The sequence below is a fragment of the Marinigracilibium pacificum genome, from assembly GCF_012926615.1.
Taxonomy (GTDB): domain Bacteria; phylum Bacteroidota; class Bacteroidia; order Cytophagales; family Cyclobacteriaceae; genus Mangrovivirga; species Mangrovivirga pacifica.
On sequence record NZ_JABBNU010000009.1, the window covers coordinates 230,685 to 288,355 of the forward strand.

Consider the following 57,671-nt stretch of genomic DNA (forward strand, 5'->3'; position numbering starts at 1 on the left):
TCTTTTAGTTTCTTTCTGTCAGCATCGTAATAACTAGCATATGAATTTTTAGGCCATCCACGGAAGTATTTTTCTTTGTCTTTTAGAACGTAGTAATCATACATTTTCCCATAAGTCTCCCAACGCCCATGCTTCATACCTTTATAAAAGATGCCTTCCATAAGCGTATGTTCCGTATTAAACTGACGATAAGGTCCGTGAAGTAATGGCCCCAGCTCCGGGTCGTATTTATCAGGAGTAGTTACTTTTATCTTGCGTTCATCATAGCTGTAATAATGAATATCCCTAACATATTTGTTAGGAGTTTCATTAACTTTCAAAAGGTAAAACTTTTCATAAACAACCTTTTGCCCAACGCCTCTTTTGGTAAACATCTTACGGGTTTTAATTCCGTAAAACTCTTTCTTCTTCTTTTTCTCCTTTAATTTAACTTCTTCATCTTCCTCATCATCATTAGTTCCGATCTCTAGATTAACAGACTCAGGCACATCAGAGCTGATTACAGAATACTCAGTATCCTGACTAAAAGCCAGAAAGCTGGTGGTTAAAAATAAAGCCGTTATATAAAGTTGTTTTTTCATTCAATTAATTAAACGAAGCTAAAAGAAAAAGATTTTACTTTAAGATAAAGTAAAAAAAATAGGTCTTGCCTGAATAAGCAAGACCTTTGGTATTTAAATATTATAATTATTTCGAAAGATAATCTACACTTCGCTGTATAAAGCTGGTTAATGACTCTCCTTCAAGCATGTTTTGAGACAATAAAGCCAAATCAAAAACCTGCTTAGCTAGTCCGACTTGCTTGTCTTCTTCACCAGCATTTAGAATTTTTTCTGCAAGAGGGTGATTTGCATTAACAGCAACCTCAAATTGATCTGGCATCGCTCCGTAAAAGTTCATTCCACCTCCGGTTTTAGCCATATCTTTCATTCTTCTCATAAATTCAGGCATAGTAACCACCAATGGCATCTCAGCTTCATCAAGTGGCTCAACCTTAACATTATAACTTGGGTTTGATATAGCCTTTTCAACTACAGCCTTCAAACTTTCTTTTTGCTCATCTGTTAGTTTCGACTCTTTTACCTCTCCTTTATCAATAAGCTTATCTAAAGTATCTGAGTCAACTCGTTTTAATGATACGTTCTCAAGCTTTTGCTCAAGCATATTGATAAAGTGGCTATCAATAACGCCATCAAGCTTCAACACATCATACCCTTTTTTCTTAGCAGTCTGAATGTAGGCATTCTGTTTTGCCACATCAGTTGAATAAAGGAATATCACATTTTTGTCCTTATCTGTTTGCTCAGGCTCAACTGCAGACTTGTATTCATCAAAAGTGAATTTCTTATCATCAACATTAGTAAGTAAAGCAAAATCTTTAGCTCTTTCATAGAACTTATCTTCACTCAACATACCATACTTCACAAATACGTTGATGTCTTGCCACTTGCTTTCAAACTCAGCTCGATCATTTTTGAAGATCTCAGTAAGTTTTTCAGCTACCTTTTTGGTGATGTAGTTATTAATCTTTTTGACATTACTGTCAGACTGCAGATAACTACGTGAAACGTTTAACGGTATATCCGGAGAATCAATTACACCATGTAAAAGCATTAAGAATTCAGGGACAATATCTTTTACCTCATCAGTAATAAACACCTGTCTGCTGTAAAGCTGAATTTTATTTCTGTTTACATCGATGTCATTTTTGATCTTAGGGAAGTATAGAACACCGGTTAGATTAAATGGATAATCTACATTCAGATGTATCCAGAATAGTGGCTCTTCTGAGAATGGATATAGAGTTCTATAAAAATTCTTGTAATCCTCATCTTTCAGCTCTGAAGGACTTACTGTCCATATTGGCTTCGTATCATTGATAATGTTATCAACTTTTACAGTAGTATATTTCGGATTTCCATCATCGTCCTTGCCATCTTCTTTTCTTTCATCTTTCTGTCCGAAACGAATTGGCACAGGCAAGAATTTACAGTACTTCTCAAGGATATGACCTATTCTTGCCTCCTCAAGAAACTCCTCACTTTCATCATTGATATGAAGAATGATCTTAGTTCCTCTTTCTTTCTTCTCAACTTCTGTGATTTCAAACTCAGTGCTACCGTCATTTATCCATTTGGCAGGAGTTGAACCTTCTTGATATGAAAGAGACTCAATTTCTACCTTTTCAGCAACCATGAAAGAAGAATAGAAACCAAGACCAAACTTACCAATTATCTCATTCGCATCTTTGGCATCTTTAAACTTCTCAACAAATTCAGTTGCCCCTGAAAAAGCTATCTGATTAATATATTTTTTGATCTCATCAGCAGTCATACCGATACCCCGGTCTTCAACTGTGATAGTTTTTGCACTTTTATCAACGCTTACATCGATAGTTAAGTCTCCCAACTCATCCGTCATCTCTCCCAATGAACTTAGCCTTTTTAGTTTCATTGTAGCATCAACTGCGTTTGAAACTAATTCTCGAAGGAAGATCTCATGATCAGAATACAAAAATTTCTTAATGATCGGGAAAATATTTTCCGTGTGGATTGATATTGTTCCTTTTTCGTTCACCGTACTCATATCGATTAATATTTATTTTTTTATTGGAGGCTAATCAAAATATGTACCGTTTAAAAATTTTGCGCTAAGAACTGACAACATGACACTTGGAGATAATTTTGACAGTCTGACTATTGACAAATGGGCATAAAAAAAGCCATCCTGTTTAGAATGGCTTAATATCTTATAGTTTAAAAACTACCTTATTCTGTCTACAGATTTAATTAGTTTCTCATCTTTTCTGATAAATATATTTGCCAAAATATTGCAAATAACTGCTCCAGCAGGAAGAATCAGACTAAAAACATAATATGTACCCGGGTATTCCGGATTAAAATAATTCTTTGCATCAGTCACCAATAATAATGGAACGATAAGCGAAGCTAGAATCAACAAGGAATTAAATGCATTAAGCTTTAACTGTGTCAGCCTTTTCTTAAAACTAAACAATGACATTAAAGCTACGGCGGCAGACAAACCGGCAATACCTGCGACATACATGATGTTCTTCTGTTCCTTAACTTCTGTAAATACTATGCCGTTTGCTTCAGGGTCAATATCACCGTACTTCATCTCAAAAGTACTCATTACAACTGCCTGATTGTTTTCTTTATCAACCTTTTCCCAGATTGGCATGACAGCGTATGCGCCCATAAAAACTGCAACAAGCAGTAGAAATATCGTCTGAATTCTTTGTATCATAACTTGAATTATTATTGTTAGACCCTGCAAAAGTAGTTAATTATTTAATTTGGGCTAATATTTTAAACAAATTAGGTTAGGACCAATTAATTTTGTCGTCCATGGAGCTAAAACGATATCTATTCTGTACAGCATTTAAAGGCACCCGATATCAGGGGTGGCAAACACAGCCAAACAAGCTGTCTGTACAAGATGCTATCGAAAAGGTTATTCGCACCTTGTTTTCAGATTCTGAACTCTCTCTAATGGGTAGTGGAAGAACTGACACAGGTGTTCATGCAACAAATCAGTATTTTCATATCGATCTTCCTGAAAGATTTGATTGTGAAACGCTTATTTTTAAAATGAACCTGATGCTCCCCGGTGATATAGTAATTAAAAGCTGTCAGATTGTTAATGAGGATTTTCACGCAAGGTTTTCGGCGACTTCCAGAAGCTATATTTATTACATTAACAAATCCAAAAACCCTTTTCTTGAAAATGAGGTTTATGTATTTGGAAAAAAACTAGATCTCGACAAAATAAATGAAGCCTGCCAATTCCTTTTAGGAGAGCAAGACTTCAAAAGTTTTTGCAAAAGCAGAACTAATAATCATCATTTTAGATGTAACATAACAAAAGCATATTGGGTAGAAGAGAACAATGGTTATCAATTTCACGTTAGTGCCAACAGGTTCCTTAAAGGAATGGTTAGAGCATTGACAGGAACATTGATCAATGTAGGGTTAGGAGACCTGGAACCTGAAGCTTTACCAGAGATTATAAAAAAACGTGATAGAAAAGCTGCAGGCAGATCAGCCCCGGCAGATGGTTTATATCTCACAGATGTTGAATATCCGGGTTGGAATATAAAAAAGATCAATCTTGAACAAGGAACAGGAAAATAGAAAAATTTATGACTATGCAGTCTTAAAAAGGCTGTTATCTTTTGCAAAGCCATATAAAGGAAAGTTTGTATTATTGATCATACTCACCTTACTGGTTTCTGTATCAGGGCCGATAAGACCAGCGATAATCGGGTGGACAATCGATAATCCGATAGCAGAAGGAAACTATGAGCTGTTGGTACGGATGATCCTGATTCTACTTGGATTATTGGTATTTCAATTTATAGCTCAATATTTCCACACCTACCTTTCAGGTTGGCTGGGGCAATATATAATTAAGGATATCAGGATACAGCTATATCGACACCTTCTGAAGTTAAAACTCAAATTCTTTGACAGAACACCAATAGGTAGACTGGTAACAAGAAATGTATCAGATATCGAAACGCTGGCAGATGTATTTAGTCAGGGTGTTGCAGCAATCATCAGTGACTTGCTTCAGATTCTGATTATTCTCGGCATGATGTTCTGGACTGACTGGAAACTGACTTTAGTAACTTTATCCACTTTCCCGTTATTGATTATTTCAACCTATATCTTTAAGGAAAAGGTAAAATCATCGTTTAATGCTGTTAGAAATGCGGTTTCTAATCTGAATAGCTTTGTACAGGAACATATTACCGGTATGAACATCGTTCAGATTTTTAGTGCTGAACGAAAAGAGTATGAAAAATTTAAATTGATAAATAACGAACATCTACAGGCTAATCTAAAAAGTGTCCTGTACTATAGTATTTATTTCCCGGTGGCAGAATTTATCCAGGCAACAGGTATTGCTTTGATTATCTGGTATGGAGGTAGGGGAGTGATATTCGAACAATTTCAGCCCGGGGTATTAATCTCCTTTATATTGTATGTTGGTATGTTCTTCAGGCCAGTTCGCCTAATTGCAGATAGATTCAACACGCTTCAAATGGGAGTGGTGTCTACCGAGCGAATAATGAAGCTTTTGGATAGTGATGATTTCATATCTGATGAAGGCGATTATTCTCCGGAATCAATAAATGGAGATGTAGAGTTCAAAAATGTATGGTTCGCATACAATGAAGGAGAAGATGTTCTTAAAAACATCAATTTCAGTGTTTCAAAAGGAGAGACTTGTGCTCTTGTAGGTGCTACCGGAGCAGGAAAGTCATCGATTATAAACCTTCTCAATAGGTTTTATGATATTAATGATGGAGAGATTCTGGTTGATGGCAAAGATGTAAAAGATTATGACCTTGCTGCTTTGAGAGAACATATCGGAGTGGTAATGCAAGACGTTTTTCTGTTTTCAGGATCAATTCGTGAAAACATCAGGCTAGGGAATAATGACATTACCGATGAACAGATTGAAGAAGCTGCCAGACTTGTTGGTGCTGACAAATTTATCGAGCGACTTCCAGGAGGCTATGACTATAATGTAATGGAACGAGGGGCAACATTATCTGTTGGACAGCGTCAGCTTATATCATTTGTAAGAGTGATGGTTTACGACCCTAAAATCATAGTTCTTGATGAAGCAACGAGTAGTGTCGATACCGAAACTGAAGAACTAATTCAGGAAGCGATCGAGAAAATGATGACAGGCAGAACAAGCATTGTTATTGCACACAGGTTATCCACTATTAAACACGCTGATAAAATAATCGTTCTGGACAAAGGAGAAATTAAAGAGATAGGAAACCATGAAGAACTTTTAAGTAAAAATGGTTTTTATACACAGCTTCATAAAATGCAATACAAAGAGGTCGTCTGACCTCTTTATTGGTAGTATCTAAAAAACTGTGTAAGTGAGGTTGAGTATAAATTACTCAAAGCTTTTTTCACCATTTTGATATTACATATTTAAATAAGTCCTTTTTCCTCTAACTCTAATTTCATCTTATTGTAGGCATCTAGTTTTGCTTTTAATATCAAATCTGCAGATTCGTTCTTAAAAACTTTATTAGGAATAGTAACATTATCAGTTTCGACAACCTCAAACTCAACTTTATCTCCAACAGATAGAGTTAAAGTATCCCATATGAACTCTTCATCTGCATCACTTTCTAAGCCAGACATTCTCAACTCTACTAAATCCCTTCCCTTTGAATTAATTCTATTAACAATTAAAGAAGATATACCATTGTTTACTCCAATGACGTACTATTTTTCCTTTAGTTTAATATTAAACCCAATCATAAATAATTAATCAAATAAACAAATAAGATAACTCCAAAGGCTGGATAATTAATGTAATATAAAATGTTGAGCAAAAAAATGACTTGGAAATTATTGGTATAAATACCTACTGTCACCTAATCATTCTTACAAATGAAGATTATTATTATTCAAATTAATCCTTTCTCCATTAATTCCTTTTGTAATGCATGATAGCTTTTTATTTTACTTTGTAAAATCATATCATCTACACCTTCTTCATTACTAACGCTTATCGGTTGACTTAAATCTTTAGGCTCAACATCTTTTATACTTAATTTTATTTGATCATTTAAATAAAGATTATCCTTAAACCATACTACATGTGATTTACCTTCCTTATCATATGATCCAAGTCGTATATTTATCTCTTGCTCATTTAAAATATAATCAACTGTAAATGAAACCACTCCATTTTTCACTGATGCGGTAGCTTTATACTCATCATTAATAAACAATTCAAATGCATTCATAAGGTTATTTCCATTTATACTACTTTCCTAAAAACTCAGAACATTTGGAGATTAACTTAAGCATAATTTCAGACTTTTAATGAACAGCAAGGATAGTATCCCGGTCATATAAACATATAAATAAGCATATCTCACTTTATTTGGCTGATAGATAAAGGGTATAAAATACGAGTTCAATTTTTCCAAACTCTATTACTCAACTTGCTAGAATTACTTTTTTATAACGATCTCAGCCTTATTAATCTTTAGGGTAGGATTCTCTGAAGTGATGAGTAAGCCTTTAAAAGTATAATTACCACTTTCTTTAACCACCAAACTTTTATTTTTACCTATAAAACTCCACTTTGTATCTTCATTTATTGATGTTTTAACCTCACCAATAGTAATTTTCTTATCAAAAGGATTTACTTCCAACACACTTAGCTCCTGACCATCTTTCAACATTTGAATTTTAAATCTCAACTGAACATCTCCGGTATATTCTATATCCAGATCTGACCAAAAAGCTATTTCTTCACCCTCCACAAACTGGAAAGATTTTTCTTTGGTAAACAAAACATTTTCATTGCTTACCTTATTTATTTTCAACCTGCCTATTTCTTTTCCTGTCAAGGCTTCGCAAGCTGTAAATAGAATAGAAAATAATATCAATAATATGGCTCCTTTTACTTTTACCATTCCAATTTTTGATTTTGACATTAGGCTTCAACCCAGCTATAAAACTCGGAAGTTTTACTTTGACTGGTCTTTAAAAATTCTTTTGCCCCATAAAGCTTGATTGCAATTATATTCTTGGTAAACCGCTGAATTGATTCTATATATGACTTTGACACAATTTCACTTCTGTTTATCTGAAAAAACTGTTCAGGATCAAGACTTTCATATAACTCTGCCAATGTCGAATAAGTAGAAATCACTTTTCTAGAATCTTTTGAATGAATAAATATGACACCATTATCTACCTCAAAATATTTTATATCAGAAACATTAATAAAGCCTAAATCATTTCCCGACCTGAAAGAAAACCTGGTTTTAAAACTTTCCTTGGCGTTTACACTCCCGCCGGCTAATAAATCCTTTAACTCGGCTAGCAAAGGTGATTTTGTCTGATTATCAGATATTAGCTTCCGGTATTTATTCCATGCTTTTTCAAATCTTGAATAATCGAATGGTTTAAGCAGGTACTCAATTCCTGAAGTTTCGAATGCATTCATCCAAAACTGGTTATAGGCAGTAGTGAAAATAATTGGTATTTCGACATCATAATTTTTAAGGACTTCAAATACATTCCCATCCCGCAATTCAATATCTGAAAAGATTAAATCAACCTTGGTCTCTTCAGAAAAGAAAGATTCAACCTCATCTAAAGTAGTTAATTCATTTACTATCGAAATTCCTTGATCCAGTGTCTCTATAAACCTCCTGAGTTTATTTCTTGCAGCTGACTCATCTTCAATTATTATAACTTTGACCATACTCATTTTTCAGACTTATAAATTTTTGGAAGCTTAACCTGAAACAAGTCATCCTCATTCAAAACCTCAATATTTCGATTTGAAAGTATACTAAACTGATCTTTTAGATTGTTCAAACCTCTGCCACTTTCAGCAATTCTTAAAGGCTTTTTACCACGACTGTTTTTAATTACTATGAATTGCTCATCATCATCTATGGTGATAATTATTCCAGAAGATCCTTTAATATTATGTTTAATCACATTTTCTATTAATGTCTGAATACTGAATGGAGGTACAACATAGTTATCCAAATCCTTAATATTGATAGTAAGGTCATATTCTCCCGGATACTTTTCATCTACCATTGTAAAATAATTTCGAGAAAATTCTATCTCTTCCTTTAGAGAAACCAGCTTTTTATCTGAGGTCTCTAATGCATATCTATATATATCAGCAAACTTAGTCAGGAATGAAGATGCCTTATTTTGATCATAATGGATCAGCTCATCAAGTGTATTAAGATTATTGAACAGGAAATGAGGAGTTAGCTGTGTCTTAAGGTTTTGGATTTTGCTTTCATTTAGAGCTTTCTCAGCATTAAAAAGCAATTGCTGTCTTACCTTGTATCGCTTAAAGAATGTATAAGAAAAATAAAACAAAGCGTAAATCAAAAAGTAAAGAACATTGCCGGAATTAGTCACTAATAAAGACCTATAGGTCACGTTTCGTTCAAAGTTACCAAAGGCTAAAGAAATAAGAATTGATAATCCATTAAGTACTAATAAGTAAATACACAGGCTAAAAAGAATTTCAATAAATGACTGCTGCCGCTTCTCATTACTAAAGACTTCATCAGTCGAAATCACTTTTCTTAATATATAATAAGCCAAAAGGGCACATATGAAATTATAAATGGCAGCCTCAGGTGTGAATGTTAAGAAGTCAACTCCTCTCTGAACTGTAATTCTTAGTACGATTGACTGTAAATAACAGAAAAAATACGTAGTTAAAAGAAAAATGTGATCCTCGCGGCTAATCCTGATCATTTTTATAAAAAACTTATTTCAATATAATAATTCAAATAAACTCAATAATACATAAAAAATACCCCACCCGATTTTAATATTTCAGGTGGGGTAATATTTTTATTCAGGCCAAGAGTGGACAACTTCCATATTGTCATTATAGGTTTCAATTTTTGCTTTATTATCAGCATCTATATAAAACATAGCCTTTGGTCTGCCTTGATCGTCGAAGAGGAACAACCCATTATTTTTACTCCTCGTTTTGCCAAGTAATATTCTTGGTACACCGCGCCCAACATTTCCATCAGATATAGATTCATCTGCCGGACGGTCATTAAAGGCGAGCATTGAACTTACAGACCTGTTTCCTTCTTCATCTTTATGGTCAGTATTTAATAATTGAACTACCTGGTCACCATCATATTGATCATAGGTTAATGATAACCCGGAACTATGCTTGCCATCTTCTTCTTTTCCATCATATATAAATCCACCGCATTCAATACCATCTTCGTTGAAAAACAACATTCCTGATCTCTTTTTCCTTTTTGGATTCGTTTTCTTACCATTAATCTGATCATCACCAGTAGGGAACTTATCAACATTGGTAATTATCATTTTCACTGTCCCGTCTGGCTCGATGATATTGATTCGCTGTACATCTATGGATTCAAACCTTTTATTTCCTGCACTCGATCCGAATGATGAAAAAATAACTGCTGCCATAATAGCTACTGTGCCTAATGCAATTGTTCTTAAAAATATTAATTCCTTGTTCATAACTTTATTTTTTTGTGTTTTTGTTTCTTTCATGTTTCAAATGTCCAAACATTACTCTTCTAAAAACATGTCATTCTTTCGAACTAAGGAATCTTTACCCTGAATGAAGGAAATAATAAATTGAATTAATTTTACAAATAGAATGGTGGCGCAGTAATTACCCAAAAACCTTTTATTAATTTCAAAAACAACTGACTGTTTCTTGTAGATGAAAGGCTGTTTGTTAATTTTGATACAATTAGCAGAGCATTGTATTCTCTGGCGATTGAAACTCTGATAACCCTGAATTTATGTTTGGAAATAAATATTTCAACATATGTATTGTTGGTACAGGCAATGTAGCTCAAACTCTGGCCTTAACTCTTGAGGAAAAAGGCCATACCGTTTCTGCAATTTGTAGTCGTCAGGTAGAACGTGCCCAAAGTATAACAAAATCATTATATGAAGCAGAGCCAGTAACAGAACCTGACTTTCGGACTTTTGATCCCGATATAGTAATCCTGGCCGTAAAAGATGATGCAATTGAAGAAGTGGCTCAATCTGTAGTAGTTCCTGATGATACTATTATAGTTCATACTAGTGGAGTAAGGTCATTTACTGAACTGAGACCCCATTCATTAATTGGTGTGTTTTATCCACTTCAAACTTTCATAAAAAATAACCCTCCTCACTGGAATACAACTCCAATTTTAGTGGAGTCTGATAATAAAGAAGTAGTAGGAAAATTAATTAAGCTAGGTAAGAGCATTGGAGGTCGGGTTGAAGAAATGAGCTCTGAAAAAAGAGCTAAAATTCATGTTGCTGCAGTTTTTGCTTCGAATTTCACCAATCATATGATCAGGATAAGTAAGGAGCTTGCAAAAAAAGAAAAAATTGACTTTGAATTAATAAAGCCTTTAATTCGCCAGTCAATTGATAACGGATTAACTCTTGGCCCTGAAAAAGCACAAACAGGACCTGCAAAAAGAGGAGATCTGGAAACTCTTGACAAGCATTTTGAATCTTTAAAATTTGATGAAGATATTGCAGAAATTTATCGTTTGATCAGTCAGCACATATTAGATACCTATACATCCTGATTAAAATGTCTTTTAATAAAAAAATCGTTGCCTTTTTGCAGGTTACACGCTGGCCTAACTTACTGATAATTGTTCTGGGGCAATACCTGACAGCAATATTCCTAATTGAAGCAGGAAACTGGAATGATGTTCTTTTAAGCCTTAGAATGGCAGTCTTGAGTTTATCAACCGTAATTCTAGCCGCTTCAGGTTACCTCATCAATGATTATTATGATATTAAGATAGATTATGTCAACAAACCTCAAAAGGTTGTTATAGGCAAATACATAAGGCGTCGCCACGCTATGCTTGCGCATACAACTCTCAATTTCATTGGAATAACGATGGGGTTATTATTAAACTATAAAGTCGGGCTTGTAAATGTCTTTGCCGCATATTTATTATGGTTGTATAGCAACAAACTAAAGCGACTTCCTTTTTGGGGAAATTTTTCCGTAGCAGTTTTAACTGCATTGAGCATTTTTAGCGTGTATTTAATTTTCCCTGATAATTTTCAGAAAGTGTTATTATATAGCTATTTCGGATTCACCTTAACATTTATCAGAGAGGTTATTAAAGACATGGAAGATATTAAGGGTGATGAGGAATTCGGTTGTAGGACTATTCCAATTATATTAGGTATAAGAGCCACGAAGAGGGTTCTTTATGTACTTATAATTGTCTTTACCACTAGCTGCATATTAGTTTGTACTATTTACAATTTATATTCACTGGGAATATTTTTCACAGCCTTAAGTATACCGTGGATTATATTCATTTATCAAATTTATAGGGCCGATACTCAAAAATCTTATAGAAAATTGAGTACTACTGCCAAGCTGATCATGCTTCTGGGATTGGTCAGTATGACAATGCTTTAATATATTTGCAAATATATTTTCAAAAAGATCTCAGTTTGAAAACCAAAAAAAAGAAAATAGCCATCTTCGCATCAGGATCAGGCTCAAATGCAAAAGCCATCATTGACTATTTCAAAGATTCTAAAGACGTTGAAGTGTCATTGATTTTAACAAACAAATCTGATGCAGGAGTAATCGACCACGCCATAGAAAACAACATTTCTCACCTCGTTTTCAACAGAGAATCATTGTACGAAAGCAATGAATTAAACCTACTATTGCAAAGTGAAGGTGTAGATCTAATCGTATTAGCTGGTTTTTTATGGTTAATACCAAAATCATTGATTGAAGCTTTCCCTAATAAAATAATAAATATTCATCCATCATTATTACCAAAATATGGCGGTAAAGGAATGTATGGAAAAAAAGTTCATCAGGCAGTTATCGAAGCCGGTGAAAAAGAAAGCGGATTGACGATCCACTTTGTTAACGACCAATATGATGATGGGGATATCATTTTTCAGACTAAAGTAAAAGTTGAAAGTAAGGATACTGCAGAAACTTTAGCTGAAAAAATATTGCAACAAGAACATAAACACTACAAAAAGGTTATAGAAAAACTACTAACCTCAGACTCTGAAACAAACTAATAGCAAAACAATCATTTTATCATGTCTGATATTAAAATCTCTTCAGCTCTAATTTCTGTTTTTTATAAAGACGGACTAGCTCCTATTGTCGAAAAACTTCATGAAAATGGAGTTACAATTTATTCTACCGGTGGAACACAAAAATTCATTGAAGACATGAATATTCCGGTTGTTCCTGTAGAAGATTTAACTTCTTACCCTTCAATTTTTGGAGGAAGAGTTAAAACCCTTCACCCAAAAGTATTTGGAGGCATACTTCAAAGAAGAGATGACAACAATGATAAAAAGCAAGCTGAAGAGTACAACATTCCATCAATTGATCTTGTAATTGTAGATTTATACCCTTTTGAAGAAACCGTTGCTAGCGGTGCTGATGAGCAGGATATTATTGAAAAAATTGATATTGGAGGTATATCTTTAATTAGGGCTGCAGCTAAAAACTTCAAAGATGTATGGATTGTATCTTCGAGAAATCAATACGAAGATGTATTATCAGTACTTGATTCAAATAATGGAAGCACTGAATTAGCAACAAGAAAAAGATATGCTGCAGAAGCTTTCCATATTTCTTCACATTACGACAGTGCTATTTTCAATTACTTTAACGAAGGCGGAGATGTTGCGGCATTCAAATCTAGTTACAGCAATGGAAAAACATTAAGATATGGAGAAAACCCTCATCAAGACGCAGCTTTTTATGGTCCGTTGGGTGATTTGTTAAATCAGCTACATGGAAAAGAATTAAGTTATAATAACCTTGTAGATATCGATGCTGCAATCAATTTGATTGAAGAGTTTGATGAAAGTGAAACTGCATTTGCAATACTAAAACACACTAATGCATGCGGTTGCGCTACAGGCAATTCTGTCAAAGAAGCATACCTTAGAGCGTTTGAAGCAGATACCATATCCGCTTTCGGTGGAATATTAATTACCAATAAACCGGTAGACAAAGACGCAGCAGAAGAAATAAACAAGCTTTTCTGTGAAGTTCTGATAGCTCCATCTTTCGAAGAAGATGCATTAGAGGTACTTAAAAGCAAGAAAAACAGAATTTTGCTCGAAAAGAACGCTAATCTTACAGACAAAAAACAGTTCAAATCTTTATTGAATGGTGTTATAGTTCAGGACAGAGACTTAAAAACAGACAAAGCTGAAGACTTCAAAACGGTAACCAAAAAAGAAGTTACCGAGCAGGAGGTTTCAGACCTTGTATTTGCTTCTAAAGTTTGTAAGCATACTAAATCAAATACAATTATTCTAGCCCGTAACAATCAGCTTCTGGCTAGTGGTGTAGGCCAGACATCACGCGTAGACGCCCTTAAACAGGCAATTGAAAAGGCTAAGCAGTTCGGCTTTGAATTAGAAGGTGCGGTTATGGCTTCAGATGCATTCTTCCCTTTCCCTGATTGTGTCGAAATAGCTCATAATGCAGGAATTACAGCTGTAGTTCAACCGGGAGGATCTATCAAAGATCAAGACTCAATAGATTATTGTGATGCCAACAATATGGGCATGGTGTTTACTGGTACAAGACACTTTAAACATTAATCTTACAATCTTTCCTTTGAAAAATAAGATATTTGTATATTGCAACTTTTAAAGGAAAGAAAGAATTAATTTAATAGCCTAATTTAAGAGACAGCATGGGATTGTTTGACATTTTTTCAAGCGACATTGCAATAGACCTTGGTACGGCCAACACTCTGATTATTCACAGGGATAAGATCGCCGTAGATGAGCCTAGCATTATCGCCATTGATAAAGCAACAAATAAAGTGCTTGCAATAGGCCGTCAAGCCATGCAAATGCACGAAAAAACACACGAAAGTATAAAGACTATTCGTCCGCTTAAGGATGGTGTTATTGCAGACTTCCATGCTGCAGAACACATGATCAGGGGGATGATCAAAATGATTGATGGCAACAAGCGTAGTTTTTTGCCTCAATCTCATCGTATGGTCATTTGTATTCCTTCTGGTATTACAGAGGTTGAAAAGCGTGCAGTTCGTGACTCAGCTGAGCATGCCGGAGCTAAAGAAGTTTACATGATTCATGAACCAATTGCTGCAGCCATCGGTATCGGTATTGATATTGAGCAGCCAGTAGGTTCTATGATTGTAGATATCGGAGGTGGTACTACAGAAATTGCTGTTATTGCTTTATCAGGTATTGTTTGTGATCAATCAATACGTGTTGCCGGAGACTCTTTCAATAAGGATATTCTTGACTATATGAGACGTCAGCATAACTTACTTATTGGTGAGCGTTCTGCTGAAAAAGTAAAAATTGAAGTAGGTGCTGCAATGACTGAGTTAGACAACCCACCTGAAGAATATGAAATCAGAGGTCGTGACCTAATGACTGGTATTCCGAAGGTAATCAAGGTTTCTTATAGCGAAATTGCATTTGCACTTGATAAATCAGTATCTAAAATTGAAGAAGCTGTTCTTAAAGCTTTAGAGATTTCACCACCTGAATTATCTGCTGACATTTACGACAGAGGAATTCACCTGACTGGTGGAGGTGCTTTACTTAGAGGTTTAGATAAAAGGCTAGCTCTTAAAACTAAGTTACCTGTGCACGTTGCTGACGATCCATTAAGAGCAGTAGTTAGAGGTACCGGACTAGCACTAAAGAATCTCAATTCTTTCAAAAATGTATTATTGACTTAATTTTTTAAAGACTGACCGGAAGGTATGCAGCAGTTGTTTTTATTTCTGATCCGGTTTAGAGCCTTTTTTGTTTTCTTGGCTTTGGAGTTGGTATGCTTTTTTTTGATAGTTAATAATAATAGCTATCAATCGGCAGTTTTCTTCAATTCTTCTTCAGCTTTGGCTGGCAATGTTGCTGAATACACCCAAAACATCAATGATTACTTCATTTTGAAAAGGGTTAATGAGCAACTGGCACAAGAAAATGCTCTCTTAAAAAGACAATTAATAAAATATTCTGATAAAATCAGGAGTGATAGTTTAGAATCACTCCTGATATTTGACAGAAAATATGAAACTACCGCAGCCGAGGTAGTAGACAATTCAGTCCATAGATTCACAAACTACATTACCATTGACAAAGGTTCTGATCAAGGTATTGAACCCGAAATGGCTGTTATTTCTGCCGAGGGTATCGTAGGTAAAGTGATGCATGTTTCCGATAACTTTAGTGTTGTAAAATCAGTTTTACATACCGGAACAAATATCTCAACAACTATTTCCCGATTTGGAAACTTTTGTACCTTAACATGGGATGGAAAGTCACCAGAAAAAGGAAAAATTCTATATGTTCCAAGGCACTATCAATTACAAGAGGGAGATTCAATCTTTACTAGCGGATATAATTCAATTTTCCCGAAAGACATTCTTGTAGGCACGATATCAGACTTCTCAATTTCTGATGGAGATATTTTCTATGACATTTCTGTTGAATTGAGCACAGATTTTCAAGCCTTATCATATGTATTTGTGATAAAAAGCTTCAAAAGAGAAGAATTTGACAGTTTGCAAAATGCGACAAACATAAATGAAGAGTAGTAACATTAAATATATCCTTGGCTCTATAGCCTTTATTTTAATTCAGGTTTCGATCCTTAAAAATGTCGTCCTTTTTGATGTTGCTTTTTGTTTTCTTTATGTAATAATTCTTTTGGGAATTCCTTTATCGGTTGGCAGAGTATGGCAATTGATTATTGGCTTTGGCGTTGGGTTAACTATTGATATCTTCTACAATAGCATGGGTATTCATGCTGCTGCCGGTTTATTGTTAACTTTCATAAGACCAGTATTCCTGCAGTATAACTTCCCTCGTACTCCCGACCCTATTAGTACCCCAACTGTCAAGAACACAGGGCTTTCATGGTACCTTGGATATTCATTCTTTCTTGTTTTCTTACACCACTGCGTTATCTTCTTTATTGAAGCTTCCAACAAATCACTCTTCTTCTTAACTTTATATAAAATTTTGGCTAGTACTATTTTTACAGTGCTAATTATAATAATTGTACAATACTTAACCGTAAGCGGAAGAAAAGAGAGGTTGTTGTAATGTTCAAAGAGAGAAAGGTTATCATTCAGTCAATAGTGATCTTTGTAGCATTGATTCTGTTGACAAGACTCTTTCATTTACAGATAATTGACGAAACATCACGACTTGCTGCAGATAACAACAGTCGAAGGAAATATATTGAGTACCCATATAGAGGCCTGATCTATGACAGAAACGGGGAAATCATTGTTTACAATAAGCCTGTTTTTGACATCATGGTTGTTCCTAGTGAAGTGGAAATCGAAGACACTACCCACTTCTGCAGCCTACTTGATATTACCAAAGAAGAGTATATAGAAAGAATCACCAAGGCAAAAAAATACAGCTATGTAAAGCCTTCGGTTTTTTATTCTCAGATGTCAAATGAAGAATTTGCCAAAATTCAGGATAGATTTTCTGAATATTCCGGTTTCTTCGTTACTCCAAAAACTAATAGATATTATCCGTTTAGTGGTATGTCGAATGCCCTGGGCTATATTGGAGAGGTTACTCCGAGAATCCTTAACAGAGATACTACCAACTATTATAAAAGTGGTGACTTAATTGGTATTAGTGGACTAGAATCCAGATATGAAGAAGACCTTAGAGGAAAACGAGGTGTTTCATTTAAAATGGTAAATGTTCATGGTGTAGTAAAAGGGCAATATAAAGAAGGAAAGGCCGACACAATTCCTGAACCTGGTAAAAACATTACAACAACTGTTGATATAGAGTTACAGAAGTATGGAGAAAAATTAATGGCTGGTAAAATTGGAAGTGTTGTAGCTATAGAGCCTGCAACGGGTGAGATTTTATCAATTATTTCAGCTCCCTCTTACGATCCAAATTTGTTATCCGGAAGAAAGTTTAGCCAGAACTATTCAAAAATCAATACGGACTCTACCAAACCTTTATACAACAGACCAATACAAGCAGATCAGTATCCTCCGGGATCGATTTTCAAAATGGTGCAGGCGCTAATTGCACTTGAAGAGGGTGTAATTACACCTAATACGAGGTTTGTATGTAATCGTTCAATTATAAAATGTCACGGTCCACATAGCTATGAAGACCTGAAAGGAGCAATAAAACACTCCTGTAACCCATATTTCTACGAATCATTTAAGCGAGTAATCCAACAAGGTGAAGCTAAATCCTTTAATGAAGACGCCGCAATTGGTCTTGATAACTGGATAGCTCATTTAAAAACTTTTGGTCTCGGACAAAGACTTGGCATTGACCTTCCTAATGAACGGACAGGTGTTGTTCCTACAGTTGGATTATACAACAGGGTTTATGGTGAAAGAGCATGGAACTTTTTTACAGTTTATTCACTGTCCATCGGGCAGGGTGAGCTTGGGGTTTCCCCATTGCAAATGGCAAACCTCTCTGCGATAATTGCAAATAGAGGATACTACATTACTCCACACCTGGTAAAAGAAATAGATGGTTCAAAAGATCTTGTTCCTGAGCAATACAGAAAGAAAAACTACACTTCAGTAACTTCTGACAAATATGAAGTAGTTGTTGATGCAATGGACGCTGTGGTTAACAGCGGCTGGTCTGGTACAGGAGCAAGAGCCCATATTGATGATATTGTTGTTTGTGGTAAGACAGGAACAGCTCAAAACCCTCACGGGGAAGACCACTCAGTTTTTATCGCATTTGCACCAAAAGACAATCCAAAGATCGCTGTATCTGTGTATGTTGAAAATGCAGGACAGGGAGCAAGAGCAGCCGCTTCGATTGCCGGACTAATGATCGAGAAGTACCTGAAAAGAGAAATAGAGAGAAAAGCAATTGAGGAGTATGTACTTAAAGGTGACTTCATTTACTAATTATGAGAGAAAGAAATGACATATTTGCAAATGTTGACTGGATCACGATAACATTATATTTCATACTTGTGTTATTTGGCTGGTTTAACATTTTTGCTGCAGTTTATGATGCTTCTGCCAACCAAAATATATTTGACCTAAACCTGAATTCAGGTAAGCAGTTAATTTGGATTAGCGCATCGGTCATTACTATTATCATTATTTTCTTTGCTGACTTCAGGCTTATTGATTCACTGGCCTATTTTGCCTACGGGGCAGTAATGCTACTGCTCATAGCAGTATTATTCTTCGGGCGTGAAGTTGCCGGATCAACATCATGGTTTGAAATAGGGAGTTTCCGGTTTCAACCATCAGAATTTGCAAAATTTGTCACCGCTTTGGCTATGGCAAAATATCTAAGTGACCCACAGGCTAAACTAGATAGAATACCTGACCTAGCTGCTATTGGCGCTATACTTTTTCTCCCGATTGCATTAATCCTGTTACAAGGTGATGCAGGTACCACTATGGTATTCAGTATATTTGTTTTGGTTTTATTTAGAGAAGGACTTTCTCCAGTTCCTTTAATAATCGGTGTGCTTGGGGCGATTGTATTTTTATTAGCTATTTATCTAACACAAATAATTGGATGGAACCAATGGGCCATAATGGGTGGTATTTTTGGTATAGGTGTCATTATTGCAATATTAAATAGAGCAAAAACATCCAAAATCATAACTACACTAGTCATCACAGCTTCGGTATGCCTTGTTGTTTATAGCGTCGATTTCATCTTCGACAAAGTTTTAAAAGAACACCAGAGAACGAGAATTCTGGTATTATTCAACCCTGATCTGGACCCAAGAGGAGCTGGTTATAATGTTAATCAATCTAAAATTGCTATTGGCTCAGGTGGTTTTGATGGTAAAGGATTTTTAGAAGGTACCCAAACTAAGTATGACTATGTACCTGAGCAAAGCACAGACTTTATCTTCTGTACTATTGGTGAAGAACACGGGTACATAGGATCGTTTATTCTTGTGATACTATTTAGTGCTTTAATAATTCGTGTAATACAATTAGCCGAACGGCAGAAAATGAGATTCAGTAGAGTCTATGGCTATTGCGTAGCGATGATCTTATTCTTTCACTTTGCAGTAAATATCAGCATGACAATAGGATTATTCCCTGTAATTGGTATCCCATTACCTTTCTTCAGTTATGGAGGATCATCATTGATAGCATTTACCGTCCTGCTATTCACAATGGTTAAGCTTGATTCGCACCGAATGCAAGTACTGTCACACTAATAGTAAATAAATTTTAACCTTTAGTCAGGAAATCTGCGGTTTATCATATGCATAAACTCGCTAACCTCATATGATTCCATGTTCCATTTATTATTAGGAGCAAATTCTTGTTCAATTAAGTTAATCACCTCATTATATTCTGAGCATTGATCTAACTTATCAATTGCATGCTCAAACAATTCCTGATCACCTCTGAATAACTCTTTGGTAAACATGAATCGTTGATTTAGCGAAAGACCTTTTTTAATTGACTCCAGGTTTTGGTGAGCTAGTGTTTTGACCTTTCCCTTCTGTGACGCAACCTTATCATTTAGCGTTTCATAATCAGAATGAAATCTATCGACAAGTGGTTTCTCTTCAATAGAATCTTCAAGCTCTTCATGAGTGTTTTCAACAAATGACTCCTGTTTAACCTGTTCTTCTTCTATTTCTATCTCCTCAATTTCATCAACAACAATCTCTGAAGTATTAAACCCGGAACGTTCAGTATAAAGCTCTGATTCATCGATAGGCTGATATTCATTTAAATCGTTAATCAAGTGATCTATTGAATCTGGTTCGCTACCACTTTCTTCGCATACCCTGTTAAATTGATTTTCCAATACCTCGAATGAATATTCTTCATTATCGAGTGAGTTTAAATTAGAAACAAGACCACTCCACAAATTCTTATTGATTGTAAGATATTTTCCTCTTTCGTCTATGGCTTTAATACCCATACCATCAAGTTCCTTTATTTCAGAAATAAAGAAATCATATGGAGAGTACATCAGCTTCAAGGTATCTATTACAGAATCATAAACTAAAGGTTCAAGGTCTTTCTCAGCTATTAAGATATGATTGGATACTTTATTTTTAAATTGAATTAATGCTTCTTTAACTTCCTGATGATCATAATCAAAATATGGACTATCAGTAAGTCTTTTCATTTCAGTTTTCCAGTTTTTAAACAAGTATTTGATAACAAAATAATTTACCTGTTTCACCGGCGTCAACTTTTTAATATCGGCCCCGCTGACTTTTTCTTTTTCTGAAAATGCCGCAGCACAAATTTGACGTGCTACATTAGAAGCATACTTCTGAAGATAATTTTCATTTAAAGCTGGTGAAGACATAATTGCGATCTTTTATCTGTTATTCTGAATTCTAAAATTAAAAAGTTAAGCAATGATATAATTTATTTCCTTTTTAACGAACAATTTGTAAGGTTATTGATTAATCTGATATAGCAATTTTTTACACAGATGGAAAATAAAATTGTTGTTATAAACCACAACAATAAAAGTATCAGATTTTTAGACTCAGGCAACACTTTTCTTGAATTGTTTAAAAAAGAGAAGGTTCCCTGGATGAATATTTGTGGAGGAAAAGGAAAATGCACCACTTGCAGAATGAAGGTTATTAGTGGAATGGAAAATATTTCTCCGGAAACTGAAATCGAAAAAAGGTCCCACAACCTCAATAGACTACATGAAAATGAGCGACTTGCATGTCAGTCGTTTCCTTGCGGTGGTAAAATTGAAGTTAGCACTTCGCAAGATTATAAGTTTCCTCATATTACTTATTCCGATGATTAGCTTTATCTTTGAGGCATGTTTATTGAACCATCGTTAGAGCAATACGGTAACGGAGAAAGATATTCGGGTTGGATTGAGGTGATTTGCGGATCGATGTTTTCCGGAAAAACCGAAGAATTAATAAGGCGTCTGAACAGAGCTGTATTAGCTAATCAAAAAGTTGAGATTTTTAAGCCTGTTATTGACAACAGGTATTCTGAAACTGAAATAGTATCTCATAATAAAAATGCTATCAGGTCTACTACAGTCAATTTTGCTGATGACATACTGTTAAAGGCAGGTGATTGTTCGGTTGTCGGTATTGATGAAGCTCAATTTTTTGACAGCAGAATTGTTGATGTTTGTAATGAGCTCGCCAATGAAGGAAAACGTGTAATTGTAGCCGGACTTGACATGGACTACATGGGAAGACCATTTGGCCCAATGCCCTACTTAATGGCCGTTGCCGAATTTGTTACAAAAGTTCATGCTATTTGTATGAAATCTGGAGCTCTTGCGAATTATTCCTTTAGAAAAGTAATTAATGAAAATAAAGTTCTCGTAGGAGAAACTGAAAGCTATGAAGCTCGATGCCGAAAATGTTTTTTTACCGGACTTAAATCGTCTGATTAAATTTTTTATCCTTTCAATTCTTTTCTGCGCAAATTCGTTTGCTCAGGAAAAACTACCTACAGGGTCATGGGAAACACATTATTCTTATGATCAGGTCGAATTAATTGGGTCTGTCGCTAATGAAATTGTAGCAATAAGTAACCCTGGATTATTCTCTTATAATCCTTCTGAAGGCTGGATTGATAAAATTAACCCTGACGAGTTCCCAAATTCAAATATTACTGCGCTAAATACTGACAATGGATTAATTCTTGGCTTTGAAAACGGAAGTATCCTACGCTATAGTGAATCTTCAATCCTTGTAAATGAAGAATTGGTCTCTCCTTCAGACGACTTCAAAATCAATTCAATTCAACAATTGAATAATTTATATTTTCTGGGTACAAATGAAGGTTTGGTAACAGTAAATATTGAAACACTTGAAGTAAGAGATGCCTTTTTACAAATAGGAGAAAACGCTTCCAACCTTAGAGTATTTGATATCGCATTTTTTGAAGACAGCATATACATATCTTCCAATGAAGGTATAAAATCAGCATCACTAAATACTAATCTGGCTGATTTCAATAAATGGAATACGGTAAGTCAAATTGAAACAAAAGAGTTTTATAATTTGAATGCCGGTTTATTTGCTTTATCTAAATCAGGTTCTCTTTTAGAAAGAAATGAATTCGGAATATGGAATGATATTACTGACCAGCCTTCATCAAACTGGGTATCTGGAGTAGTCGATAACAATTCTATCTTTCTGGTTAATGACAATGCCATTTATAAATACGAACAGAATACTTTTACTTTAATCGAAGAATTAAGCTCTGATGTAACTCCAACTGACATAATTATTTCAACGAACCAATACTACCTTGGAACATCAAGTATGGGTTTAATAAAAATTGAAGGTTCAAATACCTCTTCAATTTACCCTTCAGGTCCAATCTCAAATTCTCCTACAAGAATAAAAGTATCTAACGGTAAACTTTTCTCCTTGAATGAAATTGGAGAAGATGAAATATCATACTACGACAACCTTGAATGGTTATCAAAATCATTATTTGATGCTCAAATATCAGACGTTGAATATATTAATAACACATATTATTTCACTTCAAATAATGCCGGACTAATTAGTGGTCTGGAAAATTCTGAATTATTGACAGGAATCAATCCAGTGATCAATGTAATACCTGGGACAGGCAATGATCAATACCAGTTTACATCGATAGCCAATCTGAATGGCTCTCTTACATTTACTCAAACAAATAGTGTAGTATATCTGTATAAAGACACTGATACAGGCCTATTACCTTTTGCAAAACCTGATTCAAGGTTAAATTACACCAGAAAGTTAAGCCCTTTAGGTAGCGACTTAATAGCACTTACTGGCAATCTGCCTTCAGGAAATATTGTAATAATTGATTCTGAGAACCAGGACTACAGGATATTTACAGCTACTGAAAATAACGGAAACCTGCCAGGAAACATTTTCTGCTTTGATATAGATAGCGATGAAAGAATCTGGATAGGAACTAATAATGGTGTGTATTTTATGGATATCCCTTTTGGAGTATTTGACTTTGTTGCAGTAAATGCTGACAGACCAATTTTTGAAGGCAGATATTTATTAGAAGGAAGGACTGTAAATGACCTGCTAATTGATAGTGGTGACAGACTATGGACAGCAACTGATCTTGGAGTTAGAGTTTTTGATGCTAATTTAGATGAAGAACTAGCATTTTTTAATAGTTCTAATTCACCTATGCCTTCCAATAAAGTTTTGGATATTGAATTTGACTCATCAACTGGCAAGATCTATATTTTGACAGACAGGGGGCTTGTAACTTATCAAAGTAACGCAACAAAACCAGCTCCGGATTATGAGAAGGTATCTATTTATCCAAATCCCTATTCACTACAAAAGGATAATACTATTACCCTTACTAACCTTAAAAACAATAGTAGAATAACTATTACAACCGCAGGAGGTTCTTTTATCGATGAAGTAAGTAGTAATGGAGGTACTGCAACATGGACTCTACCAAACGGAATTGCTCCCGGAGTTTATTTATTTTATACTTCAGACCGTTTTGGTGAAGAAGGGTTTATTGGAAAAGCAGTAATCATACCTTAGAATGCTAATTAAAACACAGGGTATCGTATTCAATTATATAAAATATGGTGAGACTTCAATCATATGTAGAATTTATACCCGTGAAAAAGGATTAAAGTCTTTCTTAATTAATAGTGCCAGAACAGCCAAAGGAAAAGGAAAAATAGCCTTATATCAGCCATTAAACCTCCTCGATTTAGTCATTTATGATCGTAATGATGATAAGCTTACCAGAATCAATGAAGCAAGATTAGATTATCATTATCAATCTTTACCATTTGATCCGGTAAAAAGAGGTGTCGGCCTATTTTTATCTGAAATACTGTTTAAAATTATTAAGCAGGATGAAGAGCCGGAACAAGTTCATGATTTTATAAAGAGTTCACTTTGTATCCTTGACCAAACTGAAATTGATATCAACAATTTCCATTTGAAGTTTTTAATTAAGCTTAGTCCATTTTTAGGCTTAAATATGGAAAGCAGTGATGTATTAGCAGAGGAAATGGAAACTTTTTATGATCTAAAATTAAATAAACCTGTACTTGATGCCTTTGAGCAACTAAAAGATTCTGATTACGGTAAGGAATGCAAGATAAATAATTCAATTCGGAGGGAATTACTTCATGTGCTTATAGATTTTTACCGATACCATCTAGATATTGGAGAGTTAAAATCATTACCTGTACTCATAGAATTATACCTATAAAAAAACCCGGCTAAACCGGGTTCTTATATTTTTCAAATTAAATATTCTTATTCCGTAAGAGTAATTGTTCTTTCAACAGTATTAAATGGACCTGGGATAACATTGCCTTCGCTATCAATAAGCTCTAGTTTAATAGTATTTTCACCCATTGACATACCTTCAATAAAGTATGGCTGCCATTTATCAATTAGGAAAGTATCATCATTAATTGTTGCTCTGACTTTATTTCCTTCTGAAGATAAGTCAGTGTTTAGCAAATAGAAATCTAATAATACTTTCTTAATATCAGCACCCGAATACTCTCCTTTTGGACGGCTGTAAAACATATGCGGCTGAGTCAAATCTGCAGGCTCAGCATCAACATCTCCTACAGTAAACTGTCTTATAACATAGGCATCCGGATTCTTCAAGCTTTCATGATAAGAACGAGACAAGAATGCTAAAGAAACGTAATGGCCTGCCTCAAGTTCTTTTTCAAAATTAGCATCATAATGGGCAGAATATGGCTGATTATTTAATATAAGGTGAATATGTTGCCCTTTAGCCGAATTTGCACATTGCTTAATATCAGCATCTTGAGTCTGACTCGCCAAAGTATAGTTCTTGACATTAAAATTAAATTGAACCATACCCTGCTCCATTGAACCTGACTCGGATGGAGACATCATTTCAAGCATAGAATCCTCAAACTCAGGAGAATTATTAACTGGAGAAATAGTTATCGCTGGTTTCTCTGTGATAACTTCTTCTACCATTGCACTAGAATCTTCTGTACTTTCTTCTTCAGAGCCATCTTTAGTTGTGGTACAAGAAACTCCCACAATAAGTATAGCTAAGAAGATGGTTGACATTCTGGTTTTGAACATATCTAAATCGATTTTGTTGGTATTTCAGTTTATTAATATTAAGAAAAAATAAGTAGTTTGCAATGTAATAAATACTATATAAAATGTCTGATATACTTTATAATGATATCCCCTCGCTGGATTTAGATGACTTCAGGAGTAATAATCCTGAAAGGAAAGCTGCATTTGTGAAGGCTTTAGGAGATGCTTACCAGAACATTGGTTTTGTTGCTGTCAAAAACCATGGATTAAGTGATGAACTACAGGCGGAGTTATATGAAAATGTACAAAAGTTCTTTGCTTTAGAAGATAATATAAAAGAAAAATATGCTCGTCCTGAAATGGCTGGACAAAGAGGTTACATCGGTAAGATGAAAGAGCATGCCAAGGGTAGAAACGTTGGTGACTTAAAAGAATTCTATCATGTGGGTCAACCAAAAGACTCTGGACATCCATTAACAAATGAATACCCTGACAATGTGTGGCCGGATGAATTACCAGAATTTAAAGATTCATGTCTTTCTGCTTATAGAATCCTTGAGCAGGCAGGCCTTGATATGCTTAGTGCGATCGCTATCCACTTAGGATTATCAGAAGATTATTTTCAGGATAAAGCATCTTATGGAAACAGTATTCTAAGAGCTATACATTATTATCCGATTCCAAACCCTGATGAGGTGCCTGAAGATGCTGTAAGAGCTGCAGAACATGGTGATATTAACCTGATTACTTTGCTAATGGGAGCTAGTGCAGACGGTTTACAAGTTTTACGCCGTGATGGAAAGTGGATTCCAATTACTGCACTTCCAAATCAAATAGTAGTAAATGTAGGCGATATGCTTGCACGACTAACAAATGACAAATTAAAATCGACAATCCACAGGGTAGTAAATCCGCCTAAAGAAAAAATGAATTCTTCTAGATATTCAATTCCATTCTTTATGCATCCAAGATCTGAAATGGATCTTACTTGTTTGGAAAGCTGTATTGATAAAGAAAACCCTAAAAAATATGATGATATGACTGCAGGTGAATTTCTTGATCAAAGATTAGCTGAAATCGGATTAAAAAAATAACCCCGGATTTTCTATATGCGGAAAATTCGATCATTAATCTATCTCAAAGAAGTTTTAAAGCTGGGTGTGACCGCCTTTGGAGGGCCACAGGCACACCTGGCTTTGTTTTTTGATATCTTCGTTGAAAAAAGAGCATATCTTTCTAATAAAGAACTGATCGAGCTCCATGCATTGTGTCAAATCTTACCCGGACCTACATCAACTCAAACTATTACAGCAATAGGCTACCGTATCGGAGGTCCTAAATTAGCTTATCTGACTCTTTTGGCCTGGTGTCTTCCAGCAGTTACCGTTATGACAGCTGTGGGTTTTGCTTTGTCATATTTAAACAATCCTTTATCAGTTACTGAATTTATTCAACCAATGGTTGTTGCTATTGTTGGCATTGCAGCTATCAGAATAAGCAACAAGGTTGTTGTATCTAATCATGGATTGATAATTATGATTATTACAGCATTAGCTGCATACTTTTACAGAAGTCCATTTGCATACCCCGCATTAATTATTATTGGAGGCCTATCAACGGCCATAAACTTTAAGCTTCACCCAAAAGAAAATAATAAAAAACTAAATATAAACTGGAGCAATTTCTTACTCTGGGGAGGGGTTCTTATTGCGGCAGCTATTCTGGGTGCCATAACAAATAAAAGGGAGATTCTCCTCTTTGAAAACTTTTATCGGAATGGTTCGCTAATATTTGGAGGTGGTCAGGTGCTCATCCCATTTTTATACACAGAATTTGTTGAGTTTAAACAATATTTAACTTCAAACGAGTTCTTGTCTGGTTACGGATTTAATCAAGCTGTACCAGGACCAACATTTAGCTTTGCTGCATTTGTTGGTACTCTGTCAATGAGAGACTATGGATTTACAGGACAGATAATTGGCGCATATTTAAGTGCTGCAGGAATTTTCCTACCAGGAACATTTCTAATCTTCTTCATCATCCGGTTTTGGGATGAATTAAAAAAATACAGAATTATTAAAGCTAGCCTTGAAGGTGTTAATGCTGCAGGCTCAGGTCTTGTAGTTGCTGCTGCATTCCTTTTGTTTGAACCACTCGATAAAAACCCTATGAGTTTCGGGATAATTCTAATAACATTAGGATTAATGACTCTAAAGGTTAGAACTCCTTATATAATCATCGCAGGTGTAATAGCAGGGTTTATTTTCTAATTGACAAAAACGTTTTACCGTTCTCAACTGAAATGTCAGCTTGCATACCTACAGGAACAGGATAGTTTTCCATACAATGCCCAAATGGTGCGCCATAGTAAACAGGATAATTATATTCTTTTATATGACTCTCTATAATTTCATTTACCTCTAATCCAAAAGGCTCTTCATCATATGGTATATCTGTAATACTACCTACTATAAGTCCGGACAATTCTCTCAACACCCCTGCACGCTTCAATTGAACCATATATCGATCGATTTTATATAAGTCTTCACCAACCTCCTCGATAAACAATACTTTATTTTTGAAACTCAAAGGGAACGTTTCTGTACCAATATTGTTTGCAATCATAGACAAATTACCACCAACAAGACTACCCGTGCAATTGGCATCACTACATAAAGAGGTAGTTTTCCACGATATAACGTAATCAGTTTTAGTCATTAAAAAATCTTTCACAGAATTGACTGCTTTAGAATCTGTTTTGGATTTAAAGAGAGCAGGCATAGGTGAATGAATTGAAGCAACACCAATTCTTTCTAAACCTAATAACAATGTTGTTACATCAGAAAATCCCAGAATCCATTTCGGATGTTTAAATAAAGGTTTAAGATCAATGTTATCAATAATTCGGGTTGTTCCATAACCTCCTCTTACACAAAAAACAGCCTTTATTTCGGTATTACTTATTGCCCATTGCAGATCAGCAATTCTTTGATCATCAGTGCCTCCAAACCTAAAGTTCCTTTCATAAAGATGGTTTCCGGTAATTACCTTAAGGCCCCAGGAATTAATAATGTCTATTGCATATTCAACCAACTCTCTATCAACAGCTCTGGCAGTAGCAATGATGGCTATTTTGTCACCTTTATTAAGAAATGATGGTATTATCATTTGGAACATAATTAAATAAAAAAAGCCTCAATAATTGAGGCTTTTAATTTAGTATAAATTTCAATTATTCCGCAGGAGGAGGAGTAATTCCTAACTTAGCGAAAACTTTATTCGTTACATCTGAATCATCATCAGCATAAAGTAAAATATCAGTTCCAGGAGTACCAGAGTTAAAGATATGAGTGTACCCGCCTTCTTTTGCTACATTCTGAATAGCTTCTTCTATTTGCTTATAAAGAGGCTGCAAAAGCTCAGTATATTTTGACTGCATGCTCTTTTGAGCATCCTGAGCAAATTTCTGAAGGTTCTGATCCATTTGCTGAAGTTCTCTTTCCTTGTCAGCTCTAACAACATCAGACCATTGATTAGCCTGTACATTCTGCTCATATTCAGTTAATCGCTCTCTTAGAGTGTTTTGCTTAGCCTGAATTTGATTCTGTAATTGCTTTTGATAGGTTTCGAATTCGCTCTGTACATTCTTCATTTGTGGCATGTTAGAAAGTACATAGTCAACGTTTGTATATCCTATTTTAAGTTGCTGTCCCTGTGCAGCCATGCTGAATCCGGCAATAATTATCCCGAATACAATAAGAAAAAATCTACTTTTCATCATTCTCCAATTTAATTTATAATTTTTACTCAACTGTGTCATTCTTATCACCAAGCCCCAATTCCTCTAAAACATAATCCGTATAATCATGTACTGGGTTGGTGTAAATCATTACTAAATCACCTGATTTATCAAATACAATCTGAAGCTTTTTATCTTTAGCTACCTTACTTACCGCTTCAAATACTTGATCCATTACCGGTTTTACAATTTCTTCTTTCTTTAGATAGAATAGACCTTCATAACCAAATACTTTCTGCTGATAGTTTTGAATTTCTTCTTCCTTCTTTTTGATCTCAGATTTTCTCTCCTTGATCATTTCCTCAGTAAGCAAAACTTTCTCAGCTTCCAAAGCTTCATACATCGTTTCCTTCTCAGCGATCATTTCTTTAATCTCATCCTGCCAACTTCGTGCCAATTCTTGAATTCGCGATTGAGCCTCTTTATATTCAGGCATTTGATTCAAGACATATTCGGTATCTACATACCCGAATTTTTGACCATAGGACGTAAAAACGAGACCTATAAATAATACTGAAAGAAGGGTTATTTTTTGCATTATCTTAACTGATTTCCAATTGTAAAGTGGAATTGTGGCCCACTTGTACCAAGTTGTCCTGGCAATCTGTCAAACCCATATGCCCAGTCGATTCCAATCAAACCAAACGCTGGCATAAATATCCTAGCACCTACCCCCGCAGAACGATATAAATTAAACGGATTAAAATCCTGATAATTATTCCAGTTATTACCCGCTTCACTAAATCCAAGAACATAAATCGTAGCGCCCGGGTTTGTACTTATTGGATAACGTAGTTCCATCGTATATTTCGAGAATACTACACCACCATAAATTTCATCTCCTGCTGGAGAAGCACTTCCACTATAGGCTGGTGGGGTTACAGCATTATCTTCATAACCTCTTAATGCAATAATCTCCTGTCCAATCTGGAAGTTTGTACCTGCAAGACCACTACCTCCCATTACATATCTTTCAAAAGGAGAAATACCTTTATCTATATTATATGTACCAAGGAATCCAAAGTTAGCTTTTGCATGAAATACAAGGTCACCAACAATCGGAGTAAAATAGCTTATATCCAAATCCCACTTATGATACTCAATCCATTCATTTACTTCATCAGTTTCTTCAACTTCTGCATCTTCTGAGAAATCAAACGATGAGAACGGTGGAGTTAATGCTACTGACAAACTTATGCTTGATCCTGATCTTGTATAAATCGGATTATCTATACTTGACCTTGAGATTGTAGTGTTAAGTGTTAAACTCTTAAACTTACCGTCATCAACTGATAATCCTAGATAAGGATAATTATCAAGATTATAAACTGAGAATGCAAGTGAATTAGAAACCTGGAAGAAATCATCAGGCCATCTTACTCTTCTTCCCAAGCCAACTGATAAAGATGTTAATTTTAAACTACCCGTAAAACTTGTCGGATCAAAAAAGCTTGCTCCTGACCTTACCACTGTATGACTTAAATTAACTGAGAATGCATTTGGATTTCGTCCTCCTAACCATGGCTCTTGAAATGAGAATGAATAAGATTGATATTGACGACCACTAGCCTGAACTCTAATACTCAATCTTTGTCCATCACCTCTTGGTACCGGCTTCCATTTACTTAAATCAAATAAGTTCTTAGCTGAAAAGTTATTTAGAGAAAGTCCTAGAGTACCTACGAAACCATAAATACCTCCCCAACCACCTGAAAGTTCTATCTGGTCATTTGACTGCTCCGCTAAAACCCAGTGTATATCAACTGTGCTATTTTCTGGATCCGGGAAATATTGTGGTTCAATTTGTTCCGGATCAAAGAATCCTAGTTGGGCTAATCGCTGATTAGTTTTAATTAAGTTACTTCTACTAAATTTATCTCCAGGTCTGGTTGATAGCTCTCTTAATACAACATGATCATGAGTCTGATTATTACCTTTTACAAGTACTTGATCAATAGTTGCAATGCCACCTTCCATTATTCTCATTTCGATATCAATGGAATCTCCTTCAACCAACACCTCTACAGGCTGAATATTAAAGAATAAATATCCATTATCTGTATATAATGAGTTAATATCTCTGCTGCCAGTAGGGTCAAAATTCAGTCTTTTGCTTAGTTTTTCCTTATCGTAAACATCCCCCTTTTCGATACCTAAAACTGCAGATAAAGTTTCATCTGTATAAAGATAGTTTCCAGTCCAAATAATATCTCTGAAATAATAACGCTTACCTTCATCAACTTTAATATGAACATTGATATTTCTATCGTCTTTATAATATACAGTATCACTAATTATCTCCGCATCTCTGTAACCCTTACTATTATAGAAATCAAGCAAAAGATTTTTGTCATTTCTATATTCCTTAGGAATGAATTTTGTTGAATTGAAAAAGTTCAATTTAACGTGTTCATTCATGTACTCTGTAAATTTATCTTTTGTTAAAGATCCTTCGGGAGTAAATGCATCTCCAATTGTTTTAGGCTTAAAAGTGAAAAGCCTTGAAAAAAGATCTTTGAATATACTTACGCGAGCATATTCATTAGTCTTCTTCATTTTACTTCTAAGCTTTACTGCATTGTAATTATCATTACCTTCAAAACTAATTTCATGAACCCGGACTTTAACGCCCTTATCAATATCGATATTAAGTTTTGCATAATTACTAAGCGCAGTATCTGCTATTTGCTTTATATCAATATCAGCTTTAGGAAAGCCCTTTTCAACAAAATATTTTCTGATTGATAATTCAGTATTTTTTTTGAGTACATCAGTTACAACACTACCTCTAATAAGCCCTATTTCATCCTGAAGATTCTCCTGTGTTGTTTTATTTACACCAGTAATCTGATAAGTTGATAATCTTGGCTGCTCTTTTAAAGCAAGTTCTAAATAGACCTTATCTCCCTGAACTTTTGTGATGTTAACTTTAACATCTCCAAGAATTCTTTGCTTCCACAAATTTTTAACAGCATTAGAAATTGCTTCTCCGGGAATCTTTATCTTATCGCCTACTTTCAGACCAGATAAAGAGATTAACGCATTATTATCAAGATACTCAACTCCGGATACCGTGATTTCGGCTATCTCATATTCTTTTGGATCAGAATAATTGAGTTCAATTTTTTTACTCTGCTTTTTTTGAAATCGATCTAAACCAATTTGACCATAGGTCGATAATACGATTCCCGTTAAAAAAACAATGATTAATAATTTTCTCATGCGTCGCTTTTCAATTGTTCACTGATTTTACCAAATCTTCTCTCTCTTCGTTGGTAAGAAAGAATAGCATTAGCTAATTCTTCTTTATTAAAATCAGGCCATAGTGTCTCTGTAAAATATAATTCTGTGTATGCTGATTGCCATAGTAAATAATTACTTATTCGCATCTCACCACTAGTCCTTATCATTAATTCAGGATCGGGGTATGGGGCAGTCATCAAATTCTTTGCAATTGTAGATTCGTTTATTTCTTCCGGGTCTAATTCTCCTTTACTTACTTGGTCAGCAATCTTTTTCATTGCTTGAGTAATTTCCCATCTCCCACTATAACTCAATGCTAAAATAAGGTTAAGGCCAGTATTTTCCTTCGTCCGGTCAATTGCTTCCAACAATTCTCTTTTACACTTTTCAGGTAAAGATTCTGTATCACCAATTGTATGTAACCTAACATTATTTTTGGTCAGTGTTTTTAATTCTTTTCGTATAGTCCCAACCAATAGCTCCATCAACCCGGAAACCTCATCTTTCGGACGGTTCCAATTCTCAGTTGAAAAAGCATATAAAGTAAGATATTGAACACCTATTTCAGCACACCCTTCAGTAACTTCCCTTACAGCATTAACAGCATTCTTATGCCCGAATAAGCGCATGGCACCTTTTTTCTTGGCCCATCTACCGTTTCCGTCCATTATCACTGCTATGTGAGAAGGAATGTTTGACTTATCAATATGCTCCATAAACTGTTCCACAACCCGCAAAAATATAGCGCAAGGTACAAAAAAGCTAAGTTTAAGCTAAATAAGATCTCGTTAATGTTTGTTAAGTTGAAAATTAACCTGATTTAGTTAGGCTTTATTGGGCAAGGGATCTTAATTATCACATAATTAAGTGTAAAATGAAGATTATAATACCAGTCATTATCATACTTATTTCCATAATTATAATTATAACCGGCAGCTCCTTTATTCAATCCAGCATTTGTGTCCGGAATCTCTGAAACACCATCGATATAATCAAAAAAGGTTTTTCTAAATCCTAGCTCAGCTCCCAAATGCCAATGCCTGTTAAGCTTCCATTTCATTCCAACGCCAAAAGGTATTACTGGTTGAATATTACTATATGATGCAGTTCCCGGGTCGTCTCCAAATAACCAAAAACCTCCAACTCCTGCAAAAATATATGGACTTGATTTAAATTGTGATTTTATTTGACGATAATCAAGAAAGTGAAATTCACCAACCGCCATTAACTCAAGAATTGAAACATTAAAAGAAGTGTTTCTAATGCGGCTGAATCTGTCTGCCGGTCTGGAATCATCACCAGCAATATTATTATAGGTTAACTGAGCCCGCCAACCAGTATATTCATTCAAATTTTGACGATAAAACACTCCTAAAGAAGGCCTCAAGTATAAAGGATTAATACCTTTTACTACTTCACCAATGTAGCCAGCTCCTCCAAAAGCAGCTCCTACTTCTTTGTATGTAGGTAGTTCCTGACCATTAACTTTATTAATTGACAAAAAAACTACTAAAAAAAATGGGAGTAGACTCACCAATTTACTCCCCTTTTTCCAACATCTTAATCTTTTATTCACTTTATCTGAATTTTGATCTTTTCACCCTGCCGGCACCTAATATGTACATTAGCCTAACACGGGTTACTATAAAAATATCATTATCATCCATGTTTCCTCTCTTATTGGCAAAATCTCCTTCTCCTCCTCTGCTACCAAACCCCCTGTAAACTTGATATCCGCCTACATTTTCCAAGTTTGTTCCATCCATAAGTGCATTAAACTCCCTTGTTTCACCTTCAGAAGAAACTAGCTCACCAGACCTGTAAGACATTGCTCTTGCTAAATCAGAATTAAGCTTATCGAGGTCTACATAATACCCACTCACATCGTCAATGTAATCCGTAAACAACCAATTGTATTCAAACTCAACTGCAATATTCACAGCATTGCTCAATTTAAAGGTTGCCCCTATCCCAAATGGAACAGATATTATAGTTTTGCTGTAAGTGTCAACGTCATAAGCACTACTATATTGTCCTTCGGTTCCAAGAGGTTCAAGATCTATCCATTCACCAGATTGAGGATATGATTTTCCAAAAGAATCTTGCTCCGGCACCCTTCCTTGAGGATTATGAAAAATTGCTGATACCCCAACAAAAACATAAGGATTCCAGTCATTTCTTGTTATATAAGTTCCGTTGTTAGAATAAAGAAATACATCACTTCTAACACCTACCTGATAAATTCTATTTCTGAAACTTAAATTTCTAACATATCGATATTGGCCATTGTCATCATAGGGGTCGGCAGACTCAAAATCGTCACCTCTCAAGGTTCCAAATGTAAAAAACACAGATGGTTGAAAGCGTTGCCCCATTCTTCTTGAAACAAAAAGTGAAAATGAAGGCCTGGTATATTTCAAGTCTGTACTCAATCTACTTGATGTAGGTGTTATATCACCAAAATAATTCATGGCTCCAACACCAATATCTATTGTTGTATATTGAAATCGTCTATCGAAGCTCTTTTTAAACCCTCGAAAGTTTGATACGGTTTGTCTTCCTCTACGTCCCTGCGCTTGAACTTCTAGTGCAGACACAGATAAAAGCAAAATTATCAAAGGTAAAATTAACGACCGCATAATTATATTTTGTTTCAAACTGAAAGTTAGTTGAATATCTTTAATTTCTTAAATCCAATCCCCAATTTAATTTTTGCCTCAATGTATTTAAAAAATTGATTCCCTCCAATTTTATTAGGTTACAATGAAAACTTTCTCGACGAACAGCCATTTCAATACTGTCATCAACAGTAAATGATCGTGAATCTAATGAAACAAGGAAGTTTTTAGCACGCCCTTCAATTTCAAAAGATATTACACTATTATCGCTTACTACCAATGGTCGGACATTTAAATTATGAGGACTAATAGGTGTTATAATAAAGTTTCTTGATTCTGGCATTACCACTGGTCCACCACAACTAAGCGAATAACCGGTTGAGCCGGTTGGGGTAGCGACAATTAAACCATCAGACCAATAAGAATTGAGATATTCTCCATCAATAAATGTATGAACTACAATCATTGAAGAGGTATCCTTCTTGGTAATTGCAATTTCATTTAAAGCAAATCGCTGATCACCAAAAATACCATTTGGAGTTTCAAGATGAAGTAAGCTTCTTTTTTCGGTTGAATATTGATTATGCAATAACATTTGAATAGCATTATCAATATTTTCTTTGGGTGTTGATGCTAAAAATCCCAGCCTTCCAGTATTTACACCAAGTATTGGAATCATTAGGCTACCTACATGTGTCACTGTCTCTAGCAAAGTGCCATCCCCCCCCATACTGATGACAAATTTTGCATGACTCAATTCATTTCTAGAATCATATACTTGAAAATCAAATGACAAATCAGAAACTTCATTCAGGTAATTCATAAAGTTTCTGGAGACAATAATCTGAATATTATTTTCCTGCAATTTTGCAGTAACATATAAAAAATATTGAACTATATCAGGGTCACCTGTTCGCCCATTAATCGCAATTTGCATATATCAGATATCTAGATATTTGAAGAGGATGTCTAATCTCTCCTGATTAACATCATTGCCCAGGCTTTCTTCAAATGTGGCAATAATTTTATAATTAAACCGCTCCAGAGTAGCAGCGGTTCTTGATACGTCTATCGTATTTAATTTTAAAGTTAATTTGATCTTTTCCGGATCTAATGGATCATTCTGAATACTACTTGACAAAATTTTCACATCATCAGCTTCGATCAACCGAGCCAATTCTGCCATCGAGTAATCAATTTTCTTCATAGATAACACTAATATGCCACCCTGACTTTGAACAGCTGCAGATTGAGCAAAGGCGATAAGTGCATCTTGAATTGTAATTACTCCCTGATAATGATCCGTTTTATCCAACACAGCAACAACCTGGGAGTCATTATCAGTTGAAACCTTCATAACATCATACAGATGTTTATCTTCATATACAAAGCATGATCGCCCTGTCAGTAAAAAATCTCCAACCTTTGAAGAAAGTTCGTTTGATGTAAATATGATATCCTCACTGATCAATCCCAAAAAGCTATCATCATTGATAACAGGCAATTCCTTAACACGTAACTCTTCCATCCAAGCGATTGCTTTAGCAGAATCATCTGTGGGCTTTAACGGCGGAATCATATGGTTGATCAGTTCATGTGCGATCATACAGGTACATTTTCTAAAAATTCTTCTAGAATCTCATTGAAAGTCTGTGGATGCTCCATCATAGGGGCATGACAACATTTATCAATAAATCTTAAAGTACTATTAGGTATTAATCTATTAAATTCATGAGCTACTACCGGAGGAGTAATTGTATCGTTTAAACCCCAAATTAATAATGTTGGAGCTTTAATGTTAACAATATCCTTTGCCATATTATTTCTCTGAGCACTCTTTGCAATTGCAACTATTCGCATACATTTAGGAATTGAATTGGTTGTCTCAAAAACCTCATCTATATACTCTTTTGTAATTACGTTAGGATCATAAAAAGTGTACTCAACTCTTTCTTTTATATACTCGTAATTTCCTCTTTTAGGAAAAGACCCACCCATACTGTTTTCAAATAATCCGGATGATCCCGTTAATATTAAACGATTAACTTTATCAGGATGTTTAAGAGTAAAGATCAATGCGATATGACCACCAAGAGAATTACCCATTACTGACATATCATTTACACCCATCTCTTCCAAAAACCCTTCTACATAAGCAGTTAGTCCTTCAAGCCCTGCCTTCTTCAATGGCATATCATAAATAGGAAGCAGGGGGATTAACAGTCTATATCTGTCAGAAAAATGGTTAACTACACTCTCCCAGTTACTTAAAGCACCAAACAAACCATGCAACAAAAGCAATGTTGGTCCTTTACCTTCATCTATATAACTATAATCCTTTATTTTTTTTATATCAACAGTAGTACTCATCTGTTCTTCTTTGTAAATAAATATAAATAAAAAAAACCGTTTAAAATATAGCCGGGCTAAGCTTCCTCTTGAGAAAACATGTCACGAATATCATAAAACATGTCATTAACAGATGGAATCACCTTACCTAAAAGCATAGCTATTTCTGGAGCAATAGGCTCAACCATTGGCATCATCATCGAACCTCCTATAAAAGTTTGAGGCAATTCAACATCCAGAATGGTAATGATCCATAAAATGATACTTATACCTAAAGCCCACTTAAATGCACCAAAAATTGCACCGGCCAATTGATCTACATTCCCCAGAATAGTTTTATCTAAAACTGACTTAAAAAGCTTTACAACTATATTAACAAGGAAAATCACCCCAACAAAAATAATTATAAAGGCCAATAGAGGTATCAACGGCCCAAGCCCTTCAAAATAGGTTGATAATACACCTATGGAAACATGTAATAATTTGAATCCTAAAAAAATTGCCAGAATAAATGCAACCAATCCGGCAAACTCAAGTAAAAACCCTTTTCTGAATCCGTTGTAAGCTCCAAATCCAATTAAAAGGATTATAACAATATCAATTATTGCCACTATTTTCTATTATTTGTTTAACAACTGTTTTACTTTATCAGCTATTATCTTTCCGTCTGCTTTTCCAGCTAGTTTTTTTGTCGCTGCACCCATCACTTTCCCCATATCCTGAGGTCCTGTAGCACCCACTTCTTTTATTAAAACTTCTAGTTCAGCAACGACTTCCTCTTCGCTTAATTGCTTGGGTAAAAATCGCTCAATTATTTCCAATTCGACTCTTTCCTTCTCAGCTAAATCTTCTCTATTCTGCTCAACATAAAGATCCATCGACTCTTTACGTTGTTTAGCTGCTTTAGTCAATAATTTCATCTCCTCAGCTTCACCAATAGTTCCACTGCTTCCTTTTTCAGTCTCAGCTAGTAGAATTAATGATTTAATTGCTCTTAAAGTTCTCAGTTCATCCTGATTTTTAGCCTTCATCGCAGCTTTTATTCCTTCATCTACCTGTTGTTTAAGACTCATATCTGTATCTTTGAAATATAAATTGTTTGTCGCAAGATATACATTTTGAAATAAATTATGACAAAGCTAAGTGTAAATGTCAATAAGTTCGCCACAATCAGAAATGCCCGTGGCGGCAATAATCCCAACCTTTCTCAAGTTGTTAAAGATTGTGAGCGCTTTGGTGCTCAAGGCATTACTATTCATCCCAGACCAGATGAAAGACATATAACAACTAAGGATGTTTATGATATAAAACCGCTCGTAACAACAGAGTATAATATCGAAGGCTATCCTGACAAAAGATATTTGCAGCTTGTAAGGGAAACAAAACCTGATCAGGCTACTCTGGTTCCTGATGGACCTGATGTTTTAACTAGTAATAAAGGATGGGATACCATTAATAATAAGGAAATGTTGAAAGACATTATTTCTGAATTAAAATCCTATGGTGTTAGAACTTCAATATTTGTTGATCCTGATCCTAAAATGGCAGAAGCTGCCGCTGAAACTGGCGCAGACAGAGTCGAGCTATACACCGAAGATTTTGCAATTAATTTCCTAAAGGATAAATCAGCAGCAGTTTTACCCTACATAGAAGCTGCCAATGCAGCTAAAAATGCAGGCCTGGGAATCAATGCTGGTCATGATTTAGATTTAACAAACCTCAAATATCTGGTTCAGCAAATCCCTTATATAGATGAAGTTTCTATTGGCCATGCACTTGTCTGTGATGCTTTGTATTATGGACTTGAAAACACTATTCAACTCTATTTAAAACAACTTTCATGAATTTATTTTATAGAGAATACGGCAAAGGCGAAAACACCCTGGTTATTCTTCATGGCCTCTTTGGCTCTTCAGACAACTGGATGTCTATTGCGAAAGCTCTTGAGGATGACTACCATATATATGTTATTGACCAACGTAATCACGGGCAATCTCCTCATAGTGAGGAATGGAATTACGAAGTAATGGCAAAGGACATTGCCGAGTTCATTGATGAAAATATTGGTCATGAAACAGCTGTTTTGGGACATTCTATGGGGGGAAAAGTCGCCATGACTTTAGCACTAAGATATCCTGAAAAAGTAAAAAAACTATTAGTTGCTGATATAGCTCCCAAATATTATCCGATACATCATAGAACGATCCTTGATGGTCTTTTAAAAGTTGAAGAAGAAAAACCCAAAAGTAGGAATGATGCTGACAAAATTTTAGAAGAATACATACCTCAACAATCAATAAGGATGTTTTTACTTAAAAATTTAGGCAGAAACAGTACTAAAGAACTTCAATGGAAAATAAACCTTCAAGTAATCAATGAAAAAATTGAAGAGGTAGGTAAAGCTCAAAATGAATATTCATCTACACAGATTCCTTCATTATTTGTCGGTGGCGAAAACAGTGACTATATTTTGGATGATGACAAAGAACTTATAAGAAATCTATTCCCTAAATCAAATATAATTTATTTGAAAAACGCCGGGCATTGGTTACATGCAGAACAACCCGAATCATTTACAAAAGTCATTAAAGATTTTATGAATTATGGAAAGTAAGGGAACTCTGTATTTACTTCCATTACCAATTGCTGAAAATACGCTGGAGAAAAGCGTTTCAACATACGAGCGTAATGTGATTATTTCACTAAAATACTTTATAGTTGAAAACATCCGTACATCCAGAAGGTTCATTAGTAGTTTAAGAGAAGGTATAACAATTGAAGATTTACAGTTTTTTGAAATAAACAAAAAAACTGACGAGCGGGCAATTTCCCCAGTTATAAAGCTTTTAAAAGAGGGACATAGCGTTGGTATTATGTCAGAAGCGGGTTGCCCGGGAATAGCAGACCCCGGAGCAATGGTTGCGGACCTGGCACATAAAAACAACATAAGGGTTGAACCACTCTCAGGTCCTTCTTCAATGTTTCTAGCTCTAATGAGCTCAGGATTTAATGGTCAGAAATTTGAATTTTGTGGTTATATCCCTGTTAAAAACCCTGATAGACGAAAGGCGTTGTTGAAGATGGAAGGCAAAGCATCAAATGAAAATGTAACACAAATTTTCATGGATACACCATATAGAAACAATCAACTTTTAAAAGACATTATAAACAATTGTAATCCCAATTCGTATTTAAGCATTAGCTGTGATTTAACAGGAGAATCTGAATTCATTAAAACAATGCAAATAAAAAATTGGCAAAAAACAGAAGTTGATCTTCATAAAAAACCAGCTCTTTTTTTATTTGGGCGTTGTCTTTAATAGATAAACATTTATATTTCCTTTAAAAAATTTATCTTTGCACCTTAAAATAGAAACCTAACATCTTATGTCATATTTCTTTACATCAGAATCAGTATCTGAAGGTCATCCGGATAAGGTAGCCGATCAAATATCTGACGCATTGTTAGATAATTTTTTAGCTTTTGACAAAAATTCAAAAGTAGCTATCGAAACTTTAGTAACTACCGGACTAACTGTATTAAGTGGAGAGGTCAAATCAGATGCATATGTTGATGTGCAGCAGATAGCCAGAAACGTAATTAACAAAATAGGGTACACTAAGGGTGAATACATGTTTGATGGAAACTCTTGTGGAGTTATTAGTGCTATTCACGAACAATCTCCGGACATTAACATGGGAGTTGACAGAGGAGCTCCGGAATTACAAGGTGCTGGTGACCAAGGGATGATGTTTGGATATGCAACTGATGAAACAGAAGCATACATTCCGCTTCCTCTATATCTTTCGCATATGATCCTTAAAGAACTTGCTGAAATCAGAAGAGAAAGTAAGGACATCAATTATTTACGTCCGGATGCAAAGTCTCAAGTTACTATTGAGTACTCTAATACTCATCAACCTGAAAGAATTACTTCAATAGTTGTATCGACTCAGCATGATGAATTTGCTAAGGAAGAAGAAATGCTTGAGAAAATCTATAAGGACATTAAAAATATTGTAATCCCTAGAGTTAAAGAAAAGCTTTCTCCGGATCTTCAAAAGTTATTTACAGATAAGATAACATATCATATTAACCCTACAGGAAAATTTGTAATTGGTGGACCACATGGTGATACCGGACTTACAGGTAGAAAGATAATTGTCGACACTTATGGTGGTCGTGGTGCTCATGGTGGTGGTGCTTTTAGTGGTAAAGATCCATCAAAAGTTGACAGATCAGCTGCTTATGCAACTCGACATATTGCTAAAAACATGGTTGCTGCAGGAATCGCTAAAGAAATTCTTGTTCAGGTAAGTTATGCTATTGGTGTTGTTGAACCGACTAGTATTTATGTTAATACTTATGGAACATCGAAAGTTAATCTTACTGATAGTGAAATTGCCAGAAGAATAAGTGAGATTTTTGACATGCGTCCTTTTGCAATTGAAAACAGACTTAAGCTACGTAACCCTATTTATTCTGAAACAGCAGCTTATGGTCATATGGGAAGAAACCCTGAAACAAAATCAATTAAATTTACAGATAGCGCAGGAAGGACTAAAAGTTTTGAGGTTGAAACTTTTACCTGGGAAAAGCTAGATTATGTAGATGAAATTAAAAAAGCATTTGAATTATAAATAAAAAGGGGCGTTAAAAACGCCCCTTTTTAATAGGATAAGAATTTATCATCTCCCGAGTTGCTTCTCTTTATATTTTTTAATCTGTCTTCTTAAAGCCTCTACTGCTTTATCAGCAGCTGCTTCAAACGACTTTGATTGTTCACTTGCAAATAATTGATTACCAGGAATATTAAGCATTATCTCAACGATTTTATTTTCCCTTTGATCATTCTTTTCTAGTCGGAAAAAAACTTCCCCATCTGTAATTCGATCATAAAATGTTTCCAATTTATCGGCCTTGCTTTGTACAAAATCCAACAACTTTTGATCAGCGTCGAAATGAATGGAGTGCATTTGTAATTTCATAATCGTTAGAATTTAATAGTTAAACTTATGCTTTAGGGTGAGCTTGTTCAAAAACTCTCTTGAGCTCCTTAATGGAACGATGGGTATAGACCTGCGTTGCCGCAAGACCTGAATGCCCCAATAATTCTTTAACTGAGTTAATGTCCGCACCATTTGATAGAAGGTGTGTTGCATAACTGTGCCGAAGCACATGCGGACTACGCTTGTTAACTTTTGTTTTATTGTCATCCAAAAGCTTTTTAATAGTTTTTTGAACAAGCATCGGATATGATTGACCACCACTTTTATTAACGATCAAATATGTAGTATCGTTGTTATCAAAGTGGAGTTTTTTTAATTCAATATAAAATTTTATATCATCAATAATATACTTGGGAACCGGGATTACTCTTTCCTTATTTCTTTTGCCTAAAACTTTAATTCTAGAGGAAAAAAAATTAATATCATCTTCTTTCAGGCCTATAAGTTCTGCTCGTCGCATGCCTGTAGTATACAATAAGGAAAATACAATATAATCTCTCCAGGAGTAGAAATCATTTAATAACTCCTCCTGTGGTCTAATTGTATCTAATAAATCGATTATATCTTCCTCAAGAATAAACTGAGGCAGTCTGGATGGTTTTTTTAACGACTTTACCCTTAATGCAGGGTTAGAGTCAATAATTTCATGCTTAAGCAAGTACTTATAATAAGCCTTTACTGATGCTAGCTTTCTATTTATTGTAGTCGGCTCTACTTCTGACTCCATCAATGAAACTACCCAGCTACGAATTTGATTGTAGTCTGCTTTTGTTTCATCATCAAGGTCAAATGTATTGCGTAGAAAAGACTGGTATTGACTTAAATCTCTCTGATATGCCTCTACCGTGTTCCCGCTGTACCGTTTCTGATGTAATATGTAATTTAAGAAAGATTTAAGCATAAAAAATTAGTACTACATAATCACTAAGATTGTGTAGTACTAATCTATTAAAAAAGAGTCAAAAAGAATAACTAATTATTAATTATTGTTTTCTAGATCTCTCATTTTTTGACGGTAAGCCGCCTTAATTAATTCAGTTCTTCTACTTACAGAAGGCTTTTCGAAATGTGAACGGCTTCTAAGTTCTTTTAAAACTCCAGTACGCTCGAATTTCTTCTTAAATCTTTTAAGCGCCTTCTCTATTGATTCGTTTTCTTTTACGTTAACTATAATCATGTTATTTCTTGTTTCGCTTCCAAACAGGGCTGCAAATTTAGGCAAAATACCTACATTTCAAAACCTTATTTGAGAATTTCTCTGGAAATCACCAGTTTTTGTATTTCAGAAGTTCCCTCACCAATTGTACAAAGCTTTGAATCTCTATAAAATTTTTCAACCGGGTAGTCTTTGGTATAGCCATAACCTCCAAAAATTTGAACTGCTTCTGTTGAAGCTCTTACTGCAACTTCAGAAGCATAATATTTAGCCATAGCTGACTCTTTAGTTACTTTCTTACCTTCATTCTTTAACCTTGAAGCATTCTCAATTAGCAATCTTGCTGCTTCAATTTCTGTTGCCATATCTGCAAGCTTAAAAGAAATTCCCTGGAATGAAGATATTGGCTTTCCGAATTGCTTTCTTTCTTTTGAATATTGAACAGCTGCCTCATATGCTCCAATAGCAATTCCTAAACTTAGGGCTGCAATAGATATTCTTCCTCCGTCTAAAACTTTAAGCGCCTGAACAAATCCATCGCCAACTTCGCCAAGAATATTATCTTTTGGCACACGACAATCAGTAAATATCATCTCAGCTGTTTCGCTTACTCTCATCCCAAGCTTATTTTCCTTTCTTCCTCCTTCAAAGCCCGCTGTACCACGCTCAATTACTACAGCTGTAGAATTACGAGATTCTCCAGGCTTTCCTGTACGTGTCATTAAAACAGCAATATCTCCGCTAATACCATGTGTAATCCAGTTTTTAGCTCCATTTATCAATACTTCATCTCCTTCAATTACTGCAGTGGTTTGCATATTACCTGCATCAGACCCAGTATTTGGTTCTGTTAAACCCCATGCACCCAGCCATTCACCACTAGCAAGTTTTGGAAGCCATTTTCTTTTCTGCTCTTCTGTTCCAAATTGTAAAATGTGACCAACACAAAGAGAATTATGGGCAGCAACACTTAATCCAATACCTGGATCAACTTTTGTTATCTCTACTATAACATCAACATATTCGTGATACCCAAGACCCGCTCCACCATACTCCTGAGGAACTAATATTCCCATCAGACCTAACTCTCCAAGTTTTCTGAATAAGTCTCTTGGAAATTCCTGTGACTCATCCCACTTCATTACGTTCGGTCTTATCTCTTTCTCCGAGAAGTCTCTGACCATTTCAATGATCATTTTTCGATTTTCAGCTACTGCCGTTGACATAATTCTTATTAGGTTTAAGTTGTTTATTTAATAGGGCGCAACAAATATAAGGAATAATAGTTAACTAACTAACGATTGTTAGTATAAACTTTTTATTAAAAAATGTAATTATTTTTGTTTTTTGTTTCATTTTGTAGCAATCCCTTGTATTTTAGCCACTCTAATTTTTATGCGATCTAGAACAACCGAAAATTTACTTTTATGAAAATTGCAGTAGTAGGTACCGGATACGTAGGACTTGTAACCGGAACCTGTTTTTCAGAGACCGGAAATAACGTTACATGTATCGATATTGATGAAAAAAAAGTTGAAAAACTTAAAAACGGAATTATTCCAATATATGAGCCTGGACTTGATGTTTTATTTGACAGAAATGTAAAACAAGGCAGATTACATTTTACCACTAATCTTAAAGAAGGTATTGAAGGTGCAGAAATAATTTTCCTTGCCTTACCTACACCTCCGGGAGAAGATGGTTCGGCAGATTTACAATATATATTAAAAGTTGCTGATGATCTTGGTCCTCTTTTAAAACAATACACTATTATAATTGATAAAAGTACTGTTCCGGTAGGAACTGCTGAAAAGGTACAGGCTGCAATAGCAAAAAATGCTAAAGTTGAGTTTGACGTTGTTTCGAATCCGGAATTCCTAAGAGAAGGTGTTGCTGTTGAAGACTTCATGAAACCTGACAGGGTAGTTGTAGGTACCGAATCTGAGAAAGCGAGAAAACTAATGGAAAAACTTTACGCTCCATTAGTACGCCAGGGTAACCCTATAATTTTTATGGATGAAAGATCTGCTGAGTTAACAAAATATGCTGCAAACTCATTCTTAGCAACTAAAATCACATTCATGAATGAAATTGCTAATCTATGTGAATTGTTAGGTGCAGATGTTGATGCAGTTAGACGTGGAGTTGGTACTGATAGCCGAATTGGTAAAAGATTCCTTTTTGCCGGAATTGGTTATGGTGGAAGCTGTTTTCCAAAGGACGTTCAGGCTCTGGCAAAATCTGCGAAGGATGTTGATTACGACTTTAAAATCCTTTCAGGTGTAATGGAAATTAACCATAAACAAAAAACCAAGCTTATACCTCAACTAAAAGAATACTTTGGTAATGATTTGAAAGGAAAGAAAGTAGCAATATGGGGACTTGCTTTCAAACCATACACTGATGATATAAGAGAGGCTCCTGCTCTTTATAATATTGAAGAATTACTTGCTGAAGGTGCAAATGTATCTGTTTTCGATCCTGAAGCAATGGAAAATGTAAAAGGCCTGATGGGAGATAAAATCACATATGCTGACGATCAATATTCAGCTTTGAAAGATGCTGATGCATTATTGATTGTTACGGAATGGCCTGTATTCAGAACTCCTGACTTCGAAAAAATGGATAGTCTAATGAATGGCAAGGTGATTTTTGATGGTAGAAATTTATATGAACTATCTTCAATGGAAGACCTTGGTTATGATTATTTCAGTATCGGAAGAAAAGCAGTTAAAAAATGAGTAAAGGAAGAGTATTAATAACTGGAGCTGCAGGATTTTTAGGCTCACATTTATGTGACAGATTCATTAAGGAAGGATTTAATGTTGTTGCAATGGACAACCTGATTACAGGTGATCTTGAAAACATTCAACACCTTTTCCCTCTTAAAGAATTTGAATTCTACAACCATGATGTAAGCAAGTTTGTACATGTATCTGGAGATCTTGATTACATTGTTCATTTCGCTTCTCCAGCAAGCCCTATCGATTATTTGAAGATTCCTATCCAGACTTTAAAAGTGGGATCATTAGGAACACATAACTGTCTTGGGCTGGCAAAAGCAAAAAATGCAAGAATCATTGTTGCTTCAACATCAGAGGTCTATGGTGATCCTTTAGTTCATCCACAGACTGAAGATTATTATGGCAATGTTAATCCTATCGGACCTAGAGGGGTATATGATGAGGCAAAACGCTTTCAGGAAGCAATGACAATGGCTTACCATACATATCATAATGTAGAAACACGAATTGTAAGGATATTTAACACCTATGGCCCAAGAATGAGGTTAAATGATGGCCGTGTGTTACCTGCTTTTATTGGTCAAGCATTGAGAGGAGAGGATTTAACCGTTTTTGGTGATGGTTCTCAAACAAGATCTTTTTGTTATGTTGATGATTTAATTGAAGGTATTTACAGACTTTTGATGAGTGATTATGCGTATCCGGTTAATATTGGTAACCCTGATGAAATCACTATTAGAGAGTTTGCTGAAGAAATCATAAAATTAACAGGCACACAACAAAAGGTTATCTATAAACCTCTTCCAAAAGATGATCCGATGCAAAGGCAACCAAATATTACCCGAGCAAAAGAAATTCTTGGATGGGAGCCTAAAGTTTCAAGAGCAGAAGGATTGAAAATAACTTATGATTATTTCAAATCTCTTCCTGATGAGAAGCTTTATAAAAAGGAGCATAACGATTTTAAAGATTACATAAAGAAATAATCTACATGCCAGATAAAATTCTTGTAACCGGCGGTGCCGGTTACATTGGTTCTCATACTGTAGTAGAACTACGAAAAGCCGGATACATTCCGGTTATAATTGATAACTTTTCTAACTCTGACCCAGCTGTTATTAGTCAATTAGAAAAGATAACCGGAGAACCAACTATTTTTTACGCACTTGATTGCAATAATACCGAGAACTTAAAAAAGGTATTTAGAGAAAATCCTGAAATTACAGGTGTTATTCATTTTGCAGCATTCAAGGCCGTTGGAGAATCAGTTGCAGAACCAATAAAATATTATCACAATAATATTGGCTCACTGGTTACATTGATTCAAAGTATGGAAGAGTTTAAGGTTTCAAACCTTGTCTTTTCATCTTCTTGCACTGTATATGGTCAGCCTGATAAACTACCAGTAAAAGAAAACAGTCCTAAAAAGCAGGCAGAATCTCCGTATGGAAACACAAAAGCAATTTGTGAAGAAATATTATCTGATGCTAATAATGCAGGAATTCCAATTAAATCAATTGCCCTTAGATATTTTAATCCAATTGGAGCACACCCAAGCTCATTAATAGGAGAATTACCTAAAGGTGTACCAAACAACCTGGTTCCATTTGTTACTCAAACAGCTGCAGGTTGGAGAAAAGAATTGACAATTTTTGGTAAGGATTATAACACTGTTGATGGAACTTGTGTACGTGATTACATTCATGTAGTCGATCTGGCAAAAGCACATGTAAAAGCATTAAAGCATCTTGAAAAAATAAGTGAATTTAATAACCATTTTGAAGCACTTAATATTGGTACTGGCAATGGTAATAGTGTTAAAGAAGTTGTTGATACTTTTCAAAAGGTTAATGAAGTCAAATTAAACTATACCTTTGGACCAAGAAGAGCTGGAGATGTTGAGCAGGTATATGCAGATGCTTCAACTTCAGAAGACGTATTAGGGTGGAAAGCTGAACTATCCCTTGAAGATGCACTAAAAGATGCCTGGAACTGGCAAAAAACATTAAAAAAGCCTGAATAGTTGTTCAGGCTTTTTTTATGCTTAGTGCTTTCCAATATTAACAATTGACTACTCCTACTATTTAGTTATAGTCATTCATTTAATTCTATTCCCTATAAATAACGGTCAATACAGTTTGACCAACAGCTTTCAGTGTTTCCTTTGAAATTACATCAATATTGTCTTTATGAGTATGATGGTAATCTCCGAAAGTTAAATTTTGGTCAAAATCAATTATATCAATCATTGGAAATCTACGGTGCTCAATTATTGGCACATGATCATCCTCAATTGGAGCGCCATCTCTATCAATAAAAAATTGAGAATAACCTAACTCTTTACCAATGTTCCAAACATGTCTTAAAATTCTTGGAGCGTATTCCTTGCTGTATAACTCATAATGGAATTTAGCATTCTTTGCACCTACCATATCTAACAAAATCCCATAATATGCTGAATAATTTGGTTTGTGAGGATTTTGTGCCCAATACCTTGACCCTAGACACCAATTTGGAAATAATTTCCCAGATTCAATAAGCTGCAAATTTTGAGAAGCAGCACCATTATCCTCAGCATCAAAGAATATTATATCGACACCAACATTCCCTAGTGAATCAGCAACAATTTGTCTGGCAACCTCAAGTAAAACCGCCACTCCACTAGCTCCATCATTAGCTCCATCAATAGGTTCGGCTTGCCTTGTTGAATCTTTATCTGCAAAAATTCTAGTATCCCAATGAGCAGCTAAAAGAATTCGTTTTTGTGCATTAGGATTAAACACACCTATTATATTGGTAAAAGAAAATGATTCTCCAGCATTATTTGATGCACTAAACTTTTGACGAGTCACTTTTGCACCAAATTCAGTCAATTTACCATCCAGATATTCCAGACATCTGGCATGTGCTTCACTTCCCGGTACTCGAGGCCCAAACCCTACCTGGTTTTCAACAAAACTAAATGCAGAATCAGAATTAAACTCAGGCACATAAATATTGCTTATTTCTTCTCTGGTAACTTCAGATGATCCACTTTTGGTATCACAAGAATTGGTAAGAATAATAATAAATGCTAACAGAGATATTCCTCTCAAATAATAAAAAATCTTATTGTTCATCGTAAGCCCAATCTATTTTATCTTTCATGTCTTTTACAACAACACCTGAAGATTTCAGCATTGCTCTTATCTTATCAACTCTATCGTAATCTTTATTTTCCTTAGCCTGCTTATAAATTTCTAACATACCATCAATCAGACCAGAAGCATCACCAACTTTTTCCTCTTCGAAACCTAATACATCAATAACTATCTCCCTGTAAACTCTAATCATCTTATTAAATAGATCTTCACCAAGAGCTCCAGAGCTAAGTTGTCCTGTATAAATTGAATTTATTTTCTTAAGAAGGTTAAATAACTGCCCTATAGTTAAAGCGGTATTAAAATCATCATTCATTGCACGATAAATATTCTGAATGATTTTATCAATAGTAGATTTAACATTATCATCTTCTTCACCAGCCTCAAAAGATAACGAGTTAGCTACCTTCAATCCATTTATTAACTTCTTATACCCCTTTTGAGCAGCTAACAATGCATCATTACTAAAATCAAGAGTTGAAGCATAATGCGACTGTAGCATAAAGAAACGAACAGTCATCGGGCTGTATCCTCTATCTAGTAGTTTATGGCTACCGGAAAATAATTCATGAGGAAGAAAACTATTTCCAAGACTCTTACTCATTTTCTGGCCATTTACGGTTAACATATTAGTATGCAACCAATATTTTGCCGGAGACTCTTCATTTGCACCCACACATTGAGCTATTTCACATTCATGATGAGGAAACTTTAAATCCATACCACCACCATGAATGTCAAATTTATCGCCAAGATACTTTGTACTCATTACCGAGCATTCCATGTGCCACCCCGGAAATCCAAGTCCCCAAGGAGACTCCCACCTCATTATATGCTCAGGAGAAGCCTTTTTCCAAAGAGCAAAATCAATCTTATTTCTTTTTTCATCCTGACCATCGAGTGCTCTTCCACTATCCATCAGGTCTTCAATTTTCCTTCTTGACAAGATTCCGTAATTATGCTCCTTATTGTATTTTTCAACGTCAAAATACACAGAACCATTAACAACGTATGCAAGACCTTTATCCAACAATTTTTGAGTCATATTTATCTGCTCGACAATATGACCAGTGGCAGTTGGCTCTATACTTGGAGGTAGAATATTAAATTCACGCAAAACTTCATGAAAGCCATTTGTATACCTTTGAACAATCTCCATAGGTTCAAGGTTCTCAAGTTTAGCTTTCTTTGCAACCTTGTCCTCCCCTTCATCTGCATCATTTTCAAGGTGCCCGACATCAGTAATGTTTCGTACATACCGTACCTTATAGCCAAGGTGAATCAAGTATCTGTACATTACATCAAAGCTTAAAAATGTACGTACATTACCCAAATGCACATCACTATAAACAGTTGGACCACAAACATACATTCCAACATAAGGAGGGTTATATGGTTCAAATACTTCTTTTTCCTGCGTAAGTGTATTGTAAACTTTTAATTTGTCTTGCATGCCGCAAAGATAGTTAAAAAGGTTTTGTTATGAGAAATCTTTTTTATCCATAACGAAGACATAAAAGATTGGTTTAATGAATACAAAGTATTGAGTTTGATAAAAATAATATCTATATTTGCAAAGATTTTAGACCAATGTAGTGAGGGGACATATCGAGTCCCCTCTTTTATTATGGTTTTTTGAAATGATGACGAAAGAAAAAATAACACAGTTTGTTGAGAATTATCTTCCGGATGAAGACCATTATATTGTGGATATCATCATAAAAGGAAAAGAACAACAAAAAGTTATCGTATTGATAGACAGTGATGAAGGTCTTAATATTGACACATGCGCTAAAATCAGTCGATCATTGGGTGCTGACGAAGATTTTGACAATCTGTTTGATGGACCATACAGATTAGAAATATCTTCTCCCGGGCTTGACCATCCATTAAAGTTAGAAAGGCAGTATCAAAAAAATATTGGCCGGTCTGTTCAGGTTACTTTGAATGACGATAAGATTCTTGAAGGATCTCTGAGTGAAGTCAAAGAAAAATCAATTATTATCTCACCAGAACCAAAAATCGTTAAAGGAAGAAAAGTCAAGTCGGATCTGAAAGAAGATACAGAAATTATGTTTTCAGACATTAAAGAAACTAAAATATTAATAACATTTAAGTAGAAGCGATAATGAACTCATCAGTTTTAATTGAATCGTTTGCCGAATTTGCGAAGCAGAAGAATATTGACAGGCCTACAATGATCAGAATTCTTGAGGATGTATTCAGAACAATGATCAGAAAAAAGTATAATGTAGACGATAACTTTGATATAATTATCAATGTTGACAAGGGTGACCTTGAAATTTGGCGTACACGTATTATCGTTGATGACAATTCTGAGGACATCTGGGATCCGGATAAAATTCCATTGTCAGAAGCAAGAAAAATTGAAGCTGACTTTGAAATAGGAGAAGAAACTGCAGAAGAAATAAAATTAGAAGATTTTGGCCGCAGAGCAGTTATGACTGCACGTCAAACGCTAATTCAAAAAGTTAAGGATCTTGAAAAAGACATTATCTACAATAAGTATAAAGAGCTTATTGCAGAAATGATCACTGGTGAAGTTTACCAGATTCTTAACAGAGAAGTATTGCTTATTGATGCTGAAGGAAATGAGCTTTCAATTCCTAAAAATGAGCAAATACCTAAAGACAGATATAGAAAAGGAGAAACTGTTAGAGCTGTTGTTGATCGCGTAGAGATGGTTAACAGTAATCCGAAAATTATATTAAGCCGTACCTCTCCGGTATTTCTTGAAAGATTATTCGAAAATGAGGTACCTGAAGTTTATGATGGATTAATTACTATTAAAAATGTAGTAAGAGAACCAGGCGAAAGAGCAAAAGTTGCTGTTGAATCATATGATGACAGAATTGATCCGGTAGGTGCTTGTGTAGGTATGAAGGGATCAAGGATTCATAGCATAGTTCGTGAGCTTCAAAATGAAAACATTGACGTAATCAATTTTACTGATAACAAAGAATTATATATCGCCAGAGCTCTTAGCCCTGCGAAAATCTCTTCAATGGAAATTGATGAAGAAAATTCAAGAGTATCAGTTTATCTAAAACCAGACCAGGTTTCACTGGCAATTGGTAAAGGAGGACAAAACATCAAGCTTGCTTCAAAATTAGTAGGACTTGAAATTGATGTCTTCAGAGAAATGATAGGCGAAGATGAGGAAGACGTTAAACTTGAAGAATTCTCTGATGAGATCGAAGAGTGGGTCATCCAAATCTTAAAAAAGGTAGGATTAGATACTGCAAAAAGTGTTTTAGCTGTACCTAAAAACGAATTGATAAGCCGAACAGACCTTGAAGAAGAGACTATTGAGAATATTTATAGTATTTTAAAGCAAGAATTCGAATAAATAAAAATGGCTTATCGCTTATCTTTCGCTATTTTTGTATTTTAATAAAAAGGGGTCTAATAAAGTAACGACTTAGAGAAAAGGGAAAATTAATATATGGCAGAAGAAAAAACCATGCGTTTAAACCAGGTAGCCAGAAAACTCAATGTAGGGATTTCTACAGTTGTTGAGTTTTTGGGTACGAAGGGATTTGATGTCGAAAGCAAACCTACAAGTAAAATAACTGAGGAGCAGTATAATTTACTTGCTAAGGAATTTGAGTCTTCGGCGCAAGAGAAAGAAGAGGCGTCAGGACTTAAAATCGGCGTTAAAAGAAAAGACGAAGCCAAAAACGAAACTATTACTCACAAAGAAGAAGATACTCAAGCCACTGAATCTAATGATGATGAGGAGGAAGAAGTATTTATTAAAAATATTCCCGTAGAAAAGTCGACCCCAAAGACTTCGGAAGAAGAGTTAAAAGTAACAGAAAATAAGAAAGAGGAAGAACCTAAGGCTGAAGAAAAAAATACGCCTGAAGAAAAGATTTCTTCTGATTCACATAAGTTAAAAGGCATTAAAGTTGTTGACAAGATTGATCTTGATTCAATTAACAAGCCTAAATCTCCTAAAAAGGAAGATAAAGAAGAAGAGGTAAAGAAGGAAGAGCCTAAACAGGAAGTTATTAAAGAAGAAAAAGCTCCTGAAGTAAAAGCCGAGCCTAAAGCAGAACCTAAAATGGAAGAAAAACCTGCTAAGGAAGAAACTAAGCCTGAGGTAAAAGCTGAAAAGAAAGCTGAACCACAGCCTACCGGCAATAATAAGAAATTTGATAAGCCAAAGGCGCAACAAGAAGCGCCTAAAAAAGATTCTAAGAACATAGAAAAGGATAAACCAGCCAAAAAGGAAAATGAAGGGAAGATCGAAGCTAAAGCTGATCAGCTTAAAGGTCTTACAGTTCTTGGCAAAATAGAACTCCCTGAAACAAAGAAGAAATCCAAAGGAAAGCCGGTAGCTTCCTCTGATGATAGAAAAGATAGAAGAAAGAAGAAAAGAAAGAGAATATCCAAGGATGGTCCTGGTGGACAACAAGGCCAAGGCCAGCAGCAAGGTCAGCAACAAGGCGGTGGTGGCAACCAAGGCCAGGATAAAAGAGGAAGGTTCAACAAAGACAATAGAAGAGGCGCTGATAAAGGCAAGAAAAAGCCTATTAAAAAGGAGGAGCCTACTGAAGCTGAAATTCAAGAACAGATCAAACAAACCCTTGCAAAACTTAGTGGTGGAAAAACCAACGATAAGGGTAAAGGATCGAAATACAGAAGAGAAAAGAGGTCTGCAAAGGCTGAAGCTGCCGAAAGACAGTATCAGCAGGAGCAGGATGAAGCAAAAACACTGCAAGTTACAGAGTTTATTTCTGCTAATGATCTTGCCTCATTAATGGATGTCAGTGTTAATGAAATTATTAGTGCTTGTATGTCGCTTGGAATGTTCGTTTCGATCAACCAAAGGCTTGATGCTGAAACGATCACTATAATCGCTGATGAATTTGGATATGACGTTAAATTTTCTTCAGATGAAGAAGAAACTGATGTTGTTGAAGAAGAAGACAAGGAAGAAGATCTTGACCACAGAGCACCGATTGTTACCATTATGGGACACGTTGACCATGGTAAGACATCATTACTCGACTTTATTAGAAGCGCTAAAGTTACAGAAAGTGAAGCAGGAGGTATTACACAGCACATTGGAGCATATGATGTAATGACTGATAGTGGTAAAAGAGTAGCATTCCTTGACACTCCTGGTCACGAAGCATTTACAGCAATGCGTGCCCGTGGAGCAAAAATCACCGACGTTGCCATAATTGTTGTTGCAGCTGACGATAGTGTTATGCCTCAAACTAAAGAAGCATTAAATCATGCTCAGGTTGCCGGTGTACCAATCGTTATCGCTATAAACAAAGTTGATAAGCCAAATGCTAATCCTGACAAAATACGTGAGGAACTGGCAAATAATAATATATTAGTTGAAGACTGGGGTGGTAAATACCAGTGTCAGGAAATTTCAGCTAAAACTGGTCAGGGAATTGACGACCTACTTGAAAAAGTATTGTTAGAAGCTGAATTACTTGAACTAAAAGCCAATGCAGACAAACCAGCTGTAGGAACAGTTGTTGAAGCATCTCTTGACAAAGGTCGTGGATATGTAACTACTGTAATGGTTCAGGCCGGTACTCTTAAAATTGGTGATGTGTTGCTAGCTGGAAGCCACTTTGGTAAGGTTAAAGCAATGTTTGACCACCGAGGTAAAAGGCTTGATACCGCTGGACCATCTACACCAGTACTAGTTCTTGGTCTTGATGGAGCTCCTCAAGCTGGTGACAGGTTTAATGTAATGGAAACTGACAGGGAAGCACGTGATATTGCTAACAAGCGATCTCAGATTCTCAGAGAGCAAACACTTAGAACTCGTAAGCACATTACACTTGATGAAATCGGTCGTAGACTGGCTATTGGTTCATTTAAGGAACTTAATATCATTGTTAAAGGCGACGTGGACGGTTCAGTAGAAGCACTTTCTGATAGTTTATTGAAATTAACTACCGAAGAGGTTGCCGTTAACATTATCCATAAAGGTGTAGGTCAGATTTCTGAATCAGATGTTCTACTTGCTTCTGCATCAGACGCAATTGTTATTGGTTTCCAGGTTAGACCTTCTGGTGGAGCAAGAAGAATTGCAGAAACTGAAGAAATTGAAATCAGACTATACTCTATCATCTATGACGCAATCAATGACGTTAAAGATGCAATGGAAGGTATGCTTGCTCCAACTGTAGAAGAAGTTATTACCGGTACTATTGAGGTAAGAGAAATATTCAAAATCTCTAAAGTTGGTACTGTTGCCGGCTGTATGGTAACTGAAGGATTTGTTAAGCGTAACAATCAAATCAGACTAATCAGAGATGGTATAGTAGTCTATACAGGAGACATCGATCAGCTGAAACGTTTCAAAGATGATGTAGGAGAAGTTAAGAAAGGATACGAATGTGGTCTGAGTATTAAAAACTATAATGACATCAAAATTGGAGATATAATCGAAGGATTTGAAGAAAAAGAGATCAAACGTAAACTTTGATCAGATCATAAAAATTAAAAAAGGTTGTATCTTTAATTATGGATACAACCTTTTTTTTATTAGTAACCAAAATATTTTTTCTACTAATTGGCATTACTCTGATTCTCGGTCTGATAGAACCCTGGAGAGCCTTATGGTGGGCAGAAAAACAAAACAGGTTATTGGTACTTAAATATTATGGAATTCCTTTTCTTATCTTATCTATAATTCTACTGATTTTGAATTAAACTTATCTTCAAGAGCAGCTTCAAGAATTTTTGCTACCCTGTCATTTATCGTGTGAACAACCAAATCAAGTTCATAAATACCATTCTTTTCATCTGCAATGGTAATAACCGGATTATGCTTAGTCAGTATATAAGGTAACGATAATGTATAATCTTTAATATTGGCAATTTTCTTTTGAAGATCCTGAAAAGATCCTGCCTCCACGTACAGTTTTACCAGATTTCTATTTTTATACTCAGCACTTTGCTTTTTGTATATATGCGTATTTAAAATTTGATTATATGGAATTTTTATTCGATCTCCTTGAATAGTTTCAAGAATAACAAATAACAAATACATACCAGATAATTTACCATCAAGATCATTAGATTTTATCCCTTCGCCTAACTTGAAATTATAATGGTACCTAAATAAAACTCCTAACAATGCCTGCCTGTGCACATACCAAAACACCATTACAACTATTATTAAAACTGGAATACTAAACAGCAATGGAATGTCCCTGAACTGTGAACTAAACCTCCACAATAGAAACAAAAAGTAGCCTGTAAAAAACAGCAATTCTACATAAGAAAGATTAAGGCTTAAGTAGATTTTCTTTTGAGAACCACCATAAACAAGCCTGATAAACTTACTTACTAACCTGAAAATACCCCAGGCCATGATCAAAACGATAATATAATTCATACTATATAAATTCTTTTTCTCTTAGAACCTGGATAATAAAATGTTCAACATGACTATTAACTCCGAAGATCTTATTATTCTTTTCCTGAACTAAGCCTTGCCTTTTTAAGTTATCAAGCTTTATTAAACATGACTCCTGATCAGTAAACATAATTTGAGACATCCTACTAACGCTCAACCGCTTATGCAATACAAATTGCTGCAAATAAGATAAATCTTCATCCGTAATATTATAAAGAATCTTATATCCGGTTTTATCTGGTGATTGAATTTCAATTTTCCTTTCAGTTGCAGCATTTATATTTGCCAACCATGATTTCAGTGCTATACCAGGAACTCCATTCGAATAATCAAAATAAGCATTAAATAAAGATGCAAGCCTCATTTCAGATATTTCGTCCTCCTCTTTACCTTTCCATGTAAACTTTATTCCACTACTTCTATGTCTTAACAATAATAGCTGTTTGATTTCTTCTGCATCAAATGGTTTACAATAAAGCTCATTTAAGAAATACTTGTTAAACTCTCTTTGATTAATCATCAATCTGTAGAAATACGGATTACAATTAATCATGAAGAAAATCTTCTCAGAGTAT

At 35.1% G+C, this 57,671-nt stretch carries 58 protein-coding genes (2 of these 58 cut by a window edge); 27 read left to right on the plus strand and 31 right to left on the minus strand.

Annotated features, from left to right (window positions below; translation table 11 throughout):
- The 3 genes from HH304_RS15245 to HH304_RS15255 form a co-directional block, all read right to left on the minus strand.
- Nucleotides 1-581, minus strand: partial view of a toxin-antitoxin system YwqK family antitoxin gene (locus HH304_RS15245; RefSeq protein ID WP_169683174.1) — the 5' portion only. Its footprint begins 298 nt before the window's first position; the window shows 581 of its 879 coding nt (coding positions 1-581); the start codon lies at nt 579-581; the stop codon falls past the left edge of the window.
- 106 nt (nt 582-687) lie between these two features.
- Nucleotides 688-2,577 (minus strand): molecular chaperone HtpG, encoded by a 1,890-nt coding sequence (gene htpG, locus HH304_RS15250; protein ID WP_169683301.1) that lies wholly within the window; start codon nt 2,575-2,577, stop codon nt 688-690.
- Nucleotides 2,578-2,763: 186 nt separating this feature from the next.
- Complete coding sequence (locus HH304_RS15255) at nt 2,764-3,267, minus strand: DUF4293 domain-containing protein (protein WP_169683176.1); 504 nt, start codon at nt 3,265-3,267, stop codon at nt 2,764-2,766.
- A 101-nt stretch (nt 3,268-3,368) separates the two neighbouring features.
- Here HH304_RS15255 and truA point away from each other — a divergent pair, with 101 nt between their 5' ends.
- Together truA and HH304_RS15265 are read left to right on the plus strand one after the other, a co-directional pair.
- Nucleotides 3,369-4,154, plus strand: coding sequence for a tRNA pseudouridine(38-40) synthase TruA (gene truA / locus HH304_RS15260; RefSeq protein ID WP_169683178.1), 786 nt, complete (start codon nt 3,369-3,371; stop codon nt 4,152-4,154).
- A complete protein-coding gene (locus HH304_RS15265; RefSeq protein ID WP_169683180.1) occupies nt 4,132-5,892 on the plus strand; it encodes an ABC transporter ATP-binding protein in 1,761 nt (586 codons plus the stop codon). Before truA ends, HH304_RS15265 begins: the two co-directional genes overlap by 23 nt.
- 89 nt (nt 5,893-5,981) lie before the next feature.
- Here the strand turns inward: HH304_RS15265 and HH304_RS15270 are convergent, their stop codons facing one another.
- The 6 genes from HH304_RS15270 to HH304_RS15295 form a co-directional block, all read right to left on the minus strand.
- The gene (locus HH304_RS15270) at nt 5,982-6,197 is read right to left on the minus strand and encodes a hypothetical protein (protein ID WP_169683182.1); all 216 of its coding nucleotides are present in this window, start codon (nt 6,195-6,197) and stop codon (nt 5,982-5,984) included.
- A gap of 269 nt (nt 6,198-6,466) precedes the next feature.
- Nucleotides 6,467-6,808 carry a hypothetical protein gene (locus tag HH304_RS15275; RefSeq protein ID WP_169683184.1) on the minus strand — a complete coding sequence of 114 codons (342 nt, stop codon included), beginning with the start codon at nt 6,806-6,808 and terminating at the stop codon, nt 6,467-6,469.
- Nucleotides 6,809-7,018: 210 nt separating this feature from the next.
- Nucleotides 7,019-7,486 (minus strand): hypothetical protein, encoded by a 468-nt coding sequence (locus HH304_RS15280; RefSeq protein ID WP_169683186.1) that lies wholly within the window; start codon nt 7,484-7,486, stop codon nt 7,019-7,021.
- Nucleotides 7,487-7,506: 20 nt separating this feature from the next.
- Nucleotides 7,507-8,283 carry a LytR/AlgR family response regulator transcription factor gene (locus tag HH304_RS15285; protein WP_169683189.1) on the minus strand — a complete coding sequence of 259 codons (777 nt, stop codon included), beginning with the start codon at nt 8,281-8,283 and terminating at the stop codon, nt 7,507-7,509.
- 2 nt (nt 8,284-8,285) lie between these two features.
- Nucleotides 8,286-9,311, minus strand: coding sequence for a sensor histidine kinase (locus HH304_RS15290; protein WP_169683191.1), 1,026 nt, complete (start codon nt 9,309-9,311; stop codon nt 8,286-8,288).
- Nucleotides 9,312-9,410: 99 nt separating this feature from the next.
- The gene (locus HH304_RS15295; RefSeq protein WP_271711644.1) at nt 9,411-10,103 is read right to left on the minus strand and encodes a hypothetical protein; all 693 of its coding nucleotides are present in this window, start codon (nt 10,101-10,103) and stop codon (nt 9,411-9,413) included.
- 257 nt (nt 10,104-10,360) lie between these two features.
- On the opposite strand from HH304_RS15295, the gene HH304_RS15300 reads away from it, so the two are divergent.
- The 9 genes from HH304_RS15300 (at nt 10,361) to rodA (ending at nt 19,788) form a co-directional block, all read left to right on the plus strand.
- On the plus strand, nt 10,361-11,149 hold the full coding sequence (locus HH304_RS15300; RefSeq protein ID WP_169683193.1) for a Rossmann-like and DUF2520 domain-containing protein: 789 nt from the start codon (nt 10,361-10,363) through the stop codon (nt 11,147-11,149).
- 5 nt (nt 11,150-11,154) lie between these two features.
- The gene (locus tag HH304_RS15305; RefSeq protein ID WP_169683196.1) at nt 11,155-12,009 is read left to right on the plus strand and encodes a geranylgeranylglycerol-phosphate geranylgeranyltransferase; all 855 of its coding nucleotides are present in this window, start codon (nt 11,155-11,157) and stop codon (nt 12,007-12,009) included.
- A gap of 35 nt (nt 12,010-12,044) precedes the next feature.
- Nucleotides 12,045-12,638, plus strand: a complete 594-nt coding sequence (gene purN / locus HH304_RS15310) for a phosphoribosylglycinamide formyltransferase (RefSeq protein WP_169683198.1) — start codon at nt 12,045-12,047, stop codon at nt 12,636-12,638.
- A 21-nt stretch (nt 12,639-12,659) separates the two neighbouring features.
- The gene (gene purH, locus HH304_RS15315) at nt 12,660-14,189 is read left to right on the plus strand and encodes a bifunctional phosphoribosylaminoimidazolecarboxamide formyltransferase/IMP cyclohydrolase (RefSeq protein WP_169683200.1); all 1,530 of its coding nucleotides are present in this window, start codon (nt 12,660-12,662) and stop codon (nt 14,187-14,189) included.
- A 95-nt stretch (nt 14,190-14,284) separates the two neighbouring features.
- The gene (locus HH304_RS15320; protein ID WP_169683201.1) at nt 14,285-15,313 is read left to right on the plus strand and encodes a rod shape-determining protein; all 1,029 of its coding nucleotides are present in this window, start codon (nt 14,285-14,287) and stop codon (nt 15,311-15,313) included.
- Between the two features lie 24 nt (nt 15,314-15,337).
- Nucleotides 15,338-16,171: a rod shape-determining protein MreC gene (gene mreC / locus HH304_RS15325; protein ID WP_169683203.1), complete on the plus strand. Its 834-nt coding sequence runs from the start codon at nt 15,338-15,340 to the stop codon at nt 16,169-16,171.
- Nucleotides 16,161-16,682, plus strand: coding sequence for a Rod shape-determining protein MreD (locus tag HH304_RS15330; protein WP_169683205.1), 522 nt, complete (start codon nt 16,161-16,163; stop codon nt 16,680-16,682). The genes mreC and HH304_RS15330 overlap by 11 nt, the downstream gene beginning before the upstream one ends.
- On the plus strand, nt 16,682-18,499 hold the full coding sequence (gene mrdA / locus HH304_RS15335; RefSeq protein ID WP_169683207.1) for a penicillin-binding protein 2: 1,818 nt from the start codon (nt 16,682-16,684) through the stop codon (nt 18,497-18,499). The genes HH304_RS15330 and mrdA overlap by 1 nt, the downstream gene beginning before the upstream one ends.
- Nucleotides 18,500-18,501: 2 nt before the next feature.
- Nucleotides 18,502-19,788, plus strand: coding sequence for a rod shape-determining protein RodA (rodA, locus tag HH304_RS15340; protein WP_169683210.1), 1,287 nt, complete (start codon nt 18,502-18,504; stop codon nt 19,786-19,788).
- A gap of 20 nt (nt 19,789-19,808) precedes the next feature.
- Here rodA and HH304_RS15345 read toward each other — a convergent pair whose 3' ends face one another.
- Nucleotides 19,809-20,903: a hypothetical protein gene (locus HH304_RS15345; protein ID WP_169683212.1), complete on the minus strand. Its 1,095-nt coding sequence runs from the start codon at nt 20,901-20,903 to the stop codon at nt 19,809-19,811.
- Between the two features lie 129 nt (nt 20,904-21,032).
- Here HH304_RS15345 and HH304_RS15350 point away from each other — a divergent pair, with 129 nt between their 5' ends.
- Genes HH304_RS15350 through recO form a run of 4 tightly spaced genes read left to right on the plus strand, consistent with a single transcriptional unit; the run spans nt 21,033 to nt 24,790 of the window.
- Nucleotides 21,033-21,365 carry a 2Fe-2S iron-sulfur cluster-binding protein gene (locus tag HH304_RS15350; protein ID WP_169683214.1) on the plus strand — a complete coding sequence of 111 codons (333 nt, stop codon included), beginning with the start codon at nt 21,033-21,035 and terminating at the stop codon, nt 21,363-21,365.
- Nucleotides 21,366-21,380: 15 nt separating this feature from the next.
- Complete coding sequence (locus tag HH304_RS15355) at nt 21,381-21,977, plus strand: thymidine kinase (RefSeq protein ID WP_169683216.1); 597 nt, start codon at nt 21,381-21,383, stop codon at nt 21,975-21,977.
- Nucleotides 21,925-24,105 (plus strand): type IX secretion system anionic LPS delivery protein PorZ, encoded by a 2,181-nt coding sequence (porZ, locus tag HH304_RS15360; protein ID WP_169683218.1) that lies wholly within the window; start codon nt 21,925-21,927, stop codon nt 24,103-24,105. Before HH304_RS15355 ends, porZ begins: the two co-directional genes overlap by 53 nt.
- Nucleotide 24,106: 1 nt before the next feature.
- Nucleotides 24,107-24,790, plus strand: coding sequence for a DNA repair protein RecO (gene recO, locus HH304_RS15365; protein WP_169683221.1), 684 nt, complete (start codon nt 24,107-24,109; stop codon nt 24,788-24,790).
- A 47-nt stretch (nt 24,791-24,837) separates the two neighbouring features.
- On the opposite strand, the gene HH304_RS15370 is transcribed toward recO, so the two are convergent.
- Nucleotides 24,838-25,656, minus strand: a complete 819-nt coding sequence (locus tag HH304_RS15370; protein ID WP_271711645.1) for a phosphopeptide-binding protein — start codon at nt 25,654-25,656, stop codon at nt 24,838-24,840.
- Nucleotides 25,657-25,739: 83 nt separating this feature from the next.
- Between HH304_RS15370 and HH304_RS15375 the strand changes: the two genes are divergently transcribed.
- Complete coding sequence (locus tag HH304_RS15375) at nt 25,740-26,711, plus strand: isopenicillin N synthase family dioxygenase (RefSeq protein WP_169683224.1); 972 nt, start codon at nt 25,740-25,742, stop codon at nt 26,709-26,711.
- 15 nt (nt 26,712-26,726) lie between these two features.
- Nucleotides 26,727-27,887 (plus strand): chromate efflux transporter, encoded by a 1,161-nt coding sequence (chrA, locus tag HH304_RS15380; protein ID WP_169683226.1) that lies wholly within the window; start codon nt 26,727-26,729, stop codon nt 27,885-27,887.
- Here chrA and HH304_RS15385 read toward each other — a convergent pair.
- From HH304_RS15385 to HH304_RS15440, 12 genes are all read right to left on the minus strand, one after another.
- Nucleotides 27,877-28,785 (minus strand): S66 peptidase family protein, encoded by a 909-nt coding sequence (locus HH304_RS15385; protein ID WP_169683227.1) that lies wholly within the window; start codon nt 28,783-28,785, stop codon nt 27,877-27,879. The two genes, chrA and HH304_RS15385, sit on opposite strands and share 11 nt — an antisense overlap.
- 64 nt (nt 28,786-28,849) lie before the next feature.
- Nucleotides 28,850-29,395 carry an OmpH family outer membrane protein gene (locus tag HH304_RS15390; RefSeq protein ID WP_271711646.1) on the minus strand — a complete coding sequence of 182 codons (546 nt, stop codon included), beginning with the start codon at nt 29,393-29,395 and terminating at the stop codon, nt 28,850-28,852.
- Between the two features lie 25 nt (nt 29,396-29,420).
- On the minus strand, nt 29,421-29,954 hold the full coding sequence (locus HH304_RS15395) for an OmpH family outer membrane protein (protein ID WP_169683229.1): 534 nt from the start codon (nt 29,952-29,954) through the stop codon (nt 29,421-29,423).
- Nucleotides 29,954-32,638: a BamA/OMP85 family outer membrane protein gene (locus tag HH304_RS15400; RefSeq protein ID WP_169683231.1), complete on the minus strand. Its 2,685-nt coding sequence runs from the start codon at nt 32,636-32,638 to the stop codon at nt 29,954-29,956. The genes HH304_RS15395 and HH304_RS15400 overlap by 1 nt, the downstream gene beginning before the upstream one ends.
- On the minus strand, nt 32,635-33,375 hold the full coding sequence (locus tag HH304_RS15405; RefSeq protein WP_169683309.1) for an isoprenyl transferase: 741 nt from the start codon (nt 33,373-33,375) through the stop codon (nt 32,635-32,637). Before HH304_RS15405 ends, HH304_RS15400 begins: the two co-directional genes overlap by 4 nt.
- A 104-nt stretch (nt 33,376-33,479) precedes the next feature.
- The gene (gene porG / locus HH304_RS15410) at nt 33,480-34,235 is read right to left on the minus strand and encodes a type IX secretion system protein PorG (protein ID WP_169683233.1); all 756 of its coding nucleotides are present in this window, start codon (nt 34,233-34,235) and stop codon (nt 33,480-33,482) included.
- A gap of 1 nt (nt 34,236) precedes the next feature.
- Complete coding sequence (locus tag HH304_RS15415; RefSeq protein ID WP_169683235.1) at nt 34,237-35,298, minus strand: hypothetical protein; 1,062 nt, start codon at nt 35,296-35,298, stop codon at nt 34,237-34,239.
- A 40-nt stretch (nt 35,299-35,338) separates the two neighbouring features.
- The gene (locus tag HH304_RS15420; RefSeq protein ID WP_169683237.1) at nt 35,339-36,214 is read right to left on the minus strand and encodes an NAD kinase; all 876 of its coding nucleotides are present in this window, start codon (nt 36,212-36,214) and stop codon (nt 35,339-35,341) included.
- A gap of 3 nt (nt 36,215-36,217) precedes the next feature.
- Complete coding sequence (locus HH304_RS15425) at nt 36,218-36,883, minus strand: CBS domain-containing protein (RefSeq protein ID WP_169683239.1); 666 nt, start codon at nt 36,881-36,883, stop codon at nt 36,218-36,220.
- A complete protein-coding gene (locus HH304_RS15430) occupies nt 36,880-37,647 on the minus strand; it encodes an alpha/beta fold hydrolase (RefSeq protein WP_169683241.1) in 768 nt (255 codons plus the stop codon). The genes HH304_RS15425 and HH304_RS15430 overlap by 4 nt, the downstream gene beginning before the upstream one ends.
- A gap of 56 nt (nt 37,648-37,703) precedes the next feature.
- Entirely contained in the window at nt 37,704-38,237 is a 534-nt protein-coding gene (locus HH304_RS15435; protein ID WP_169683243.1) for a CvpA family protein, read from the minus strand.
- 9 nt (nt 38,238-38,246) lie between these two features.
- Nucleotides 38,247-38,699: a GatB/YqeY domain-containing protein gene (locus HH304_RS15440; RefSeq protein ID WP_169683245.1), complete on the minus strand. Its 453-nt coding sequence runs from the start codon at nt 38,697-38,699 to the stop codon at nt 38,247-38,249.
- Between the two features lie 57 nt (nt 38,700-38,756).
- Between HH304_RS15440 and HH304_RS15445 the strand changes: the two genes are divergently transcribed.
- The 4 genes from HH304_RS15445 to metK all read left to right on the plus strand — a co-directional run bounded on the left by HH304_RS15445 (nt 38,757) and on the right by metK (nt 42,267).
- Nucleotides 38,757-39,470 carry a pyridoxine 5'-phosphate synthase gene (locus HH304_RS15445; protein WP_169683247.1) on the plus strand — a complete coding sequence of 238 codons (714 nt, stop codon included), beginning with the start codon at nt 38,757-38,759 and terminating at the stop codon, nt 39,468-39,470.
- On the plus strand, nt 39,467-40,240 hold the full coding sequence (locus HH304_RS15450; protein ID WP_169683249.1) for an alpha/beta fold hydrolase: 774 nt from the start codon (nt 39,467-39,469) through the stop codon (nt 40,238-40,240). Before HH304_RS15445 ends, HH304_RS15450 begins: the two co-directional genes overlap by 4 nt.
- A complete protein-coding gene (locus HH304_RS15455; RefSeq protein WP_169683252.1) occupies nt 40,230-40,946 on the plus strand; it encodes an SAM-dependent methyltransferase in 717 nt (238 codons plus the stop codon). The genes HH304_RS15450 and HH304_RS15455 overlap by 11 nt, the downstream gene beginning before the upstream one ends.
- Nucleotides 40,947-41,013: 67 nt before the next feature.
- On the plus strand, nt 41,014-42,267 hold the full coding sequence (metK, locus tag HH304_RS15460; RefSeq protein WP_169683254.1) for a methionine adenosyltransferase: 1,254 nt from the start codon (nt 41,014-41,016) through the stop codon (nt 42,265-42,267).
- 48 nt (nt 42,268-42,315) lie between these two features.
- Here the strand turns inward: metK and hpf are convergent, their stop codons facing one another.
- From hpf to HH304_RS15480, 4 genes are all read right to left on the minus strand, one after another.
- Nucleotides 42,316-42,615 carry a ribosome hibernation-promoting factor, HPF/YfiA family gene (hpf, locus tag HH304_RS15465; RefSeq protein WP_169683255.1) on the minus strand — a complete coding sequence of 100 codons (300 nt, stop codon included), beginning with the start codon at nt 42,613-42,615 and terminating at the stop codon, nt 42,316-42,318.
- 25 nt (nt 42,616-42,640) lie between these two features.
- Complete coding sequence (locus HH304_RS15470) at nt 42,641-43,537, minus strand: tyrosine-type recombinase/integrase (RefSeq protein ID WP_169683257.1); 897 nt, start codon at nt 43,535-43,537, stop codon at nt 42,641-42,643.
- A gap of 78 nt (nt 43,538-43,615) precedes the next feature.
- Nucleotides 43,616-43,813 carry a 30S ribosomal protein S21 gene (rpsU, locus tag HH304_RS15475; protein WP_169683259.1) on the minus strand — a complete coding sequence of 66 codons (198 nt, stop codon included), beginning with the start codon at nt 43,811-43,813 and terminating at the stop codon, nt 43,616-43,618.
- A 65-nt stretch (nt 43,814-43,878) separates the two neighbouring features.
- Nucleotides 43,879-45,018 carry an acyl-CoA dehydrogenase family protein gene (locus HH304_RS15480; protein ID WP_169683261.1) on the minus strand — a complete coding sequence of 380 codons (1,140 nt, stop codon included), beginning with the start codon at nt 45,016-45,018 and terminating at the stop codon, nt 43,879-43,881.
- A 201-nt stretch (nt 45,019-45,219) separates the two neighbouring features.
- Between HH304_RS15480 and HH304_RS15485 the strand changes: the two genes are divergently transcribed.
- From HH304_RS15485 to galE, 3 genes are read left to right on the plus strand one after another with little or no spacing between them, the layout of a single operon-like run.
- Nucleotides 45,220-46,533 carry a UDP-glucose dehydrogenase family protein gene (locus HH304_RS15485; RefSeq protein WP_169683263.1) on the plus strand — a complete coding sequence of 438 codons (1,314 nt, stop codon included), beginning with the start codon at nt 45,220-45,222 and terminating at the stop codon, nt 46,531-46,533.
- Nucleotides 46,530-47,522, plus strand: coding sequence for a UDP-glucuronic acid decarboxylase family protein (locus HH304_RS15490; protein ID WP_169683265.1), 993 nt, complete (start codon nt 46,530-46,532; stop codon nt 47,520-47,522). Before HH304_RS15485 ends, HH304_RS15490 begins: the two co-directional genes overlap by 4 nt.
- Before the next feature lie 5 nt (nt 47,523-47,527).
- Nucleotides 47,528-48,559: a UDP-glucose 4-epimerase GalE gene (gene galE / locus HH304_RS15495; RefSeq protein WP_169683267.1), complete on the plus strand. Its 1,032-nt coding sequence runs from the start codon at nt 47,528-47,530 to the stop codon at nt 48,557-48,559.
- An 85-nt stretch (nt 48,560-48,644) separates the two neighbouring features.
- Here the strand turns inward: galE and HH304_RS15500 are convergent, their stop codons facing one another.
- A complete protein-coding gene (locus tag HH304_RS15500; RefSeq protein WP_169683268.1) occupies nt 48,645-49,655 on the minus strand; it encodes a M28 family peptidase in 1,011 nt (336 codons plus the stop codon).
- A complete protein-coding gene (gene cysS / locus HH304_RS15505) occupies nt 49,645-51,129 on the minus strand; it encodes a cysteine--tRNA ligase (protein ID WP_169683270.1) in 1,485 nt (494 codons plus the stop codon). The genes HH304_RS15500 and cysS overlap by 11 nt, the downstream gene beginning before the upstream one ends.
- Before the next feature lie 190 nt (nt 51,130-51,319).
- On the opposite strand from cysS, the gene HH304_RS15510 reads away from it, so the two are divergent.
- From HH304_RS15510 to infB, 3 genes are all read left to right on the plus strand, one after another.
- Nucleotides 51,320-51,796, plus strand: a complete 477-nt coding sequence (locus HH304_RS15510; RefSeq protein ID WP_169683272.1) for a ribosome maturation factor RimP — start codon at nt 51,320-51,322, stop codon at nt 51,794-51,796.
- Nucleotides 51,797-51,804: 8 nt separating this feature from the next.
- Complete coding sequence (gene nusA / locus HH304_RS15515) at nt 51,805-53,046, plus strand: transcription termination factor NusA (RefSeq protein WP_169683274.1); 1,242 nt, start codon at nt 51,805-51,807, stop codon at nt 53,044-53,046.
- 96 nt (nt 53,047-53,142) lie between these two features.
- The gene (infB, locus tag HH304_RS15520; RefSeq protein ID WP_169683276.1) at nt 53,143-56,160 is read left to right on the plus strand and encodes a translation initiation factor IF-2; all 3,018 of its coding nucleotides are present in this window, start codon (nt 53,143-53,145) and stop codon (nt 56,158-56,160) included.
- 201 nt (nt 56,161-56,361) lie between these two features.
- Here the strand turns inward: infB and HH304_RS15525 are convergent, their stop codons facing one another.
- Nucleotides 56,362-57,075: a mechanosensitive ion channel domain-containing protein gene (locus tag HH304_RS15525; RefSeq protein ID WP_169683278.1), complete on the minus strand. Its 714-nt coding sequence runs from the start codon at nt 57,073-57,075 to the stop codon at nt 56,362-56,364.
- Nucleotide 57,076: 1 nt separating this feature from the next.
- Nucleotides 57,077-57,671, minus strand: partial view of an APC family permease gene (locus tag HH304_RS15530; protein ID WP_169683280.1) — the final stretch only. It continues 4,517 nt past the right edge of the window; only the last 595 of its 5,112 coding nucleotides appear in the window; its start codon lies beyond the right edge, outside the window; the stop codon is at nt 57,077-57,079.

What these genes read in the sequence shown, in the direction of transcription:
- HH304_RS15350 (WP_169683214.1), top strand. Translation starts at nt 21,033, where the DNA reads ATGGAAAATAAAATTGTTGTTATAAACCACAACAATAAAAGTATCAGA.
- hpf (WP_169683255.1), bottom strand. Translation starts at nt 42,615, where the DNA reads ATGAAATTACAAATGCACTCCATTCATTTCGACGCTGATCAAAAGTTG.
- HH304_RS15500 (WP_169683268.1), bottom strand. Translation starts at nt 49,655, where the DNA reads ATGAACAATAAGATTTTTTATTATTTGAGAGGAATATCTCTGTTAGCA.
- galE (WP_169683267.1), top strand. Translation starts at nt 47,528, where the DNA reads ATGCCAGATAAAATTCTTGTAACCGGCGGTGCCGGTTACATTGGTTCT.
- HH304_RS15345 (WP_169683212.1), bottom strand. Translation starts at nt 20,903, where the DNA reads ATGTCTTCACCAGCTTTAAATGAAAATTATCTTCAGAAGTATGCTTCT.
- HH304_RS15275 (WP_169683184.1), bottom strand. Translation starts at nt 6,808, where the DNA reads ATGAATGCATTTGAATTGTTTATTAATGATGAGTATAAAGCTACCGCA.
- recO (WP_169683221.1), top strand. Translation starts at nt 24,107, where the DNA reads ATGCTAATTAAAACACAGGGTATCGTATTCAATTATATAAAATATGGT.
- HH304_RS15400 (WP_169683231.1), bottom strand. Translation starts at nt 32,638, where the DNA reads ATGAGAAAATTATTAATCATTGTTTTTTTAACGGGAATCGTATTATCG.
- HH304_RS15385 (WP_169683227.1), bottom strand. Translation starts at nt 28,785, where the DNA reads ATGATAATACCATCATTTCTTAATAAAGGTGACAAAATAGCCATCATT.
- HH304_RS15425 (WP_169683239.1), bottom strand. Translation starts at nt 36,883, where the DNA reads ATGATCGCACATGAACTGATCAACCATATGATTCCGCCGTTAAAGCCC.
- porZ (WP_169683218.1), top strand. Translation starts at nt 21,925, where the DNA reads ATGAAGCTCGATGCCGAAAATGTTTTTTTACCGGACTTAAATCGTCTG.
- HH304_RS15480 (WP_169683261.1), bottom strand. Translation starts at nt 45,018, where the DNA reads ATGTCAACGGCAGTAGCTGAAAATCGAAAAATGATCATTGAAATGGTC.
- HH304_RS15300 (WP_169683193.1), top strand. Translation starts at nt 10,361, where the DNA reads ATGTTTGGAAATAAATATTTCAACATATGTATTGTTGGTACAGGCAAT.
- mrdA (WP_169683207.1), top strand. Translation starts at nt 16,682, where the DNA reads ATGTTCAAAGAGAGAAAGGTTATCATTCAGTCAATAGTGATCTTTGTA.
- HH304_RS15395 (WP_169683229.1), bottom strand. Translation starts at nt 29,954, where the DNA reads ATGCAAAAAATAACCCTTCTTTCAGTATTATTTATAGGTCTCGTTTTT.
- HH304_RS15280 (WP_169683186.1), bottom strand. Translation starts at nt 7,486, where the DNA reads ATGGTAAAAGTAAAAGGAGCCATATTATTGATATTATTTTCTATTCTA.
- HH304_RS15445 (WP_169683247.1), top strand. Translation starts at nt 38,757, where the DNA reads ATGACAAAGCTAAGTGTAAATGTCAATAAGTTCGCCACAATCAGAAAT.
- nusA (WP_169683274.1), top strand. Translation starts at nt 51,805, where the DNA reads ATGAACTCATCAGTTTTAATTGAATCGTTTGCCGAATTTGCGAAGCAG.
- HH304_RS15255 (WP_169683176.1), bottom strand. Translation starts at nt 3,267, where the DNA reads ATGATACAAAGAATTCAGACGATATTTCTACTGCTTGTTGCAGTTTTT.
- HH304_RS15430 (WP_169683241.1), bottom strand. Translation starts at nt 37,647, where the DNA reads ATGAGTACTACTGTTGATATAAAAAAAATAAAGGATTATAGTTATATA.
- truA (WP_169683178.1), top strand. Translation starts at nt 3,369, where the DNA reads ATGGAGCTAAAACGATATCTATTCTGTACAGCATTTAAAGGCACCCGA.
- HH304_RS15470 (WP_169683257.1), bottom strand. Translation starts at nt 43,537, where the DNA reads ATGCTTAAATCTTTCTTAAATTACATATTACATCAGAAACGGTACAGC.
- HH304_RS15450 (WP_169683249.1), top strand. Translation starts at nt 39,467, where the DNA reads ATGAATTTATTTTATAGAGAATACGGCAAAGGCGAAAACACCCTGGTT.
- HH304_RS15420 (WP_169683237.1), bottom strand. Translation starts at nt 36,214, where the DNA reads ATGCAAATTGCGATTAATGGGCGAACAGGTGACCCTGATATAGTTCAA.
- metK (WP_169683254.1), top strand. Translation starts at nt 41,014, where the DNA reads ATGTCATATTTCTTTACATCAGAATCAGTATCTGAAGGTCATCCGGAT.
- HH304_RS15490 (WP_169683265.1), top strand. Translation starts at nt 46,530, where the DNA reads ATGAGTAAAGGAAGAGTATTAATAACTGGAGCTGCAGGATTTTTAGGC.
- HH304_RS15405 (WP_169683309.1), bottom strand. Translation starts at nt 33,375, where the DNA reads ATGGAGCATATTGATAAGTCAAACATTCCTTCTCACATAGCAGTGATA.
- HH304_RS15375 (WP_169683224.1), top strand. Translation starts at nt 25,740, where the DNA reads ATGTCTGATATACTTTATAATGATATCCCCTCGCTGGATTTAGATGAC.
- HH304_RS15270 (WP_169683182.1), bottom strand. Translation starts at nt 6,197, where the DNA reads ATGTCTGGCTTAGAAAGTGATGCAGATGAAGAGTTCATATGGGATACT.
- HH304_RS15370 (WP_271711645.1), bottom strand. Translation starts at nt 25,656, where the DNA reads ATGTTCAAAACCAGAATGTCAACCATCTTCTTAGCTATACTTATTGTG.
- HH304_RS15390 (WP_271711646.1), bottom strand. Translation starts at nt 29,395, where the DNA reads ATGAAAAGTAGATTTTTTCTTATTGTATTCGGGATAATTATTGCCGGA.
- HH304_RS15295 (WP_271711644.1), bottom strand. Translation starts at nt 10,103, where the DNA reads ATGAAAGAAACAAAAACACAAAAAAATAAAGTTATGAACAAGGAATTA.
- infB (WP_169683276.1), top strand. Translation starts at nt 53,143, where the DNA reads ATGGCAGAAGAAAAAACCATGCGTTTAAACCAGGTAGCCAGAAAACTC.
- HH304_RS15455 (WP_169683252.1), top strand. Translation starts at nt 40,230, where the DNA reads ATGGAAAGTAAGGGAACTCTGTATTTACTTCCATTACCAATTGCTGAA.
- HH304_RS15510 (WP_169683272.1), top strand. Translation starts at nt 51,320, where the DNA reads ATGACGAAAGAAAAAATAACACAGTTTGTTGAGAATTATCTTCCGGAT.
- HH304_RS15355 (WP_169683216.1), top strand. Translation starts at nt 21,381, where the DNA reads ATGTTTATTGAACCATCGTTAGAGCAATACGGTAACGGAGAAAGATAT.
- chrA (WP_169683226.1), top strand. Translation starts at nt 26,727, where the DNA reads ATGCGGAAAATTCGATCATTAATCTATCTCAAAGAAGTTTTAAAGCTG.
- HH304_RS15330 (WP_169683205.1), top strand. Translation starts at nt 16,161, where the DNA reads ATGAAGAGTAGTAACATTAAATATATCCTTGGCTCTATAGCCTTTATT.
- mreC (WP_169683203.1), top strand. Translation starts at nt 15,338, where the DNA reads ATGCAGCAGTTGTTTTTATTTCTGATCCGGTTTAGAGCCTTTTTTGTT.
- HH304_RS15440 (WP_169683245.1), bottom strand. Translation starts at nt 38,699, where the DNA reads ATGAGTCTTAAACAACAGGTAGATGAAGGAATAAAAGCTGCGATGAAG.
- HH304_RS15285 (WP_169683189.1), bottom strand. Translation starts at nt 8,283, where the DNA reads ATGGTCAAAGTTATAATAATTGAAGATGAGTCAGCTGCAAGAAATAAA.
- HH304_RS15320 (WP_169683201.1), top strand. Translation starts at nt 14,285, where the DNA reads ATGGGATTGTTTGACATTTTTTCAAGCGACATTGCAATAGACCTTGGT.
- purH (WP_169683200.1), top strand. Translation starts at nt 12,660, where the DNA reads ATGTCTGATATTAAAATCTCTTCAGCTCTAATTTCTGTTTTTTATAAA.
- cysS (WP_169683270.1), bottom strand. Translation starts at nt 51,129, where the DNA reads ATGCAAGACAAATTAAAAGTTTACAATACACTTACGCAGGAAAAAGAA.
- HH304_RS15485 (WP_169683263.1), top strand. Translation starts at nt 45,220, where the DNA reads ATGAAAATTGCAGTAGTAGGTACCGGATACGTAGGACTTGTAACCGGA.
- rodA (WP_169683210.1), top strand. Translation starts at nt 18,502, where the DNA reads ATGAGAGAAAGAAATGACATATTTGCAAATGTTGACTGGATCACGATA.
- rpsU (WP_169683259.1), bottom strand. Translation starts at nt 43,813, where the DNA reads ATGATTATAGTTAACGTAAAAGAAAACGAATCAATAGAGAAGGCGCTT.
- HH304_RS15415 (WP_169683235.1), bottom strand. Translation starts at nt 35,298, where the DNA reads ATGCGGTCGTTAATTTTACCTTTGATAATTTTGCTTTTATCTGTGTCT.
- HH304_RS15305 (WP_169683196.1), top strand. Translation starts at nt 11,155, where the DNA reads ATGTCTTTTAATAAAAAAATCGTTGCCTTTTTGCAGGTTACACGCTGG.
- HH304_RS15525 (WP_169683278.1), bottom strand. Translation starts at nt 57,075, where the DNA reads ATGAATTATATTATCGTTTTGATCATGGCCTGGGGTATTTTCAGGTTA.
- HH304_RS15290 (WP_169683191.1), bottom strand. Translation starts at nt 9,311, where the DNA reads ATGATCAGGATTAGCCGCGAGGATCACATTTTTCTTTTAACTACGTAT.